The following is a 55,338-nucleotide window of genomic DNA, read 5'->3' on the forward strand; positions in this document are numbered from 1 at the left end:
ACCTCACGGCCCGCACCTTCGAGCTCGGTGACGCGGTTGAACCCGTCGAGCCCGGTCTCGAGCCCGCGCAGCGCCTTCTGGACACTCTCCTGGAAATTGCGCCCGATCGCCATGACTTCGCCGACGCTCTTCATCGCGGTTGACAGGTCATTGGCCGCGCCCTTGAACTTTTCGAAGGCGAAGCGCGGGATCTTGGTGACGACGTAATCGATGGTCGGCTCGAAGCTCGCAGGGGTTGCGCCGGTGATCTCGTTGGTGAGCTCGTCCAAGGTGTAGCCGACCGCAAGCTTGGCCGCGACGCGGGCAATCGGGAAGCCCGTCGCCTTCGACGCCAGCGCCGAGGAGCGGCTGACGCGCGGGTTCATCTCGATGACGATCAGGCGCCCGTCCTTGGGATTGACGGCAAACTGCACGTTGGAGCCGCCCGTCTCCACGCCGATCTCGCGCAGCACCGCGATGCTCGCCGAGCGCATGATCTGGTATTCCTTGTCGGTCAGCGTCAGCGCCGGGGCGACGGTGATGCTGTCGCCCGTATGCACCCCCATCGGATCGACGTTCTCGATCGAGCAGATGATGATCGCATTGTCCTTGCGGTCGCGCACCACCTCCATCTCGAACTCCTTCCACCCGAGGAGCGATTCCTCGATCAGGACTTCGGTGGTGGGCGAGGCATCGAGACCCTCGCGCACGATCTGGTCGAACTCGGCCTTGTTGTAGGCGATCCCCCCCCCGGTGCCGCCGAGGGTGAAGGAGGGCCGGATGATCGAGGGCAGCCCGGTGCGTTCGAGCACGGCGCGGGCCTGTTCGAGCGTGTTGGCAACCCCCGAGCGCGCGCTTTCCAGCCCGATCGCATCCATCGCCTCGCGGAACCGCTGGCGGTTTTCGGCCTTGTCGATGGCGTCGGCCTTGGCCCCGATCATCTCGACGCCGTATTCGGCGAGCACGCCCATCGCGTCGAGCTTCAGCGCGCAGTTCAGTGCGGTCTGCCCGCCCATGGTGGGGAGCAGCGCATCGGGCCGCTCCTTGGCGATGATCTTGGCGACGATTTCGGGCGTGATCGGCTCGATATAGGTCGCGTCGGCAAACTCCGGATCGGTCATGATCGTCGCCGGGTTGCTGTTCACGAGGATAACCCGATATCCCTCCTCCTTCAGCGCCTTGATCGCTTGGGTGCCCGAGTAATCGAACTCGCAAGCCTGACCGATGATGATGGGCCCTGCGCCGATGACGAGGATCGAGGAAATGTCGGTTCTTTTGGGCATCAGGATTCCTGCTCGGAAAAGGCGAAGGTCAGCTTGGTGTAGCGGTTGACGTAGGGCAGCACGTCGGGCTTTGAGGCAGCGCTGCCGAAGACGAAGGTGCAGTTGCGGCGGATGTCGATCAACCGGTCCCCGTCGCGCGCCATGATGTAGGAGAGGACGTACCACGAGCGCGGCGCATTGCGGCGGCCGATGACGTCGAGCTTTTTCACCGTTTCGGTGCCGCTGACGAGGCGTTCGCCGTCAATAAAACCCTGTTCGCGGCGCGCTGCGGCCACCGCCTTGTGGCGTCTGGCGGGGTCGAAGTCTTCCTCGCTGAACGGGCCTTGGGAGGCGGCGATGCGGCAGTCCATCCGGCCCGCGACAGGGTAGCGGGTGCCTTCGTCATGCAGCACGGGCCGCCAGAAGGTGATGACCGGGAGGCCGGTGTCGGGCGAGGCATCAAGCGTCACCGAGCCATCGCCCTGAAACGCGACGCCCTCGGCGATCTCGGCACCGGGCCAATCGGCGACAGGCGCAGGGTTCTGGGCGAGGGAAGCGGTTGAAATGGTTGCCAGAGCAGCGACGAATGCTGTACTCCCCTTCCCCATGGGGAAGGGGTAGGGGATGGGGGTAAGACAGTAGTGGAAAAGCGCCTGACCAGCCTCGCGCGCAAGCTTCGCAACCAACCCACGGACGCCGAACACCGCGTCTGGCAACACCTGCGCGCCAGCCAACTCGAAGGCGTCAAATTCACCCGCCAATACCCCATCGGCGACTTCATCGCCGACTTCGCCTGCCGCTCCTTGCGTCTCGCCATCGAACTCGACGGCGGGCAACACGCCGACAGCCCCACCGACGCGAACCGAACCCGCATCATCGAAGCCCACGGCTACCGCGTGATCCGTTTCTGGAACAACGAGGTGCCGGGGAATATCGATGGGGTGCTGACAGTGATAGCCGAGGAAATCGCCATCGCACGAAATGAGCGCTGACGCGCCCCCCTTCCCCTGGGGGAAGGGGCTGGGGGATGGGGGTGCGACGCCCGAAATGACGCCCTGCCCCCTCACCGCCGAACCCCCATCCCCAACCCTTCCCCGAGGGGAAGGGAGAAGAGAGCGCGGCTTTGCACGGCGCCTTCGCATGACTTCAGTCCTCGAGACCAAAATGTGCCTTGCCTGCTTCCATGAGTTGTAAAAAGGCCTCCCGGCTCAGCCGGATGTTCTGCGAGCGAGCACCAAGGTGCACCCGCTTTTCCGAACCATAGGAATTAAGCTGCAAAAATTTCTCACCCGAGAAAACAAGCGGCACAATCCGTCCTCCGATCGCTTCGGGCTGGTCGCGTTCTCGACCCTGAACATCGAGGTCAAACTCTCTGATAACGGCCATAGGTCAGCTCCCCAGCCCCCCGACAAACTTCTCGAACAGATAGAAGCTGTCCTGCGGCCCCGGCGACGCCTCGGGGTGATACTGCACCGCAAACGCCTTCTTGCCGCGAATGGAAATCCCGCAATTCGTCCCGTCGAACAGCGAGACGTGGGTCTGCTCCACCCCATCGGGCAGGTTCGCGGCATCCACCGCAAAGCCATGGTTCATCGAGGTGATCTCGACCAGCCCCGAGGTCTCCCCCCAGCCCTCGCCGACGCGCTGCACCGGATGGTTCGCGCCGCGATGGCCCTGGTGCATCTTGATCGTCTTGGCGCCCGCCGCCAGCGCGAGCATCTGGTGGCCGAGGCAGATGCCGAACAGCGGCACGTCGGCATCCAAGAGCGCGCGGATCACGGGCACGGCATGTTCGCCGGTCGCCGCCGGATCGCCCGGGCCATTGGAGAGGAACACGCCGTCGGGCTTGAGCGCCATGACCTCGTCGAACGATGTTTTCGCAGGCACGACGGTCACCCGCGCCCCCGCCTTCACCAGATTGCGAAAAATATTGTCCTTCGCGCCGTAATCGATCGCGACCACATGCGGCTTGGCGTCAAACGCCGCGCGGCCATAGCCCTTGCCGAGGCTCCACGATCCGCCCGCCCATTGCTCGCCGCCCTCGCGGGTGACGCGGATCGCGAGGTCCATGCCTTCGAGGCCCGGCCACTCGGCCGCGCGCTTCACCAGCGCGGGAATGTCGAACCTGCCGTCGGGCGCATGGGCGATCACTGCGTTGGGCGCGCCGCTCTGGCGGATGCGGCGGGTGAGCGCGCGGGTGTCGATGCCGGAAAGGCCGATCTTGCCGTTCCGCGCCATCCACTCGGCGAAGCGCTCGGCCGAGCGGAAGTTGGAGGGCTCGGTCACATCCTCGCGCACCACGCAGCCGACCGCGCCTTCCACGCGGCTCTCGATATCCTCGCCATTGGCGCCGACATTGCCGATATGCGGGAAGGTGAAGGTGACGATCTGCGCGGCGTAGGAAGGATCGGTCATCACTTCCTGGTAGCCGGTCATCGCGGTGTTGAAGCACACCTCGCCCACCGCAGAGCCCGCCGCGCCGAAGCCCCGGCCCCACACCACGGTGCCATCGGCCAGAACGAGGACTCCCGTCGCGCCAGAAGGTTGCGCGCGAGAAGATGCGGGGTCGGCCATGGGGCGCTCCGTTACAGTTGATCCGGCGATGGTGCTAAGTTTTGCCCGCTAGGCCCGCGCGGCATCCGCGTCAACCTAGGCTTGGCGCTGAATTTGCGTTAGGGGCGCGCGGCATAGAACCCTTCCACAGGAATGAGCAAAAAATGATCCGTGACGCTATCAAGGCCGCCACCATTGCCGCGATGAAGGCGGGCGAGAAGGACCGCACCGCCGCGCTCCGCCAGATTTCGGCCAAGATCAAGGACCGCGACATCGAGGAACGGACCGCCGCGCAGCCGGTCGCCGATGACGATGTGCTGGTGACGAGCGTGCTCCAGAAGATGGCCAAGCAGCGCCGCGAATCGATTGAAATGTATGATGCAGGCGGCCGCACCGAACTTGCCGCAGTCGAGCGCGCGGAGCTTGCGGTGATCGAGGAATTCCTGCCGCAGATGATGGACGAGGCCGCCACCACGGCCGCGATCGAGGCGATCAAGGCGGACCTCGGCGCATCCAGCATGAAGGACATGGGCGCGGTGATGACCGAACTGCGCGCGCGCCACGGCGCGGTGCTCGACGGAAAGCTGGCGAGCGGGCTGGTGAAGGCGGCGCTTTCGTGATTGGTTGCGTGCCCCCCTTGCGCGGGCACGTCCTCGGTGCAGTTCCTCCGCTTCGCTCCGGGCACTTGCGGCTCGCGCACGTGCGCTCGCGGCCCGTCCGTTGGCGGGCCGAGGGTGCGCTTCGCTTGGATTGACGCAGTATCCACACGGGGTGCACAGTCCCTTTGCCCGCCGCCTCGACACGCGCCCGTTAGAGGACCAATGAATACCCATGGCGATCACCCCGCAATGGAAGGACGAGCTGCGTGCGCGGATCACGCTGTCTTCGCTTGTCCAGCGATCGGTGAAGCTGACGCGGGCGGGCCGCGAATGGAAGGGGTGCTGCCCGTTCCACGACGAGAAGACGCCGAGCTTCTACGTCAACGACCAGAAGCAGTTCTACCACTGCTTCGGCTGCGGCGCGCATGGCGATGCGATCAGCTGGATGGTGGACAGCCAAGGCCTGCAATTCATGGACGCGGTCAAGGAACTGGCGGGCATGGCCGGGATGGAGGTCCCTGCCCCTGATCCGGTGATGGCGAAACGCGCCGAACAGCGCGCCAGCCTGATCGACGTGACCGAAGCGGCGCAGCGCTTCTTCGCCGAGAGCCTCGCCGGGCCGGGCGGCGGCGCGGCGCGCGCGTACCTGCAACGGCGCGGCTTTTCGCCGGAAGTGATGCGCGAATTCGGCTTCGGCTGGGCCCCGGACGACCGGCAGGCCCTCCCCCGCGCGCTCCCGCAGTTCGGCGAGGAGATGCTCGAGGGCACCGGAATGCGCGCGAGCAACGACCAGGGCGAGCGCTACGACCGCTTCCGGGGCCGCGTCATGCTCCCCATCCACGACGCACGCGGGCGCGTGATCGCCTTCGGGGGGCGGATCCTCGCCAAGCGGGATGGCGTTGCGAAATACCTCAACTCGCCCGACACCGAGCTCTTCGACAAGGGCCGGACGCTCTACAACCTCCACCGCGCCGCCCCCGCCGCGCGCCAGTCGGGCCGCGTGGTGGTGGTCGAGGGCTATATGGATGTGATCGCGCTCGCCAATGCGGGGATTGCCGATGCGGTCGCGCCGCTGGGGACGGCGCTCACCGAAATGCAGCTCGAGCTGCTGTGGCGCATGACCGAGGTGCCGGTGCTGTGCTTCGATGGCGATGCCGCGGGGCAGAGGGCGGCGATGCGGGCGATTGCCCGGGCGCTGCCGATGCTGGCGCCGATGCGCTCATTGGGGATCGTGCGGCTGCCCGCCGGGCTCGATCCCGATGACCTTGTCAAGCAGCAGGGCGCCAGAGCAATGGAGCAATTGCTGAGCCGCCCCGCCCCGCTGATCGACACGCTGTGGGAATTCGAACGCGATGCGCAAGCCCTTGCGACGCCCGAGGCCAAGGCGGGGTTGAAGGCGCGGCTGATGGCGCATGTCGAGACCATCGCCGATCCCGAGATCAAGAGCCTCTATCGCCGCGAGCTTTCCGACCGCTTCTCGGCCTTTGCCTACCCGCCGCGCGAACACAAGGGCCTTGGCCGCGCCGCGCCGAATGCGCGCAGCCTGTTCGGCCAGCGCGCAGGATGGCGCGGTGCGGCCCTGCCTGCGCCGGGCTTGTCGGATGCCGCGCGCGAGCAGCTTTCCGCAATCATGGCCGGGGGCCAGCGGCTCGGTCTGCTCCAGGCCGTGCTGGCCGGGCTCGCGCGCTATCCCGGGCAGATCGCGCGGCACACCGAGGCGCTCATCGGCCTTGCCCGGCTGGTGCCCGATGCCGCACCTGCCATCGAATCGCTCCTCGAACTTGCAGAAACGCTTGATTCGCGCGGGCCAACCGCCATATGCACTCCCAAGCAAGGCCAACCCGCCCCGTCGGCAGATATCCGCTACGCCTTTCTCGAAGAAGGCACCGATCCCGACGCTGCGTGCGAGGAGCTGGCTGAAGCTGTGTCGCTGCTGGTCGAAAGACCGGCGCTTGAGGCTGCGCTTGCGGCCACGATCGCGCGCTTCGACAGCGATCCGGAAGGATCGTTTGCGGAGCAGACCCGTTTGCGTGCACAGCTCATCGCAACCGAGGATAGATTGAAGGCCTTCGGACGCCGCAAGGCCGCCGCGCCGGCCAGGCTCGAGGCCGGCACGGACGATACGCCCTGACCGGGGCACACATGGGATCAACAGGCGCCCCGCCATCCGGCAGGTCGCCCGGCAACGGATAGACGCAGGAAATATGGCCGAGAAGGAAGATGCCCCGCTGATCGACCTCAACGAGGCTTCGATCAAGAAGTTGATCAGCAAGGCGAAGAAGCGCGGCTACGTCACCTATGACGAATTGAACGAGGCGCTGCCCTCGGGCGAGATGAGCCCCGACCAGATCGAGGACATCCAGACCGCGCTCTCCGAAATGGGCGTGCAGATCGTCGAAAGCGACGAGGACGCCGAGGCCGAGGCCGAGGAACGCGAGGAAGGCGAGAGCGAAGACGTTGTCGCCGATGACGACGATGACGACGATGATGGCGACCGCAAGGCGCCCAAGGATGCGCGTGCCGCCAACAAGAAGCTCGCCACCGGCGAGCGCACCGATGATCCGGTGCGCATGTACCTGCGCGAGATGGGCGCGGTCGAACTGCTCAGCCGCGAAGGCGAAATCGCCATCGCCAAGCGCATCGAGGCCGGCCGCGACATGATGATCATGGGGCTGTGCGAAAGCCCGATCACCTTCCACGCCATCATCCAGTGGTCGGAAGCCTTGAACAACGGCGACATGCAGCTGCGCGAGATTCTCGATCTCGACGCGATGCTCTCCAAGGAACCGCCGGCCGAGAAGATGGCCGAAGGCGCCGAGGATGACGACGACGACGAAATCTCCGAAGCCACCGCCGGCCCGACGATCCGCGAGGACGACGAGGTCGAGGAAGAGCCCGAGGAAAGTGACGAGGACGAGGACGGCGAGCCCCGCCAGAAGCGCGAAGAGGAAGAGGAGGAGGACAACACCCTCTCCCTTGCCCAGATGGAAGCCGCGCTGAAGCCCGAGGCGCTGGAGCGCTTCGCCCGCATCACCACCTTGTTCAACGCCTTCGAGAAGCTCCAGGGCGAGCGCGTCGATACGCTCGCAGAGGGCAATGCCTTCCCCGCAGCCAAGGAAACCAAGTACGAACAGCTTCGCGAAGACCTCACCGCCGAGGTCGAGAGCGTGCAGTTCCACGCGACCAAGATCGAATTCCTGGTCGACAACCTCTATGCCTTCAACCGCCGCCTGACCACGCTGGGCGGCCAGATGCTGCGCCTTGCCGAACGCCACAAGGTCAAGCGCGTCGACTTTCTCACCGCCTATGTCGGCAACGAGATGGACGATGCCTGGATCAGGGAGCGCGCCAAGAAGGACAAGAAGTGGGCCGCCTTCCTCGAGCGCGAGGAAGACGCGATCGAGCGCATCCGTTCGGAAATCGCCGATATCGCCGCGCAGACCGGCATGAGCCTCACCGAGTTCCGCCGCATCGTCAACATGGTCCAGAAGGGCGAGCGCGAGGCGCGTATCGCCAAGAAGGAAATGGTCGAGGCGAACCTCAGGCTGGTGATCTCGATCGCCAAGAAATACACCAACCGGGGCCTGCAATTCCTTGATCTTATTCAGGAAGGCAATATCGGGTTGATGAAGGCGGTCGACAAGTTCGAATACCGCCGCGGCTACAAGTTCTCGACCTACGCGACGTGGTGGATCCGGCAGGCGATCACCCGCTCGATCGCGGACCAGGCGCGCACCATCCGCATCCCGGTGCACATGATCGAGACGATCAACAAGCTGGTCCGCACAAGCCGCCAGTTCCTCCACGAAGAAGGCCGCGAGCCGACGCCGGAGGAAATGGCCGCGCGCCTCTCCATGCCTTTGGAGAAGGTGCGCAAGGTGATGAAGATCGCCAAGGAGCCGATCAGCCTCGAAACCCCCATCGGGGACGAGGAAGATTCGCACCTCGGCGATTTCATCGAGGACAAGAACGCGATCATCCCGGTCGATGCCGCGATTCAGGCGAACCTCAAGGAAACCGTCACCCGCGTGCTGGCGTCTCTGACGCCGCGTGAAGAACGCGTGCTGCGGATGCGCTTCGGGATCGGGATGAACACCGATCACACGCTCGAGGAAGTCGGCCAGCAGTTCTCGGTGACGCGCGAGCGGATTCGCCAGATCGAAGCCAAGGCGCTGAGGAAGCTCAAGCATCCGTCGCGGTCGCGCAAGATGCGGTCGTTCTTGGACCAATGAAGGATCATACGAATGCAGTGGTTCGTAAAGCAAATGACCCTTCAGGAGTAGTCAGACTTTCAGGAAAAGTTTGAAGCGCTTTATGTTGCTTTGGGCGGGCCTGCCGACGATGCCGTTTTCGAACGTGGCGACTTTGGGTCGCCGAATTCGGAAATTTTTGTGACCAGTAAAGATATTGCTTTTCAGGCACTCTGTCCGGGCGCGTGGCAAGAAGCTGCGAAGCCATCTGGGCCAAGGCTCCATATGCTGATTGGGCATCACGACTTTTGTGAGAGACATGGAATTGACGTCGGCGTTTAATCTCGCTGAAAGGTATTTCGTGAGGTATATTTGCCTCGCGGCGCTCGCATCTTCAACCTGACACTCGGAATCTCAGATCGTGCTGCCCTGATAAGAGCCACTAGCTTGGTGACGCCGGTGATCCGATTGTAAGCGTCGGTCGAAAAAGCAACGCGACGGGGTGGAGATTCCCCGTCCCAACGCCTATAGCCCCCCCATGCGCATCGCCATCGCCTCCGATCACGCGGCCGTAGACCTCAAGGCCGAGCTTGCCGAATGGCTTGTCGAGGAGGGCCACGAGGTCGCCGACCTCGGCCCGGAACCCGGCACGAGCGTCGATTATCCCGATTACGGCTATCGCCTCGCGGAAATCGTCGCGGAAGGCACTGTCGAATTCGGGATCGCGCTGTGCGGCAGCGGCATCGGCATTGCGATCAGCGTCAACCGCCACCCGCAGGTGCGCTGCGCTCTGGTCTCCGAGCCGCTGTCGGCTGCCCTCGCGCGCGAACACAATGATGCCAATTGCATCGCAATGGGCGCGCGTCTCGTAGGGATCGAGATGGCGAAATCCTGCGTTGCGACCTTTCTCGACACAGAATTCGCCGATGCCGGCGATCCGGCCGGGCGTCACCAGCGCCGGGTCAGCAAGCTCGGCAAGCCGCCCTTCCAGCCCGATCACATCGAGACCCATCAATGAGCACCGCCCCTCTCGACTTCGCCGCCCGCACCTCTCCGATGGACGGGTTCTGGCACAATGATCTTGCCCACGCCGATCCCGAGATCGCCGCGGCCATCGGCAAGGAACTCGCCCGCCAGCGCGACAAGATCGAGCTGATCGCCTCTGAAAACATCGCCTCGCGCGCGGTGCTCGAAGCGGCCGGATCGGTTTTCACCAACAAGTATGCCGAAGGCTACCCGGGCAAGCGCTACTACGGCGGCTGCGACTATGCCGACGTGGTCGAAACCCTTGCCATCGAGCGTGCCAAGCAGCTGTTCGGGTGCAACTTCGCCAACGTCCAGCCCAACTCGGGCTCGCAAATGAACCAGGCGGTGTTCCTTGCCCTGCTCAATCCTGGCGACACCTTCATGGGGCTGGATCTGAATTCCGGCGGGCATCTGACGCACGGCTCGCCGGTCAACATGAGCGGCAAATGGTTCAATGTGGTGTCCTACGGCGTGAGCCGCGAGACCGAGACCATCGACATGGACGAGGTCGCCGCCAAGGCCCGCGAACACAGCCCCAAGATCATCATCTGCGGCGGCACCGCCTATTCGCGCACCTGGGACTTCCCCGCCTTCCGCGCCATCGCCGATGAAGTGGGCGCAGTGCTCTTGTGCGACATGAGCCACATTTCCGGCCTTGTCGCAGGCGGCGCGCACCCCTCGCCCTTCCCCCATTGCGACATCGTCACCTCGACCACCCACAAGAGCCTGCGCGGGCCCCGTTCGGGCATCATCCTGTGGAATGACGAGAAATACACCAAGCCGCTCAACATGGCGGTATTCCCCGGGCTTCAGGGCGGCCCGCTGATGCACATCGTCGCGGCCAAGGCGGTGGCCTTCAAGGAAGCGCTCGATCCGTCCTTCAGCGATTACGCCCACCGCATCGTCGCAAACGCCCGCGCGGTGGCGGCAAGCCTCGAGGAAAACGGCCTGCGCATCGTTTCAGGCGGGACCGACAACCATTCGATGCTGGTTGACCTCACCGCCAAGGACGTCACCGGCAAGGATGCCGAGAAGGGTCTCGACCGCGCCTTCCTCACCTGCAACAAGAACGGCATCCCCTACGACACCCGCTCGCCCTTCGTAGCCAGTGGCATCCGGCTCGGCACGCCCGCCGGCACCACCCGCGGCTTTGGCCCCGAGGAGTTCCGCGCCGTCGGCAAGCTGATCGCCGAAGTGGTCGAGGGCCTTGCCAAGAACGGCCCCGAGGGCGATGCGCAGATCGAAGAGAGCGTGCGCCAGCGGGTCGCCGCGCTGTGCGCCGCCTTCCCCGTCTATCCCGGCATGTAAGGAGCTGCCACGATGAACGAACCGAACGGGCGTCAGGACTGGGTCGAGGACGTCAAGGCCGAAGTCACCGGCATGGCCAGGGAAGGGATCAACCACCCCTCGACCGCGCCGGTGCTGACCGGGGCGGCGATCGGTGCCGTGGCCGGGGCGATCCTGCCGGTGATCTCCTGGCCACTTGGCCTGATCGCCGGGGTGGGCTTCGCGCTTTATCAGAGGGTCAAGAAGTAACCCCCTGAATGCGCTGCCCCTTCTGCGCCCATGACGATACCCAGGTAAAGGACAGCCGCCCGACCGAGGACAATGCCTCGATCCGGCGCCGTCGCCAGTGTTCGTCCTGCGGGGCGCGCTTTACCACCTTCGAGCGCGTGCAGCTGCGCGAGGTCGTGGTGGTGAAGTCCGGGGCCAATGGAGAGCAAGGGCGCCGCGAGCCCTTCGACCGCTCCAAGCTCGAACAATCCATCGCGCTTGCCTCGCGCAAGCGCGGAATCGACCAGGAGCGGCTCGACCAGCTGATCAGCGGCATCCAGCGCCAGGTCGAAACCTCGGGCGAGGCGGAAGTGCCCTCCTCGCATATCGGCGAGCTGGTGATGGAAGGTTTGCGGCAGATCGACAGCGTGGCCTATATCCGTTTCGCCTCGGTCTACCGCGATTTCTCCGAAGCGCGCGACTTCGAGGAATTCGCGAGCACCGTGCAGCAAGCCGCGAAAGAATAAGCAGATCATGTCAGGTCTCAACAAGCCGGTGATCGTGCTGGTGCGCCCGCAGCTGGGCGAGAACATCGGCAAGGCGGCGCGCGCGATGCTCAATTTCGGGCTGACCGAGATGCGGCTCGTCGCCCCGCGCGACGGCTGGCCCAACCCTTCGGCGGGTCCAGCTGCAGCGGGCGCGGATGTCGTGCTCGAACAGGCGCAGGTGTTCGAAACCACCGCCGCAGCGGTTGCCGACTGCGCGCATGTCCACGCCACCACCGTCAGGAAGCGCGGCGTCACCAAGCCGGTGATCGGCGCCGACGAGGCCGGACGGCAGGTCCACACCCTCGCCGGCCGCCACGCGATCATCTTCGGCCCGGAACGCTCGGGGCTGGAGACCGAGGACGTGGCGCTCGCCCGCAATATCCTGACCGTGCCGATCAATCCCGAATTCGGTTCGCTGAACCTCGCGCAGGCGGTGATCCTTGTCGCCTATGAATGGGCGCGCATCGGCCGCGAGATCGCCGGTGCCGGGGAAGCGCTGGTGCAGCCGACGCGCGAGGACGCCCTCCCCCCCGCCCCCCAGGACGAGCTCGACGGCATGATCGCGCATTTCGAGAAGCTGCTGGAACCGCGCGGCTATTTCTTCCCGCACTCGCGCGCAGGGGCGACGCGGCGGACGCTGCGCGGATTGCTCACCAAGCCGGGCTGGAACCATCTCGAGGTGCGCACCTTGCGCGGCATCCTCAGCAGCCTCGAACGCCCGCCCGAGGAATAGCCGTTCGAAAAGCGGTCACGCGAACGTAGCAAAAATGCCGCAATATTTCGATAGGCCACGGGGAAGTCGCCAACGGGGCCAGCAAAAACAGATGCGGATTGTCGAACCCGTTGCCGCGCCGGCCTGTGCGCTTGATCCTCAGGCCTGGCCCGACCATTCCCAAGCCCGGATGACCCGCGATTTCCTGCTGTGGCGGCACCTGCGCGTCATCCGCGCGCGCGCCATGCGCCACGCCCATCTGATCGCGGACAGGCTGCGCGGCACGGCAGGCCCGCGCGCGGCGCGCTCGGTCTACGGGGTCGTGATGGAAAGCAACTGGGCGGACCGCACCTTTGCCTATTGCCAATACGGCACCTACGGGCCCTACCTTGCCGATCTGCTCGCCAGCATCGACCGGCCTTTCGCCTTTCTCGACATCGGCGCAAATCAGGGCCTGTTCTCGCTGATTGCGGCGCAAAATCCCATGTGTGAGCGGATCGTCGCGCTCGAACCCGTCCCCGCGACGCACCGGCTGCTCGCCGCCAACCTCGCGCTGGCGGAGCTGGGCGAACGGGCGCTGGCGCTCAATGTCGGGCTGTCGGACACCGCGGGCATGCACGCCATCACCATCAACCCGGTGCACAGCGGCCAGGCGAGCCTCGAGGCGCATATGGCCGAGCGCAGCGACTGCGAGAGCATCACGATCGAACTCGTCACCATGGCGGGGCTCGACGCGCATCTCCCGCCGGGCCTGCCACTGTTCGTCAAGATCGATGTCGAGGGGCACGAGCCGGTCATCATCGAGGAACTGCTCGCCTCGCGCCATGCGGCCAATGTGATCGGCATCTTCTACGAGCACGACAACCGCTGGACCGACAACGCCACGATTTGCCGTGCGCTCTACCGCGCGGGCTTCGCCAAGCTGAAGCGCTTCGGGCGGGGCAAGCACTTCGATGTCCTCGCCGGCCCCTCGCCCGTGCCGCTCGAACGGATCCCCGCCTTCGAGCAGGGCATCGCCGAGCCCCATCGCCAACGCGCCTGAGGAGCGCCAGGCATCTGACCGCTTGACCTGTGGCAGGTTCCTGCTATGCGCGCGCCTTCGCAAATGGGCCCTGCACCCCGGTGAAGCAGGCGCCGCGTCGGGAGTTTCGTTCCGACGGAGCGATGCCGGGTTGAATGGTCGGCACTGGGCCGATCCAGCACATTGAAGGATACGACGTATGTCGAAGCGCAAGAGCGCCAAGCACAAGCTTGACCGCCGCATGGGCGAAAACATCTGGGGCCGCCCGAATTCCCCGGTGAACAAGCGGTCCTACGGTCCCGGCCAGCACGGCCAGCGCCGCAAGGGCAAGATGAGCGACTACGGCCTCCAGCTGCGCGCCAAGCAGAAGCTCAAGGGCTATTATGGCGACGTCACCGAAAAGCAGTTCAAGCGCAACTATCTCGAAGCCTCGCGCATGAAGGGCGACACCAGCCAGAACCTGATCGGCCTGCTCGAACAGCGCCTCGACATGGTGGTCTACCGCGCCAAGTTCGCGCCGACCATCTTCGCCGCGCGCCAGATCGTCAGCCACGGCCACATCTATGTGAACGGCCAGAAGTGCAACATCGCCTCGCGCCGCGTGAACGTGGGCGATGTCGTCAGCCTCGGCAGCAAGGCCAAGGAAATGGCGCTGGTGATCGAAGCGCAGAGCCTGGCCGAGCGTGACATCCCCGACTACGTCATGCCCGACGGCACCGACAAGGTGACCTTCACCCGCGTGCCGAAGCTCGACGAAGTGCCCTATCCGGTGACGATGGAACCGAACCTGGTGGTCGAGTTCTACTCGCGCTGATCCTTCGCGGTATCGCAAGAGACACAAAAGGGCGGTCCCGCGGGGCCGCCCTTTTTGCCTGGCTCAGCCGCGCATCGCCCAATCGATCGCCGCCGCCATGCATGCATCCCGCCCGGCGGCAATATCGGCGATCGTGCGCGGGATGAACACGTCCGGATCGACGCCGGCATCGGGCTGCGGCGCGGCCGGGTAATAGCCGATCAGCGGCACATCGAACTCGATCCCCGATTGCGGCAGGCGCACGAAGAAATAGGCCCCGCCGTTGATCCCCCTGAGGTTCCCGCCCGAAGTCTCGCCGAACAGCTGCACCAGCCCCGATTCCTTCGCCCGCCGCGCAAAGGAGAAGGTCGCCGAACTGCACACGGGCGAGATCAGCGCCGCCACCGGCGCGCTGAGGCGCGGCGATCTGGCGGGAATGACGTCGGTCTCCTCGCTCTGGCCGGGGAGCTGGTAGAACCCGCCGCCGACATCGCTGGCGCCGACCCCCATCTTGCGGAAGCTGCGGTCCCAGGTATCGAGAAAAGGATCGAGCGCCGTCGGCGTTTCGCGAAAGCGCACCAGTTGGCGGTATCCGGGGAACTGGATGTCCTTGTCGGTCAGGCGCGAGAGGATCGCGTTCCCGCACTCGTTCCCGCCTTCGTTGTCGCGCAGATCCACCACAAGGCCGCGCGCGCCCGAAAGGCTCGCAAGCCGCTCGTCGAGCCAGCCCTGCCAGTCCCACCGGGTGTTGTACATCACCCAGGTCGGCATGGTGAGCACCGCGACATCGCCGCGCATCTCCCAGGTCCACAGCGGGGTGGTCTTGCCATCATCCTCGGGCACCGTGATCGCCGCCTGCCGCGCCGCAAGGCCGATTGCGGGGAATTCCGCAGCAAACTCGCTCCCGTCGGGACGCTGCGCCGTCAGGCGGGTCACCCCGCCTTCGGGGGGCAGCAGCAGGCCCTGATAGATGTCGAAATAATCGAAACGATCGGTGTTGCGCATCTCCAGCTGGACGCGGCGCTTGGCATCATTGTGGCCATCGGCGCGGGTCAGGGGGAGGAGGCGGTAGAGGATGTCGGAGACCGGCAAGCCATTGAGCGTGATGATCCGCGTGCCGGGGGCAAGCTTGCCGGTGCCGCTCAGATCCGCGGTCACCACCATCGCATCGCCCAGCCACGCGAAGGCGAAGGGCACCCGTGTCGGGCGGTCGAACAGCTCGGCGGTGAGGGCGTCGGACTGGTTGTAGAAATTGCACTGGGTGTGCCCGCAGCGGATCGCCGAAAGGAAGCGCTGGATCGCCACGAAACGATCGGCGCGGGTCTCGGCGCGGGCGAGGGCCGTCTCGAGGCACACCAGCCCCGCCTCGATCTCGCGCGGGGAGTTGTAGCGGTAGAGGCCGGGATGCAGACCGAGCGCGCCGCGCAGGACCGTCATGTCGTCGGGCGTGCCCGCGCCTTGCGCCGCAAGCGTCCCGGGAAGCATCGTCAGCGCCGTGCCGCCCGCTGCCAATCGCCCGCCCGCGCCGATGAAACCCCGCCTGTCCAGCATGATCGTCTCCTTGTCGTCAGGAGGCCCGGATGCCCTCTCGTATGGCGGCCTGCGCTGCAAAAGCGCATGGGACGCGGATTATTCGGGTTTTGAGACGTCCGCCCGCGCGCGATATTCGGACGGCGTGCAGCCGTATTCGGCACGGAAAGCGCGGTTGAAGCTCGCCTTGGAGCTGAACCCGGCTTCGAGCGCGAGGTCGAGCAGATCATCGCCGCGCCCCGCCGCCAGCGCCTCGGCCACGCTCTCGCAGCGCAGACGGTTGACGAAAGTCGAGAAGTTCACCCCCAGCCCCTCGTTCAGCGCGCGTGAAAGGTAGCCGGTGTTGGTGCCGAGCCGCCGCGCCAGCAAGGCGAGGCTGAGATCGGGATCGGTGTGCCAGCGCCTGTCGCGGGTGGTGCCCGCCCATTCCTCGCCAAGCGCCGCCCAGTCCCGCTCGGGCACGGTGTCGAGAGCAGGGACGGCGATCATCGGGAAGCGGCGGTCGGCATGGCGCAGACCCTGAATGCCCAGAAACAGCGCGATTGCCGCGATCGCCAGATAGAGCCCCATCAGCCCGGTATAGCCCAGCGGGGTGATGAAGTCCCATACCCCGAACAGAGTCCACACCGCCAGAAGGATGAACAGCGCCGCCATCGCCTGCCCCAGCCAGCCCAGCGCATAGCGATGCTCGTCGGCGACCTGCTGCGGCAATTCGGTGCGGTAGCGGATAATGAGCGCAAGGCTCGCGCGGCCATAGGCGGCAAGACCGATCATCACCCCAAGCCCGGCGAGCGCGTTGTAGAGGGGGGCCTGAAGCCCCAGCCAGGCATCCTTCACCGGCAGCGGCAGGGCGACAAAGCAGACGGCGAGATAGGCGAACTGCACCATGGCCGGGGCGAGGTGCCAGATGCCCCGCTGCGGCCAGTGCCCGTTCACCAGCGCGTGGACATAGATCCAGAAGAGCGGCGCCGCCGCCAGCGTGATCGCGACCGGCACGAAGCTGAGCCACTGCCACCGGTCATAGAACCCCGCAAAGCCGATCATCCAGGGGGTGATGATGCCCGCCAGCACCACCAGCAGCGCGGCCAGGGTCCGGTTGGAGGCGCGGTTTTCAAGCGGCCGCAGCAGCGCGGCGGCGATCAGCAGCAGCTGGATGAAGGCCACCAGCAGCAGCGCGGTGCGCCAGCCAAAGGCGAGATCACTCATTCCCCCCCGCCGCGTGCCGGTTCAGGCCCTGATCCTGTCCCACTCGTTGAATTCATAGGCGATCGAGCCTTCGACAAGCCGTTCCCAGATATCGCCGACGACGTCGCCCGGGATGCCATGGGCCTGTGCCTCGGCGATGGCGGCGGCAATCACGCTCGCTTTCCTCGCCTCGTCACGCACCGCCTCGCGGCCCGGCTTGATGCGGGCGGCGGCGCGCATGTAGCCGAAGCGCTTTGCCAGCAGCGCGACCAGCTCGCGGTCCAGCGCATCGACCCCGGCACGCACCTCGGGCATGGTCTGGCAGTCGTCGGGGGCGCGCGGTGTATCCTTCATGGCGCTCGCCCTAGGCGGTGCAGGCCGGACTTGTCGAGTGCCTTCGCGCGAAGCTCACTTGCGGCCCAGCGCAGTGTCGAGAAACTGTCCGATATCGGCCAGCATCGCGGCGCGCACGGCACTGTCGCCCAGATCGTGCTGCAAATCGGGATACTCGCGGTAGAGCACCGATTTGCCCGCCGCCTTCAGCGCCGCCTCCATCCCGCGCGAATGGCGCACCTCGACATTGAGGTCGAGCGTTCCGTGGAACAGCGCGACGGGCGCGGCAAAGCGCGCGGCGAAGCGGCGCGGGCTGCCGGCGGCGACGTGATCGCCGGTTCCGATCTGGTCCTTGACGATGCGCGCGGTGGTATAGGCGCGCGCGTCATCCACGAGGTAGCCGAGATCGGTCACCGGCGCGATCGCCACCACCGCCTTGAACAGCGCCGGATCGAGCACCTGCGATTGCAGCGCGGCATAGCCCCCGTAAGACCAGCCCGCGATGGCAAGCTGGTCGGCCCTGGCGATCCCCTGCGCAACCAGCCAGCGGCCCGCATCATTGACATCGCCGATCGCGACGTCCCACGCCTTGAAGCCGTTGCGGCCGTACCAGGTCTCGCCATAGCCTGCCGAGCCGCGGTAATTGGGCTGGAGCACGGCAAACCCGCGCGCGGTGAGGAACTGGACGATCCAGTCGAACCCCCATTCGTCGCGCGCCGCAGGGCCGCCATGGGGCAGGACCACAGCGGGAAGCCCCCTGCCGTCCGAGCCCGGCGGGAGGGTCAGATAGGCCGGGATCGGCGTGCCGTCGGCCGCCGGATAGGTCACCGCCTGCATCTTGCCGAGCGGCACATTGGCCAGATTGGCGCGCACCGCGATCAGCGGCTCGAGGGTGCGGGCCGTCCGGTCGAACAGGTAGACCATGCCCGGCTGGGTATCGGAGGAGGCAATCAGCAGCAGCCGGCTCTCGTCCGCGCTCGCGCCGACGATGTTGACCACCGGCTTGTCGGGCAGCGCCTTGCCGAGATCGGCGGCGATCTTGGCCAGCGCCGGGTCGAAATAGGCGATGGCGCGCTTCTCGGTCGCGTAGCTCGCGCCTACCGCGCGGCGCTGGCGGCCGATGCGCAGCAGGGTGTCGACATCGACATCGCTGCGCGCGAGCAGGAGCTTGCCCGCGCCGCTCCCGTCGAGCGGGAATTCGGCGATGGCGCTGAACCCGTCCTTTTCGATGAAGCCGAAGGCGACATTGCGCTGGCTATCGACCGAGCGCGGGACGAAGGTGGCAACAGGCTGGCCGTCGATCGTCAGGCCCTCGAAGGGCTTCCAGCTGTCGCTATCGGCGGTGCGGTAGAAATAGAGGGTCCTGCCGGTCGCAAGCCCGTTGCCATCGCGCAGCGAGCGCACCTTGATCCGCACCCGCCCCGCCGCATCGGCGACATAGCGCGAGGCCATCTTGTCGGGGGTCTCGTAGACTTCGTGCTTGCCACTTGTCGCATCGACCAGATCGATCCCCATCCCCTCGGCCTCGCTCGCAAGGCGGGTGCCGGTGGTGTTTTCGGGGACGTAGTTGCGGGTCAGCAGCACCTTGCCGGGCTCACCGGCCACATCGAGCGCGATCACGTCGCCGCCGAATTGCAGCGCTTCCAGCGCGAGCGCCGACTGACGCATCGTCAGCACCCTGGCCTTGGTCCCGTCATCATCGAGGGCGAACAGGCGGTCATAGGGCAAGAGCAGCCCGTCCTCGTTGCGCGTCATGCCATAGACCTGGCACACGATCCGCGTCTCGGTCGCCCATTCGCATTGCTCGAGATCGGACTGGACATCATTGTTGACGGTGATGACTCTGGGCTTGGCGTCGCCCGCAAGGTCGATGACGGTCAGCACTTCGGAGGAACCGGGACCGGCCGAGACGTAGACGATCTTGCTGCCCGAGGGCGACAGGCTGATGTCGCGCACCGTCTCGCGCGCGCCGAAGAGCTGCGCGGTCCGGGCAAGATCGTCCGTCGCAGCGGCGGCCTGCTGGGCGGCGAGCGCAGCCGGCGCTGCGGCCAGCACACAGGCGGTGCCCGCGCGCAGCAGCGCGGAAAATGCGGCAGATGTCATGCAAAGCTCCAACCCGGGAAGCGCCGAGGATAGCAAGCAGCGCGCAGCCTTCAAGCCTTCGGGTGCAGATAATCGGCGCGGAACTGCTTGGCGAAGCGCGCAAAACTGTCCGCCGCAATCGCGTCGCGCATCGCCTGCATCAGCGATTGATAGAAGCTGAGGTTGTGCTCGGTAACCAGCATCGCGCCCAGCATCTCGCCCGATTTGACGAGGTGGTGGATATAGGCGCGCGCATAGGTGGTGCAGACCGGGCACCGGCAGCGCGGATCGAGCGGTCCGGTATCCTCGGCGTGGCGCGCATTCCTGAGGTTGAGCGGCCCTGCCCATGTGAAGGCCTGCCCGTTGCGGCCGGACCTCGTGGGCAGCACGCAATCGAACATGTCGATGCCCCGTTCGACCGCGCCGACGAGGTCATCGGGCTTGCCGACCCCCATCAGATAGCGCGGGCGATCGGCGGGGAGCATGCCGGGCGCATAGTCGAGCACGCCGAACATCGCCTCCTGTCCCTCGCCCACCGCAAGGCCGCCCACCGCATAGCCATCGAAGCCGATGTCGGTGAGCTGGTCGGCGCTGATGCGGCGCAGGTCCTCGTGGAGCGCGCCCTGCTGGATGCCGAACAGCGCGGCGCGGGACGCGTGCTCTTCGCCACTGTCGAACCCGTCGCGGCTGCGCCTTGCCCAGCGCATCGACAGCTCCATGCTGGCGGCGATCTCGTCGCGCGGGCGATCGGCGCGGGGGCATTCGTCGAAGGCCATGACGATGTCGCTGCCGAGCAGGCGCTGGATTTCCATGCTCCGTTCGGGGGAAATCATGTGCTTGGAGCCATCGAGATGGCTGCGGAATTCAACCCCCTCCTCGGTGAGCTTGCGCAATTCGCTGAGGCTCATCACCTGATAGCCGCCGCTGTCGGTGAGGATCGGGCGCTCCCAGTTCATGAAGCGGTGAAGCCCGCCAAGCCGCGCGACACGCTCGGCGCCGGGGCGCAGCATCAGGTGGTAGGTGTTGCCGAGGATGATGTCCGCGCCGGTCTGGCGCACCGCCTCGGGCTTCATCGCCTTGACCGTGGCCGCCGTGCCGACCGGCATGAAGGCAGGCGTGCGGATCTCTCCGCGCTGCATCGCGATCGTGCCGGTGCGCGCCTTGCCTGAGGTCGCGTGGAGCGTGAAGGAAAAACGGGGGGCGGTCATTGCGCCGGTGCCCCTAGCGCGCCGGCGGGGCGCTGTCACCCGCATGCAAAAGGGGCAGGGAAACGTGCCTCGTGTCCCCTGCCCCTTCGCTCATCAGCCGATGCGGCGACGGATCAGAACTTGAACCCGACGCCCACCGTGCCGCGCAGCGTGTCGAACGCGATGGTATCGACATTGGCGCGCAGCACCACGCGGCTCACCGGCACTTCAAGCCCGACGCCGACGAGATAATCGCCGCCCACGTCAGCCACGTCGATATCGTTCTCGTCGAGGAAATCCTCGCTGACGCCGGTCAGGTTCTCGAGATCGAGATCGACCCACTGGTAACCGCCGCGGGCGTAGATCTTGCTGCCGCCCTCGGTCCTGAAGCCGAGGCGGCCAGCGACGCCGTATTCGGATTCGATCGGGCCGCTGCCGAAGTGGAAATTGCCTTCGACCCCGGCAAACAGGCTTTCGCCGACCGGAAAATCGGCCGCAGCAAAGGCGCCGAAGATTTCGGCGCTGTCGTCGATGTCGAGTTCATCGAATTCGCCGTCGTCGGCATCGAGATCGCCGAGATCGACGCCGAGGTCATGCAGACCGACCGAGGCACCGATGGTGATGTCGGGCTTGGTGGTGTCCTGGGCCTGGGCCGCGGCGGGGAGCGCCAGCGCGCCGGCTGCGCCAAGCGATGTGAAGACGAGCTTCCTCATGTTCTATCCGTCCTTGTCTAAGCGCCGCGGGAGGTGCGACGTCGGACAGGGGCTAGGAAGCGCGGATTGTCTGTGAAATGAACGAATCTAGGCGTGATCGTTAATGTCGGATTGACGGTGCATAATTCCAGAACAATGAAATTAAAGTCTAACCTGGATTACTCTCTGAGCCGCCATCCGGTCCGGAAGATCACTGCGATGATGATCGTGCAAACCGCCAGAAAGCCGAGCGTCAGGCCGAGCGAGACCGCAATCGGCACGTCGGACACGCCGTAGAAGGCATAGCGCAGCCCGCTCACGAGGAAAGCGATGGGATTGGCGAGCGCAATCGCATCCCAGGGCTGCGGAAGATCGCGGATCGAATAGAAGGTGCCCCCGAGAAATGTGAGCGGGGTCAGGATCAGCATCGGGATGATGCCGAGCTTCTCGAAGCTGTCCGCCCAGATGCCGAGCACGAAGCCGAACAGCGCAAAGCTCGATGCGACCAGCATGATGTAGACCATCGCCAGCAGCGGATGGGCGATCTCGTAATCGACGAAAAGCCGCGCGGTGGCGAGGATGATGGCGGCCAGGATCAGGCCCTTGGTCGCCGCCGCGCCGACGAACCCCGCGAGCGTCTCGGCGACGCCCACGGGGGCGGAGAGCAGTTCGTAGATCGTGCCGGTGAAGCGCGGCATGTAGATGCCGAAGCTCGCATTGCTGGTGGTCTCGCCCAGGAGGGTCAGCATCAAGAGGCCGGGGATGATGAAGGCGCCATAGGGCACCCCGCCGACCGGCTCCATCCGCGCGCCGATGACCGAGCCGAACACCACGAAATAGAGCGAGGTCGTCAGCACTGGGGAAAGGATCGACTGGAACGCGGTGCGAAAGGCGCGGGACATCTCGCGCTGGTAGATGGCAAAGGCGCTGCGGGGGTTGAAGTGCATCACGCGGCCTCCTGCGCCTGCTTGCCGAGCAGGCCGACAAAGATGTCCTCGAGCGAGCTGTCGTGAATGTCGAGGCTGGTGAAGGCGATCCCTGCCCGGGTCAGCGCCTGGGCCAGCTGGGCGACCTCGGCGCGGCCCCTGCCCTCCCCGTTCCCGCCGCGATAGGTAAGGCGCGTGCCCGCTTGCGACAGTTCAAGCGCAAAGCCGGCAAGCGCAGGCGGAATTTCGCCGAGCGGTGCGGCCAGATCGATCACCGCCTCGGTGGTGCCCAGACGCTCCATCATCGCGCGCTTTTCATCGACCATGCGGATCCGTCCGCCCTCGATGATCCCGACGCGGTCGGCCATCAGCTCGGCTTCCTCGATATAGTGGGTGGTGAGGATGATCGTCACGCCGCGCTGCTTCAATGCGGCGATCTGGTCCCACATGCCCTTGCGCAGTTCGACATCGACGCCCGCGGTCGGCTCATCGAGGAACAAGAGTTCGGGCTCGTGCGCCAGGGCCTTGGCGATCAGCACACGGCGCTTCATCCCGCCCGATAGCGCGCGGATCTGCGCGTCCTTCTTGTCCCACAGCGAGAGGCCCTTGAGGATCTCCTCGAGCCGCGCAGGGTCGTAAGGCTTGCCGAACAACCCTTGCGAATAGGCGACCGCGCGCCACACGGTCTCGAACATGTCGGTGGCGAGTTCCTGCGGGACCAGGCCGATCCGTGCACGCGCACGGCGCCAGTCGCGTGCAAGGTCATGCCCGAAGGCGGTGATCGTCCCGCCCGAAGGCCGCACCAGCCCGCACACCGCGCCGATCAGCGTCGTCTTGCCCGCTCCGTTGGGCCCGAGCAGCGCGAAAATCTCGCCCGCATGGATATCGAGATCGACCGCATCGAGCGCGCGGGTGCCGCCACGATAGGTCTTGGTGAGGCCGCGGATCGAGAGAATGGGTTCGGACATGCCACCCGGTTACGGAAGGAGCAGCGAGGAGTCACCATAGGAATAGAAGCGGTATTCGCGTTCTATCGCAGATTGGTAGGCGGCCATCATCCGCTCGCGCCCCATCAGCGCGCTGACCAGCATCACCAGAGTCGATCTGGGGAGGTGGAAATTGGTCATCAGCCCGTCCACCGCCTTGAACCTGTAGCCCGGCGTGATGAAGATCGCGGTGTCCCCGGCGAAAGGCTGGATCACGCCGCGCTCGTCCACCGCGCTTTCGAGCAGCCGCAGGACCGTGGTGCCGACCGCGATGATCCGGCCCCCGGCAGCGCGCGCGGCGTTCAGCTGGTCGGCGGTCGCCTGCGGGATGCGGCCGAATTCCGCGTGCATCCGGTGATCCTCGGTATCCTCGGCCTTGACCGGGAGGAAGGTGCCCGCGCCGACATGCAGCGTCAGCATCGCCCGGCCGATCCGGGCGGCGTCCAGCGCATCGATCAGCCTTTGCGTGAAGTGCAGCGAGGCGGTGGGGGCGGCGACTGCGCCTTCCTCGCGCGCGAACATCGTCTGGTAGTCTTCAAGGTCAAGAGGGTCCACGCCGCGCTTGCTGGCGATATAGGGCGGCAGCGGCATGGTGCCGGCGCGGTCGAGCAGGACTTCGACTGGTTCATCGCCCTCGAAGAGCAAGGTGAGCGAGCCGTCGGCATGGCGTTCCTCGGCGATGGCGGTGACCCCGCCGCCGAACACCAGATGGTCGCCGATCTTCACCCGCTTGGCGTTTTTGAGGAAGGCCTGCCAGCGGCGCAGATCGATGCGCTTGTGGAGCGTCGCGCCGATCCTGGCCTCCCCGTCAGCGCGGCGGCCTTCGAGCTGGGCGGGAATGACGCGGGTGTCGTTGAAGACGAGCACGTCGCCCGGCGAGAGGAGCTGCGGCAGATCGCGCACGCCCGCATCCTCGAACGGGGCATCTTGCCCGCGCACCACCAGCATCCGCGCTGCATCGCGCGGGCGCACCGGGCGCAGCGCGATCCGCTCTGGCGGCAGATCGAAATCGAACAGGTCAACCTTCATGGCCCGCGCGCCTAGCGGGAAGGCGCAGGAAGCGGCAAGAGGCTTACTTGCTCGAGGCGGCGTTGAGCATGTCGAGCGTGACCGGCCCGTCAGCGGCAGCCGGCGCGGGCGGCGGGGGCGGGGCCTTGCCGTCAGCCGCGATCGAGGCCTGGACGATATAGGTCGGGCTCGAAGGCGGCTCGCCGCGGTTGATCGCGTCGACCGCTTCCATGTTCTCGATCACCCGGCCCAGATTGGTGTATTTCTTGTCGAGGCTGAAGCGCGGGTAGAAGACGATGAAGAACTGGCTGTTGGCGCTGTCTTCCTCGGCGGCGCGGGCCATCGACAGGGTGCCGCGCACGTGGGGCATCGGGTTGAATTCGGCCTTGAGGTCGGGAAGCTCGCTCCCGCCCTGTCCGGTGCCGGTGGGGTCCCCGCCCTGCGCCATGAAGCCTTCGATCACGCGGTGGAACACCACGCCGTCGTAAAAGCCCGCGCGGGTCAGCGTCCTGATGCGCTCGACATGCCCGGGCGCCCAGTCGGCCATCAGGCGGATCTTGACGCGCTGGCCGTTGGACAGGTCGAGCACCCAGATGCTCTCGGGATCGACGCCGGCATCATAGTTGATCGCGGCATAGGTGCGCGCAGGGACCGCCGCGTCCTTGTCGGGCTTTTCGGCATTCTCGCCGAAGGCCACCGGGGGCGTGTCGTCCTTCTGCTTCTGCGCGAGGGCCGCGCCCGGGGCGGCGAGAAAGGCGATGACGGCAAGGGCAGAGGCGAGCTTGGCTTTGATCATGGTTCCATCCGGATTGCGGGAGGCCGTGTAGCCCTGCCGGTCTGTCAGTGCAATGAATGAGGAAGCCGCAGCCGGGGACGATGCTGCGGCTCAGTAATCGCCCTTCAGCCCCTGTTCGCGCACGCGGGCCATCACGTCCTGGCACACCTCGGGGCTGACGAACCTGGCGATGTCCCCGCCATAGACCGCGATTTCCTTGACCAGCTTGGAAGCGATCGGCTGCAACGAGACATCGGCCATCAGGAACACGGTCTCGATTTCCTCATCGAGCTGCTGGTTCATGCCGGCCATCTGGTATTCGTACTCGAAGTCGGCGACCGCGCGCAGACCGCGGATGATGACGCTGGCGCCCTGTTTCTGGGCGAACTTCACCAGCAGGGCATTGAAGCCGACCACCTCGACATTGCCGAGCCCGAGATTGGCGACCTCGCGCTCGACCATGCGAAAGCGTTCCTCGGTCGAGAACATCGGGTTCTTGGAAGGATTGGTGGTGACCCCGATGATCAGCCAGTCGACGAGCTTGGAGCCGCGGCGGATGATGTCGGCATGGCCCAGAGTGATGGGATCGAAGGTCCCGGGATAGATCCCGACGCGGCGTGTCATGTTATTGCTCTCCCGTTTTCAGCGCGCGCAGCCGTCAGGCGATCCGCGCGGAAGGGGTGACCCACACGCTGCCGGACCCTCGCAGCTTGTAGACAAAGCCCTCGCCCGAGCGAAGCGCGCTGCGCAGGCCCGACACCAGCGGGCCGATGTTCACATCGAGGCTTGCCGAATACATCAGCATGAAATCGCCATCGACGACCACTTCCTGCCCGGGCTTCACCGCGACCTCGTCGATCTCGAAGACCGGCACCGGGCTTTCGACCGCAAACACGCCCGCACCGGTGATCTTGGGCTGGGCCAGACCATTGCCCGAAAACAGCCCCTGGATCGAGGCGTGCATATGGGTGGAAAGCGATATCTCCGCCGCGCAGGCATAGAAGGCCTTGTCGTCGAGCAGCAGCGCGTCCTGGGGGCCGTCCATGGTGGCAAGGATGAAATGGCGGCGCACCGGCTCGCACCAGATCGTGCCCGATCCCGAATAGCGGGTCGCATGCGCGCTCTCGCCGGTCGCGGCCGAGGCAGCGGCGCGGGCGAAGAAGCCCTTGTTCGCCTCGTGCTTGATCACGTCGACGGCAAGGTTGCCGTAGGAATATTGCAGCGCGCCCGGCTGGATCAGCACCGAGCCATTGTTCAACTCGATCTCGAGCTGGTGCACCTCGGTCGGCTCGGCGATGTAGTGGAGCTGGCCCTCGACCCCGGTCGGCAGGCCGCGCGCGACCATCTTCTTCTCGACATAGCGGTGCACCCGCATCGTCACGCCGCCGCGGCTTTCTTCCTGGATGCATTGACGGAACGCCATTGCTCTTTCCCCTTGCCGGACTACCGGTCGCGTTCGACGATGAAGCGCGCGAGGGCGCGCAGGATATCGGCCTCGCCGCCATAGGAGGCGAGGCGCAGCACGGCCTGATCGACCAGCGCGCGCGCCTGTTCGCGGGCCTTGTCGATCCCCATCAGCGTCACGAAGGTCTGCTTGCCCTGTTCATTGTCCTTGCGCAGCGCCTTGCCGGCCTTTTCGATATCGCCTTCGACATCGAGCAGGTCATCGGCGATCTGGAAGGCAAGGCCGATGTCGCGGGCATAGGCCCTGAGGTGCGCCCTGCCCTGCGGCGGCACCTTGCCGAGGATCGCGCCCATCTCGACCGCCGCGGCCAGCAGCGCGCCGGTCTTCAATTGCTGGAGCCGGGTGATCGCCTGAAGATCATAGACCACACCCTCCTCGTCGGCGACCATGTCCATCATCTGGCCGCCCGCCATCCCGCCCATGCCGCTCGCCTGTCCGAGGGTGAGGATCAGTTCGGAGCGGGTGAAGGGATCCTCGCTGGTGGCATCATCGGCGAGGATCTCGAAGGCGAGCGCGTGCAGCGCATCGCCCGCCAGCACCGCAGTCGCTTCGTCATAGGCCCTGTGCAAGGTGGGCTTGCCGTGCCTCAGGTCGTCATTGTCCATGCAGGGCAGATCATCGTGGATCAGCGAATAGACATGGATCGCCTCGATCGCCGCCCCGGCGCGCAGCGCGGCACCGCGCGAGACGCCGAACAAGGCGGCGGTGCTTGCCACCAATAGCGGGCGGACCCGCTTGCCTCCGCCGATGGCGGCATAGCGCATCGCCTCGACAAGCCGCGCCGAGGTGTCATCGGGCACGGGGAGCAGCGCATCGAACAGCGAATCGATCTCGGCCTGGACGCGCCGGATTTCCTGGGCGAGCCTATTGCCCGTGGCTTCCACCAGCATCGCCTCAGCCCTCCGTATCGAAGGGGCGGGTGCCGGCCGCGCGGCCATCGGCGGCGGTCACGATCCGTTCGATCCGCGCCTGCGCCGCATCGAGCCGCTGCTGGCACGCCGCGCGCAAGGCTTCGCCGCGTTCGTAGAGGCTTATCGACTGGTCGAGCGGCACATCTCCGCGCTCCAGCTGCTGCACGATCGCCTCGAGCGCGGCCAATGCCTGCTCGAAGCTCATGGCGGAAATATCCGGCGCAGCTGCCGCCGGTGATGAAGTGCCCTCGTCCATGTGCGCGAGCATTGACGGGGCGCGGCGGTGCGGTCAAGGCTGCGCGGACGGGGCGGGACCAACCATCACGGGATTATGACCTTCATGCTGCTGAAGTGGATCATCGCCTACGGCATCGCGGCCGTCGCGTTTCTGGCATTCGACATCGTCTGGCTGCGCTGGGCGGCGGGCAATCTCTACAAGCCGGTGATCGGCGAGATCATGGCCGAGAAGTTCAACGCGGGCGCGGCGGTGGCCTTCTACCTCATCTACATCGCCGGCATCTGCTGGTTCGCGATCAAGCCGGGCCTCACCGGCGGCGGCGTGCAGGCGGCGCTGCTCAACGGCATCCTGCTGGGCGCGCTGTGCTATGCGACCTTCGATCTTACCTCGCAGGCCGTGATGAAGGTCTGGGCGACCCATGTCAGCGTGCTCGACATCCTGTGGGGCGCCTTCGTGACCGGAGCGGCGAGCGCGATCGCCTGCTGGGCGGTGCTGAAATTCGCCCCGGCCGCCGCAACCGCGGGCGCCTGACATGTTCATCGGCCACTTCGCCCCCGCCTTCGTCGCCGCCGCGGTCAGCCCCGAGCGGCCGCGGCTGGGGGCGATGTTCGTGGCCGGACAGCTGATCGACTGGGGGTTCTTCACTCTCGCGATTCTCGGGATCGAGGCGATGCGCATCGACCCGCAGGCGAGCGTGATGGTGCCCTTCGATCTCTACCACATGCCCTACACCCACAGCCTGCTTGGCGCGGCAATCTGGGCGGCGGCGTTTCTCGGGGTGATCGGGATTTACCGGCGCAGCCTGCGGCTGGGGGTGCTGGCGGGACTGGTGGTGCTTTCGCACTGGCTGCTCGACTTCGTGGTCCACGTCCCGGATCTGACGCTCGACGGCACGCCGCCAAGGCTCGGGCTCGGGCTGTGGAACATGCCGTGGGTGGCGATCCCGCTGGAACTGGGCCTGACCTTGGGTGCCTTTGCCTTCTATCTGCTGCGCACGCGCGGACCCGCAGGCCCGCCGCTGGTGCTGGCGGGGGTGCTGCTGGCGCTCCAGCTGGTCAACTGGTTTGCCCCGCACCCTGCGGAGGCGGGGCCGTTCGTCTATATCCAGGCGCTCGTCGCCTTCGCGCTGCTGACAGTGATTGCCGCGTGGGTCGGGGAGAATCGCTGGTTCCGCCGACGCGGCGGCTTGGCGTCTTCGGCACGGTGATCTAGAGGGCGCGCCAAGGAGTCCCCGACCATGACCGCCATCACCCCCGAAATCGTCGAACAGCACGGCCTTTCCCCCGAGGAATATGCCCGCGTGCTCCACGCGCTGGGCCGCGAGCCGAACCTCGTGGAACTCGGCATCTTTTCGGTAATGTGGTCGGAGCATTGCTCCTACAAGTCCTCGCGCATCCACCTCAAGAAGCTGCCCACCGAAGCCCCCTGGGTGATCTGCGGCCCGGGCGAGAATGCGGGCGTGATCGACATCGGCGATGGGCAGGCGGCGATCTTCAAGATGGAGAGCCACAACCACCCCTCCTACATCGAACCCTATCAGGGCGCGGCGACGGGCGTGGGCGGCATCCTGCGCGATGTGTTCACGATGGGCGCGCGGCCGATGGCCAATGCCAATGCGCTGCGCTTCGGGCGGCCCGATCATCCCAAGATGAAGCATCTGGTGCAGGGCGTGGTCGCGGGGATCGGCGGCTACGGCAATTGCGTCGGCGTGCCGACGGTCGCGGGCGAGACCAACTTCCACCCGGCCTACGATGGCAACATCCTCGTCAACGCGATGACCGTGGGCGTCGCGGATCAGGACAAGATCTTCTATTCGGCGGCGACCGGTCTCGGGAACCCCATCGTCTATGTCGGCTCCAAGACCGGGCGCGACGGGATCCACGGCGCGACCATGGCGAGCGCCGATTTCGGCGAGGATGCCGAAGCCAAGCGCCCGACCGTGCAGGTCGGCGATCCCTTCACCGAAAAGCTGCTGATCGAAGCCTGCCTCGAACTGATGGCGACCGACGCGATCGTCGCCATTCAGGACATGGGCGCGGCGGGTCTCACCTCCTCCAGCGTCGAAATGGCCTCGAAGGGCGGCGCGGGGATCAGGCTCGACATGAACAAGGTCCCCTGCCGCGAGGTCGGCATGACCCCCTACGAGATGATGCTCTCGGAAAGCCAGGAGCGGATGCTGATGGTGCTCCAGCCCGGCAAGGAGGCGATGGCCGAGGCGATCTTCCGCAAATGGGAGCTCGATTTCGCGGTGATCGGCGAAGTCACGGACACCGGTCACATGGTGCTCGAATTCAATGGCGAGGTGGTGTGCGACATCCCGCTCGCCCCGCTGGCCGACGAGGCGCCGCTTTATGACCGCCCCTACCTCTCGAAGGAGGAATATGCGGCATGGGCGGGCGTCAAGCCGCTGGGCGAAGTGCCTGCGAGCGACGACGTGGCGGCCGATCTCCTCGCCCTCATGGCTTCCCCCGACCTCGCCTCGCGCCGCTGGATTGCCGAGCAGTACGATTCGCAGGTCGGCGCCGATACGCTCCAGACCGGGGGGGATGCCGGCGTGGTGCGGGTTCACGGGACGACGAAGGCGCTCGCGATCACCACTGATTGCACCCCGCGCTATGTCTTTGCCGACCCCTACGAGGGCGGCAAGCAGGCGATTGCCGAAGCCTATCGCAACCTGTGCGCGGTGGGCGCGCGGCCGCTGGCGGTGACCAATTGCCTGAACTTCGCCAATCCCCAGCGCCCCGAGATCATGGCGCAGATCGTACACGCATTGGACGGCATGGGCGATGCCTGCCGCGCTTTGGACTTCCCCATCGTTTCGGGCAACGTCAGCCTCTACAACGAAAGCAAGGCGACCGGCGGCGGCAGCGCGATCCTTCCCACCCCGGCGATCGGCGGCGTGGGCATCATCACCGACCTTGCGAAGATGATGACCATGCACTTCAAGCAGGCGGGCGATGCGATCTACCTCGTCGGCCCCGAATTCTGGGCGAAGCCCGATCCGACCCGCTCGCATCTCGGCCAGTCGCTGTGGCTGCGCGTGGTCAAGGGCGTGGAAGGCGGCCGCACCCCGCCAACCGATCTGACGGTCGAGAAGAACGCGGGCGCCATCATCCACGAACTGATCGCCGACGGTCTCGTCAACGCGGTGCATGACCTTTCCGACGGCGGCCTCGCGGTCGCGCTTGCCGAAATGGCGCTCGCAGGCGGGATCGGCGCCGAGACCGAAGACGGCAACCCCGCCTATATCCCGGCACAGTGGTGGTTCGGCGAGGATCAGGGGCGCTATCTGGTCACCGTCCCCGATGTCGCGGCGCTCAATGCGGCGCTGTCCAAGGGCACCCGCAACGACGAGACCGCGCAGATCGGCTTCCAGCGGATCGGCACGGTCGGCGGCGACAGCGTGCTGGGCGTGCCGCTGGCGACCTTGCGCGCGGCCAACCAGCGCTTCTTCGCGGAGTGGATGGAAGCCTGATGGCGCCTTCCGGCTATTCCGGGACGCCGCTCGCCAAGAAGCTCGCCTTGCGCGACGGGATGCGGGTGTGGTTCGATGCCATGCCCGAACACGTGATCGACGAGATCGACGAATATGCGCTCGAACTGACCTTCGTCGCCGATCCGGCCGAGGGGATCGATGCCGCGCATGTCTTCGTCACCCAGAAAGCCGCGCTCGCAGCGCACCTTGCGGCGCTCCGCCACAGAATCGCGCCTGCCGGTCAAATCTGGGTGAGCTGGCCCAAAACGGCTGCAAAGGTTGCGACCGACATCACCGAGGACACGATCCGAGAGCTGTGCCTGCCGCTCGGCCTCGTCGACACCAAGGTCTGCGCGATCGACGAGACCTGGCCGGGCCTCAAGCTGGTGATCCGCAAGGAACTGCGCTGAGCGCAGGCCTCAGGCGGCCTGCGGCGCCGTGGTGCTGCCCAGCGTCAGTTCCTCGCCGAGGATGCCCTCGCCTGCAAGGATCGCAAGGCACTGGCGGTAGACTTCGGGCTTGCCGATCCCGAGCCGCGCGCGGGCGGCGGTGATGTCCTCGCGCATCAGCGCGGCGATATCCTGGTGCGCGATCTTCTGCGCGGCGCGGCCCAGTGCGCGGCCTTCCTTGATCGCGGCGTAAAGCGGCGCCTTGGTGCCGCTCACCTTCTTGATCTGGCGCGCGCCGGCATAGGCGATGAACAGGATCCCGCCATTGAAATTCTGCTCGTAGGTGAAGCCCAAGAGGCTCGCCTCGCCAAGCGCATCGCGGCCATAGCCGGTGAGCACGTGGAACAGGTCATGCGTGTCGCGCAGACGGTCGAAATACCACTGGGTCTGGTCCTGCGGCAGGCTTTCGGGCGGGGCCCACTTGTGGCTTTCGGCGACCAGCCCGGCGGCCGAGAGCCCCTCGCGCTTCATGAAGGCGATGTAATGCGCCGCCACCGTCTCCGGACCGCAATCGGCCCAGCGGGCGTGATCGTCGAGCATGGCGGGGATGCAGAGGCCCTCGGCCAGCATCCGCTGACCTTCGGGCGAACGGATGAAGGCATGCGCCTGTGCGTGGGTTTTCCGGCCCTTGGTGGCCTCGATGATGTGGAACACCTGCTCGGTGTCCTCCTTGTCCTCGACCAGCTTGCCGAAGTGGTGGAGCACCTTCAGGGGACGCAAGCCCGATGTCCTGCGACCGGGGGCAACCAGCGGAAGATCGGTATAGTCCATCAGGCGCACTCCTTCAGGCGGCGAGCAGTTCGGGCTCGGCCGGCCTGGTGCCGGCGAGCAGGTTGTAGGGATCGATCCCCTCGGCCTGCCAGATGCGGTGGCATTCGCGGTACTTGACGGGCGCCGGGATGCGCAGCGCCGCGCGCACATCGGCAAGCGGACGTTCGAGCAGCTGGCGGATCGGCTGTTCGATGAGCGGCGGCGCGCCCTTGCCGATCCGGTGCGCCTCGCGCACCGCACCGAGCACCGGAGCCCGGGTGCCCTTCGCCATCTTCCTGATGTTGGCCGCCCCGGCATAGCCGATCAGCAGGTGGCCCTGGCTCGGCGACTGGCCGTGGGTGAACAGCAGCACCGACGCCTCGCCGAGCGCATCGCGGCCATAGCCGGTGAGCACGTGGAACAGATCATGCGTGTCGCGCGAACGGTTGATGTACCATTCGACCAGATCGGGAAAGCGCGGGCGTCCGGCGCGGTCGCTTTCCGCCACCAGTCCGGCAGCGGTCAGGCCTTCGCTCTCCATGAAATCGCAATAGGCATGGGCAAGGTTGCCCTTGGGGGTGCGGCGCAGGGCCGCGTGATCATCAAGGATGTCCGGCAGGCGCGGCTCGGTGCGGCGCAGGCCTTCGCCGGTCTCGGACAGGGCGAGGCTGGCGATGCGCGGGAGGAAGTCCCTGGACGGCAGGGATTCGAAGATCCGGAACACCGCCGCGGTGTCTTCCTTGTCCTTCATCAGCATCTGGAAGTTCTTCACCGCGCGCAGCGGGCGATACTTCGCTTCCGGGCGATCAGGGTGCAGCAGCACCGTGCCATCCGCGGAGAACATCTGCATATAATCCTGGCGGGTCTTGCCGGTCATGGGATCCATCCTTGTCGCAGGGCCAGTGTAGCGCGGCTTGCTTACATGAATGTTAATAGGCGATCCGGTTCGCGTCGTGAAACCCATTGCGCGGCGAACCGTGCATCGCTTGCGATCAAGCTTCAATCCATACCGAGCGAGGCACCCCGAGCAGGGTCAGGACCGCCGTCAGATCCGCATCGTCCACCCGGCCATTGGCCGCCGCGCGCGCCTTGGGCTTGGCGCGATAGGCAAAGCCGTAGGTCGCAGCCTCAATCATCAGAATGTCGTTCGCCCCGTCACCGGTGGCAAGGCTGTGCGCGCCCTCGCCCAGGCCCGCAAGCTCCTCGTGCAGCACCGCCGCCTTGACCGCGGAATCCGTGATCGGGCCGACCAGACCGCCGGTCAGCCTGCCATCCTCGACCGCCAGACGATTGCCGACGACGCGATGGAAGCCGAGCATTTCGGCGACCGGATCGGCGAAATGGTGGAAGCCGCCGGTCACCAGCACGGTGCGGGTGCCGAGTGCGGCGAGCGTCGCCACCAGCGTCTTCGCGCCGGCGCTCGCGGTGATGCGCTCGGCAAGGCAGGCGTGGATCGCGCCCTCATCGAGCCCCGCCAGCAGCGCCACCCGCTCGCGCAGGGCCGCCTCGAAATCAAGCTCGCCCTGCATCGCGCGTTCGGTGATCGCGGCGATCCGGTCCTTGATCCCCGCATAATCGGCGAGCTCGTCGATGCATTCCTGCCCGATCATGGTCGAATCCATGTCCGACACGAACAGGCGCGGGACTTCGATGGGCCCTTGCGCGACCAGCATCGCCGGGGCTTCGAAAATGTCGTCGATCGCGGCGAGCACGCCCGGCTCATCGCCGCCGTCCATGTGGAGTTCGAGCACGCCGGCATCGCCCTCGGGCCCGGCGATGCCCTCCGGCAAGGCGGCAGCCGTCACCTGCGCCCCCGCATCGCCCAGCGCAGCCACCAGCGTATCGAGACGCGTTTCACATTTATCCGTCTCTGCTATCAGCCGTGCAATGAGCATGTCCATGACTCCCGAAAATCCGCTCGCGCTCATCGCAGGGCCGACCGCCAGCGGCAAGAGCGCGGTTGCGCTGGCACTCGCTCACCGCCTCGCCGCCGATGGCCGGCAGGCGGTGATCGTCAACGCCGACAGCGCGCAGGTCTATGCCGACCTGCAAGTGCTCTCCGCGCGGCCTTCGGAAGCCGAGATGGAAGGCATCGAACACCGCCTGTTCGGCGCGTGGGACGGCGCGGAAACCTGCTCGGCCGCCAGATGGGCCGCGCGCGCCAAGGCCGAGATTGCCGATCTTCACGCGGGCGGCGCGGTGCCGATCCTGGTCGGCGGCACCGGCCTTTATATGAAGGTGCTGCTCGAAGGGATTGCCCCGATCCCGGAAATCGACCCGGCGGTGCGGGACGCGGTGCGGGCGATGGCGCCGGGCGATGCCTACAAGCTGCTTGCACTTGAAGACCCCGAACGCGCGAGCCTGCTTGATCCGGGCGACAGCCAGAGGATCGCCCGCGCGCTCGAGGTCAAGCGCTCGACCGGCGTGACGCTCGGCGACTGGCAGCTCGCCAAGGCCGGCGGGATCGCCGAGGAAGTGACGCTCCATCCCCTGATCGTCGAGCCCGAGCGCCAGTGGGTCTATGACCGCTGCGATGCGCGCTTTGAGGCGATGCTCGACCAGGGCGCGATTGCCGAGGTCGAGGCGCTGCTCGCGCGGGGGCTCGATCCCGATCTGCCGGTGATGCGCGCGATCGGCGTGCCGGAAATCGCCGCATGGCTCGCTGGCGAGATCGAGGCCGAGGATGTGGTCGCCAGCGGCAGCCAGGCGACGCGCAATTATGCCAAGCGCCAGTTCACCTGGTTCCGGCGTCAGCCGCCCGCCGATTGGCCGCGGGTCCACCCCGATTGGGAATCCGAAAATATCGACATCAACATCGCTTTCGCATCATTATTGCGCAAATAGGGCTTGACTTATCAGATTATGACCTTTAGCGGCACGGCCACTCGGCCCGATGCGCACGCCTGTGCCTCGGGCCGGTTTTCATATTGATGCCAAGCCTCGATGGAGTTTCCCGTGCCCGGTGATCCGGCCCCAGCCCCTCCCGCCAATCCGACCGCGATGAGCGGCGCGGCGATCCTCGTCGAGGGCCTGATCGAACAGGGCGTGGAATATGTGTTCGGCTATCCCGGCGGCGCGGTGCTGCCGATCTATGACGAATTGTTCGGCGATGAACGCATCCGCCACATCCTCGTGCGCCATGAAGCGGGCGCGGCCCATGCGGCCGAAGGCTATGCCCGCGCCACCGGCAAGCCGGGCGTGGTGCTGGTCACCTCGGGCCCTGGAGCGACCAACGCGATCACCGGCATAGCCGATGCGTGGATGGATTCGATCCCGATGGTGGTCATCACGGGGCAAGTGCCGACTGCGCTGATCGGCACCGACGCCTTTCAGGAAGCCGACACCATCGGCATCACCCGTCACTGCACCAAGCACAATTATCTGGTGAAGGACCCGGCCGATCTTGCCGCGACGATCAAGGAGGCCTTCCTGATCGCCACCACCGGCAGGCCCGGCCCGGTGGTGATCGACATCCCCAAGAACGTCCAGATCGCCATCCCCTCCGAACGCCGCGCGCTGGTGCGGGCCGGATCGCACCGCTACGCGCCGCAGACCGTGGCGGCGGCCGAACAGATCATCGAGGCGGTCGAGATGATCGCCGCTGCCGAGCGTCCGATCCTCTACACCGGCGGCGGCGTGATCAATTCGGGGCCCGAGGCGAGCGCGCTGCTGCGCCGTTTCCAGGACCTCACCGGATCACCCGTCACCTCGACGCTGATGGGCCTCGGCGCCTTCCCCAGCACCCACCCCGATTGGCTCGGGATGCTCGGGATGCACGGCACCTATGAAGCCAACATGGCGATGAACCAGTGCGACGTGATGGTCTGCATCGGCGCGCGCTTCGATGACCGCGTGACCGGGCGACTGGACGCCTTCTCGCCGAACTCGAAGAAGATCCACATCGATATCGACCGCTCCTCGATCAACAAGGTGGTGCCGGTCGATCTCGGCATCCTCGGCGATTGCGGGACGGTGCTCTCGCAGCTGATCGCGGCGTGGGGCGCCCGGCGGGCGCAGGACCTTGGCGAATGGAAGGCCCGCATCGCCGGCTGGCGCGCGCGCGAATGCCTCGCCTATCCCGAACGCAGCGCCCGGCACCCCGGGATGATCATGCCGCAAAAGGCGGTCGAGCGGCTCTATGCCCTGACCCACCAGAGAAAGCCGATCATCACCACCGAAGTGGGCCAGCACCAGATGTGGGCGGCGCAGTATTTCGGGTTCGAGGATCCCAACAAGTGGCTCACCAGCGGCGGTTTGGGGACGATGGGCTATGGCCTGCCTGCGGCCATCGGCGCGCAGCTCGGCCACCCCGATGCACTGGTGATCGACATCGCCGGCGAGGCGAGCATCCAGATGAACATCCAGGAACTCGGCACCGCTTCGCAATACCGCCTGCCGGTCAAGATCTTCATCCTCAACAACGAATACATGGGCATGGTCCGCCAGTGGCAGGAACTGACCTATGAGAGCCGCTATTCGAACAGCTATTCGGACAGCCTCCCCGATTTCGTGAAGCTGGCCGAGGCCTATGGCTGGAGAGGCGTCCGCATCACCGAAGAGCGCGATCTGGATGACGGCATCATGCGGATGCTCGACCACAATGGCCCGGTGATCGTCGATTGCCTCGTCGCGCAGGACGCCAACTGCCTGCCGATGATCCCGTCAGGCGCCGCACATACCGAGATGATGCTTTACGGCGACAAGCTCGGCGGCACGATGGACGACGAAGCCAAGGCGCTGGTGTGATGCAGTTCTCTGTTATCGTGTTGGCCGCCGCGATCATCTGGTTGGTAGCGCTAGGCATTCGGGACCTACGCCGCAAAGCCTATCTGTGGGGCGCCATGAGCCTTCTCGTCGCTGCTGCCGTCATCTTGCTGCCAGTGCCTAGCCACACCGTCACGATCGACTTGCCGAACCCATGACCATGAAAATCACCGAAGCAGCCTCCGAGCGCCACGTGCTCGCCGTCACCGTCGACAACGAGCCCGGGATTCTCGCCAAGATCACCGGGCTGTTCACCGCGCGCGGCTACAACATCGACAGCCTCACCGTGGCCGACATCACCGAGGACCATGCGGTCAGCCGCATCACCATCGTCACCAACGGGCCTCCGTCCGTGATCGACCAGATCGAAGCGCAGCTGGAACGGCTCGTGCCGGTCCACAAGGTCACCGACCTCACCACCGCCGGCCCCCACGTGGAACGCGAGCTGGCGCTGATCAAGGTCTCCGGCACCGGCAAGAAGCGCGTGGAAGCCCTGCGCCTCGCCGACATCTTCCGCGCACGGCCGGTCGATACCACGATCGAAAGCTTCATCTTCGAGATCACCGGCCCGCCGGAGAAGGTCGACAGCTTCATCGCCCTGATGCGCGAGCTGGGGCTGGTCGAAGTCGGCCGGACGGGAATCGTCGGCATGATGCGCGGCGCGCAGGCCGTCTGAACATATTCAACGCATACAATCTGCAAGAGAGAACAGTGATGAAAGTCTACTACGACGCCGATGCCGATCTGAACCTCATCAAGCCCAAGAAGGTCGCCATCGTCGGCTATGGCTCGCAAGGGCACGCCCATGCGCAGAACCTGCGCGACAGCGGCGTCGCCGAAGTCGCCATCGCCCTGCGCGAAGGTTCGGCGACCGCGAAGAAGGTCGAGGCGGCCGGTTTCACCGTGCTCTCGAACACGGCTGCCGCGCAGTGGGCCGACATCATCATGATCCTCGCGCCCGACGAGCATCAGGCCGCGATCTGGGAGAATGATCTGAAGGGCCACATGAAGCCCGGCGCCGCGCTCGCCTTCGCGCACGGGCTCAACATCCACTTCGGCCTGATCGAAGCGCCCGCTGACATCGACGTCATCATGATCGCCCCCAAGGGCCCGGGCCACACCGTGCGCAGCGAATATGTGAAGGGTGGCGGCGTGCCCTGCCTGATCGCGATCCACCAGGACGCATCGGGCAGCGCGCATGACGTCGCCCTCGCCTACGCCAGCGCGGTCGGCGGCGGACGCAGCGGCATCATCGAGACCAACTTCCGCGAGGAATGCGAGACCGATCTGTTCGGCGAACAGGCGGTACTGTGCGGCGGGATCACCCACCTCATCAAGGCCGGGTTCGAAACGCTGGTCGAGGCCGGATACGCCCCCGAAATGGCCTATTTCGAGTGCCTCCACGAAACCAAGCTGATCGTCGACCTGCTCTATGAAGGCGGGATCGCCAACATGCGCTATTCGATCTCGAACACCGCCGAATATGGCGACATCACCACCGGCCCGCGGATCATCACGGATGAAACCAAGGCCGAGATGAAGCGCGTGCTCGCCGACATCCAGTCGGGCCGCTTCGTCAAGAACTTCGTGCTCGACAACCGCGCCGGCCAGCCCGAACTCAAGGCCGCGAGGAAGCAGGCCGCCGCCCACCCGATCGAGCAGACCGGCGAGCGCTTGCGCGCCATGATGCCGTGGATCGCGGCCAACAAGCTGGTCGACAAGGCCAAGAACTAAGCCGCAAAGAAATCCACCGCCCGCCTCAAGCGGCGGGCGGTGGAACCATCGCGAGGCATCGGGTATTGGTCGTTCACACCCGTTTGGAGAGACCGATCCGATAAATTGCACCACTCTTGCCGCCGCCAGCGCGCTTGCCTTTGCAGCAGGCGCCCCGCCTTCGCCCCGGCGCTCACCGCGCAAGGCGCTGCCCAGGTGCCCGGTGCCAGGGACCCCGCGCGGGTCACCGCAGGGACCTATGCCGCAACCCCGACCACTCGCTGATCGGCTGGGAAGTCAGCCACTTCGGCTTCAACGACTATTACGGTCTGTTCGGCGATGTCGCGGGCACGCTGGGGCTCGATCCGGCCAAGCCTGCCGAGGCGAAGGTCGACGTGACGATCCCGCTCGCCAATGTCAGCACGGCGAGCATGGGCCTGACCGATCACCTGCTGCGCGCCGGCAAGGACGGCGGCAAGCCCGATTTCTTCGGCCCCGCCCCGGTCCCTGCGCGCTTCGTCACGGCGACCATCATCGGCGATCTTCCCCTGAACGGCGTGACCAGGCCCGTCACCTTCGAGGCAGAGACCGCCATCAAGCGCTCCGACTTCGGGGTGAGCTACGCCATCCCCTTCGTCACCGACGAGGTGGAACTCGACATCAGCGTCGCCTTCGAAAAGCAGTAAGCCGCCCCTCGACTTGACCGCCGCAATCGGGCAGGCACATCGCCGCTATGCGCCTGTCCGATTGCCACAATATCGACGATTTCCGCCGCCTCGCCAAAGCGCGGCTGCCTTTCCCCGTGTTCGACTATATCGACGGCGCGGCCGATGACGAGCTGACCAAGGCGCGCAATACCGCAGCCTTTGCGGGCGTCGATCTGGTGCCCGACGTGCTGGCGGGGGTGGCCGAGATCGACACCTCCTGCACGATCCTCGGCCGCCGGTCGGCGCTCCCGCTGATGCTCTCGCCCACCGCGGTGCAGCGCGCCTTCCACTGGGAGGGCGAACGCGCCGTTGCCCGCGCGGCGGAGAAATACGGGCTGTGGTTCGGCATATCGAGCCTTGCGACCCGCAGCATCGAGGAGATCGCCGCGCTGACCAGCGGACCCAAGCTGTTCCAGCTCTATGTCCACAAGGACAAGGGATTGAACGCGAGCATGATCGAACGCTGCCAGGCAGCGAAGTTCGATGCGCTGGCGCTGACGGTCGACACGATCGTTTCGGGCAAGCGCGAGCGGTGCCTGCGCTCCGGATTCACCACCCCGCCGCGCTTCACCCCCGCAAGCCTCGTCAGCTATGCCACGCGGCCCCGATGGACGCTGGATTACGTGCTGCGCGAGAAATTCCGCCTCCCCAATCTCGATACGCATGTGGCCGAGGGTTCGGGCAAGGCGGTGAGCATCGCCGAATATTTCAACACCATGCTCGACACCGCGATGGACTGGGACACGGCCGCAAGGATCCGGCAGGACTGGGGCGGCACATTCGTGTTGAAGGGCGTGATGAGCGCGGGCGACGCACAGCGCGCGGTCGAAATCGGCGCGGACGCGATCATGATATCGAACCACGGCGGGCGGCAGCTCGATGGTGCCCGCGCGCCCTTCGACCAGCTGCCCGAAATCGTCGATGCGGTCGGCGGCAGGATCGAGATCATCTGCGATGGCGGGGTGCGGCGCGGCACCCATGTCCTCAAAGCACTGTGCACGGGCGCGAGCGCGGCTTCGGGCGGGCGGCTCTATCTCTACGCGCTCGCCGCAGCGGGGCAGGCGGGGGTGGAGCGCGCGCTCGGCATCCTCAAGGACGAGATCGAGCGCGGCATGCGGCTGATGGGGGTGACGCGGGTCGACCAGTTGACCACCGGGCGCATCCGGCAGCGCAATTGAGCGAGCCCGCCGCCGCCCTCGGGTAGCCAAGCGGCAGGGCTTACCGGAATGTCATAAACCGGTAACGCAAAGGGCGTTTGGGCAGGCACGCTTTCGATGACAGGGATCCGCACCACCATGACCACCGCGCGCGCTTTCGCCTTTGCCCTTCCCGCCCTCGCGCTCCTGCTCGGCGCCTGCGGGAGCGAGCCCGACAAGGCCGCCAATGACGCCGACAGCTTTGCCGCGCGCATCGGCAAGGGCGAGGCGACCCCGGGCGCGGGCGGCGTTCCGGTCGCGCAGGGCACCGTCGCGCCCACGGTCGCGCAGCCCGCGCCGGGGGCCGCACCCGGGGTCTATTCGCCCGGCACGCTGACCGATCCCAAGGCAAGCACCTGCGGCGCGCCGCTGGCCGGGCCGTTCATCGGCAAGCTCGCCGATCAGCCGACCCGCGCCGAGATCGCCAAGGTGCTCGGCCGGACCGACAATCTGCGCTTTGTCGCCTTCGGCTCCAACGCCAGCGTCAACCCCGACCCGACCAATCCGCGCCTGTCGATCATGCTCGATGCGCAGAACATCATCCGCGACGCGCGTTGCGGTTAAGCGGGCGGCTGAGCGGGCCCGGGTGGAAGAAGCGCCAATCCCGGCTTGCACTGGGCGCAATAATCGGCAAAGGCTCGCCCGATGACGGAACACGGACCTTCGCTGCTGCTTCGACTTATGCGCCCTTGGGCGTAGGCAGCCGCGCGTCAGACGCCAGCGGCACCGCTCCCAAGGGTAACCGCCGCTAGCGAGCTTCCTTCCTGTTCTGACGACGAGCTTTCCCCATGTCCATGCTGCGTGATCCTTCCGCCAAATACCGTCCCTTCGGCCAGATCAATCTGCCCGACCGCCAATGGCCCTCGAAGCTGATCGAGAAGGCCCCGCGCTGGCTTTCGACCGATCTGCGCGATGGCAACCAGTCGATCATCGACCCGATGGACGCGGTCAAGAAGCGCCGCTTCTTCGACCTCCTGGTCGAGGTCGGCCTCAAGGAGATCGAGGTCGGCTTCCCGAGCGCGGGCGCGACCGAGTTCGATTTCATCTCCGGCCTCGTGAAGTCGGGTGCCATCCCCGATGACGTGATCGTGCAGGTCCTCACGCAAAGCCGCGAGGATCTGATCCGCACCTCCTTCGCCAGCCTCGAAGGCGCGCGCGCGGCGATCGTCCACCTCTACAACGCGGTCAGCCCGGCATGGCGCGACATCGTGTTCCGCATGAGCAAGGACGAGGTCAAGGCGATTGCCGTCGCCGGCGCCAAGGTGATGCGGGATGAAGCCGCGCGCTATCCCGGCACGCACTGGCATTTCCAATATTCGCCCGAAACCTTCTCCACCGCCGAACTGGACTTCAGCATCGAGGTCTGCGCGGCGGTGATGGAAGTGCTTGCGCCCACGCCCGAACACCCGATCATCCTCAACCTGCCGGCCACGGTCGAAGCGGCGACCCCCAATATCTACGCCGACCAGATCGAATATTTCGGGCGCCACCTGCCGAACCGCGAAAGCGCTGTCCTGTCCTTGCACACCCACAACGACCGCGGCACCGGCGTCGCGGCGGCGGAACTGGGCCTGATGGCGGGCGCGGACCGCGTCGAGGGCTGCCTGTTCGGCAATGGCGAGCGCACCGGCAATTGCTGCCTCGTCACCATGGCGCTCAATCTCTACACCCAAGGGGTCAGCCCGGGCCTCGATTTTTCGGACATCGACCGGGTGATCGAGACCGTCATCTATTGCAACGACCTGCCCGTCCACCAGCGCCACCCCTATGGCGGGGAACTGGTCTACACCGCCTTTTCCGGCAGCCATCAGGACGCGATCAAGAAGGGCTTCGAAGCGCGCGAGACGCAGAACGACGAGGCCTGGCGCGTGCCTTATCTGCCGATCGACCCGGCCGATCTCGGACGCAGTTACGAGGCGGTGATCCGGGTCAATTCGCAGTCCGGCAAGGGCGGGTTTGCCTGGGTGCTGGAAAAGGACCAGGGGTTGAAGCTCCCCAAGAAGATGCAGGCCGATTTCTCCCGCCATGTGCAGGCCATGGCCGACGCGCTGGGCCGCGAGCTCAATGCCGGCGATATCTGGGACGCCTTCCGCCGCGCCTATCACGTCAAGATCCACCCCAAGCACTTCCAGCTGGTCCGCTACGAGGAAAGCCGCGCGGCTGACGGCACGCGGATCTTCGCGGGCACCATCGCGGTCGAAGGGGCCGAGCAGAGCGTGTCGGGCCGGGGCAACGGCCTCATCTCCTCGGTGATGGGAACCTTGCGCGAGGCCTTCGGCGTCGATCTCGAGGTGGTCGACTACACCGAACACGCGCTGGGCGCGGGGACCGACGCGCGCGCGGCGGCCTATCTCGAATGCCGCGCGAAGGATGGCCGCACCATCTGGGGCTGCGGGATCGACGAGGATATCGCCACCGCCAGCGTGCGCGCGGTGCTGAGCGCGGCCAACGCGGCCGTCACGCGCTAGCACACTTTCTCTCTGGAACAGGCCGCGCGTGGTGGTATCACACCGCCACGCGCGCCCGCTGCGCGCGTCCTTGGGGGAGGAAAAATTGCCATGCGCCAGATGTTTGCCACGCTCCTGCTGCTGGGCGCATCCTCGCTCGCAGCGCCGCTCGCCGCGCAGATCGCCACGCCCGAACGGCCGGTGACCGACCCCAAGACGCTCGAATCCCCGGTCAATCCCGAGGCCCGCGCGGTGCCGCTCGAAGATATCGGCAATTCGCGCGGCACCGGCGGGGTGACGTGGAGCGCTGACGGGACGCACGTGTTCCTCTCGGTCAACCTCACGGGCCGCTTCAACATCTGGCGCACCGACGCGGACGGCAGCTGGCCGCTGCAAATGACCCAGTCGGACGAAACCCAGGGCGGGCTTGCCGCTTCGCGCGATGGCAAGTGGCTCTATTTCCGGCAGGACAAGGGCGGCGATGAATATTACGACATCTACCGCGTCCCCACCAATGGCGGCGCGGTGGAGCAGGTCACCGCCACGCCCGATATCAGCGAAACCGCTCTGGTGCCGGGCGGTGCGGACGGGCTGATCGCGCTGTCGGTCAAGACCAGGAGCGAGGCGCAGGCCAACCTCGCCGTGCTCGCCCCCGACGGGACGGTGCGCGTGCTGACCGCCGAAGCCGATCCCGATTTCGCCTGGACCCCGCGGGTGTGGGCCGACGGCGGCAGGACGATCTACACCAACCGCGAGAAGATCGATTCCACCATGACCGAAATCTGGCGGGTCGACACAGGCTCGGGCAAGGCGACCAAGGTGCTCGGCAGCGAGGGCACGATCTTCTCGCTCGCCGACATCAGCCCAGACGGCACGTGGCTGGCGGTCACCACCGACATGGAGATCGGCCGCCCGCGCGCAGGCCTTTACGACCCCGCCGGCAAGACCTGGCGATGGCTCAAGCCGATCGTCTGGGACCAATCGGCGCTGCGCTTCACCCGCGACGGCAAGGCCCTGCTGGTCGAGAGCAGCGACGATTTGCGCAGCCGGCTGGTCAGGCATGATCTGGCGAGCGGGGCGGAAACCCCGCTCAAGCTGCCGAGCGGCATCAACTTCACCGCGGGCAGCGACCCGCGCTCGCCCGATGGCAGATCACTGCTGGTGGTCAACATGGCCGCCAACGTCACCGGCGAACTGAACCGCTACGATCTTGCCACCGACACCGTCACGCCGATCACCCGGCTCGCCCTCGCCAGCCTGCGGCCCGAAGCGCTCGCCGGCTCGCAGATGGTGACCTACACCAGCTTCGACGGAACGCGGATCAGCGCGCTGGTCACCATGCCCGCCAACCTCAAGCGCGACGGCAGCAACCCCGCGATCGTCATCCCGCACGGCGGCCCCACGGGCAAGACCGACGACTATTTCGACGATGTCGCCGCGGCTCTCGCAAGTCGGGGCTACATCATCATCGCCCCCAACTTCCGCGGCTCGACGGGCTACGGCAAGGATTTTCAGGCGGCCACTTACAACGATCTGGGCGGCGGCGACCTCAAGGACACCATCGCCGCCAAGCAGTTTCTCGTCGCCAGCGGCTATGTCGATCCGGGCCGCGTCGGCATCTTCGGCGGCTCCTACGGCGGGTTCATGACGCTGATGGCGATCGGCAAGGCGCCGGACGAATTCGCCGCCGGGGTGCAGTGGTTCGGCATCATCAACTGGCGCACCATGTACCGCGACATGGACGAGGTCTTGAAAGCCTATCTGCGCAGCCTGATGGGCACGCCCGAGGACAACCCCGAAGGCTATGACCGCGCCTCCCCCCTCACCTACATCGCCAACGCCAAGGCGCCGCTGCTCAGCCTCCAGGGCGAGAACGACATCCGCGTGCCGCGCGGCCAGGCGCAGGAGGTCGAGGACATCTTGAAGGCCAAGGGGCGCACGGTCGAGACGGTGTTCTACCCGCTCGAAGGCCACGGCTTCAGGAAGCGCGAGAACCAGCTCGATTCGCTCAGGCGCACGGTCGAATGGTTCGACCGCTACCTCAAGCCCGCCGCCAGATAGCCAGCCTCACAGCCCCTTCTTGCGCGCGCGCAACTTCGCGAGGCGCACCGCTGCGCTGTCAAGCCCCGGGGTGCCGGGCACGATGATCGGATCGAAGCTGTTGCCCGATGCGCTGCCGATCCCGGCGACCTGCTGGCCGGCGACAAAGGAGTTCTGCCAGGCGGCGAGGCGGTAGGCGCGTTCGGCCTTGTCCCAATCCTGCGCCACCCCGCGCCCCTCCTCGAAGCGGATACCCAGTTCGAGCAGCGCGGGCTTGTGGTCCATCCCCGCGAGCCTCGCGAGATGCGCAAGCGGGAGGTGATCGCACACGACATTCACCTGCGTGCCGTCCGCCTGCTTCCACGGACAGCCCCCGGCCAGCGCCGGGCCCGAAGCCAGCGCCCGATCGAGCCGCGCCTGTTCCTCGGCGGTCACCAGCGTGCGGGCGGAAATGCCCATATATTGCCGCACCGTGCACCCGCCAAGGCCCAGCGCCGTCGCTGCCACCAGCATCGCTTGCGCGATCCGCTTCATCCCCATCATCCCCCCTAATTCGGCAATGACGCCCTGCGCGCTTGCCGTTACACCTGCGCGGCCAGAGACAATCCGCAAGGCGCATTTCCGGAGGCTGAACAACCGCCCCGGTGCCTTGCGCAAAGGGAGAGACGCATGACCGAAGCCATCATCGAGCCCGATCTCAAGATCATCGATCCGCACCACCACCTGTGGGACCTGCGGCCGATGGTGCCGATGTTCCCGGAGCCGCATCACCCCTTCATCGCCGCGATCGCGCCCAACGCCTATTACACCTTCGACCAGCTCCGCGCGCACATGACCGGCGGGCACAACATCATCGCCACGGTCTTTATGGAATGCGGCGCCTTCTACAACGGCGCCTATGGCGATGCCCTGAAGGTGGTGGGCGAGGTCGAATTCGTGAACGGCATCGCGGCGCAATCGGCTTGCGGGCTTTATGGCCCGGCGCGCTACTGCGCGGGGATCGTGGGCCATGCGGACCTGTCGCGCGGGGCCGCTGCGGGCGCGGTGCTCGATGCGCTCGCCGCCGCCTCGCCGCGCTTTCGCGGCATCCGCCACGCCGCCGCGTGGGACAAGGACCCGGCCGTCCTTGGCGCGCCGTTCCATCACCCGCAAGGGCTCTACCGCGACACCACCTTCCGCGAGGGCTTTGCCCAGCTCGGCAAGCGCGGGCTCACCTTCGATGCCTGGCTGCTCGAACCGCAGCTGCCCGATGTGATCGACCTTGCGCGGGCCTTCCCCGATCAGCCGATCTGCCTCGACCATGTCGGAACGCCGCTCGGCATCGCCAGCTACAAGGGCACGCTTCACGAACGCTTCGACGAATGGCGCCGCAACATCAGGGAACTCGCCCGGTGCGAGAACGTGGTCGTGAAGCTCGGCGGGCTCGCCATGGCCTTTTGCGCCCTGCCCGAGGACGGGCCGGCCGCCGGCCACTCCTCCGAACACCTCGCCGCCTTGTGGCGCCCCTATATCGAGACCTGCATCGAGGCCTTCGGGCCCACCCGCGCGATGTTCGAGAGCAATTATCCGGTCGACTATTGGGGCGCGGACTATGCGGTGCTGTGGAACGCCTTCAAGCGCGTCGCCCGCAGCGCCAGCGCGGAGGAAAAGGCGGCGCTGTTCGCCGGCACGGCGGCGCGATTCTACCGGATCGAGGACGTGCTGGGCTGAGGCCCGCGCACCGCTTTCCTACAGCCGGGGCAACAGGCTATGACCGATGCCCGCGCGGGCGGTTCGGGCGGGTGCGCTGAAGGGATGAATCGCCGCGCCATGTGTGAACTTCGATTTTGCGCTCCAAGGCTCTGATAGAACGAACAAATATCTGTAGGATTGCAGATTTTGCAATGTGAACTTCGTGAACTTCGCCCCCGCCCCCGGCCCTGTGCAAAAGAGGCTTGGCACACCCGGAACCCGCGCTAGAGACACGGGTTGATCGCAAAAGCGTTTTGAGGAGAAACCGATGCCCCTTCCCGCCCCCTTCGATCGTCTGCGCCTGCCGCTGATCGGATCGCCGCTGTTCATCGTCTCCGGCCCCGAACTGGTGATCGCGCAGTGCAAGGCCGGGATCATCGGCAGCTTCCCGGCACTGAACGCGCGGCCCCAGTCGCAGCTCGACGAGTGGCTCCACCAGATCACCGAGGAACTGGCAGCGCACAACCGCGCCAACCCCGATCGCCCCGCCGCGCCCTTCGCGGTCAACCAGATCGTCCACAAGACCAACGACCGCGTCGATGCCGACATGGCCACTTGCGCAAAGTGGCAGGTGCCGATGGTCATCACCTCGCTGGGCGCGCGCGAGGATATCTACACCGCCGTGCGCAATTGGGGCGGCGTGACGATGCACGACGTCATCAACAACCGCTTCGCGCACAAGGCGATCGAAAAGGGCGCGACCGGGCTGATCCCGGTGGCGGCGGGTGCGGGCGGGCATGCCGGCGCGCTTTCGCCCTTCGCGCTGATGCAGGAAATCCGCGAGTGGTTTGATGGTCTCGTCGCGCTGTCGGGGGCGGTCGGGCACGGGGCGACGATCCTTGCAGCCCAGGCCCTGCGCGCCGATTTCGCCTATGCCGGCAGCGCCTTCATCGCCACGAAGGAAGCGAACGCCGACCAGGCTTACAAGAACGGCATCGTCGCAGGCTCGTCGGAAGGGATCGTCTATACCAACCTGTTCACCGGGGTGCACGGCAATTACCTGCGCTCCTCGATCGAGGCGGCGGGGATGGACCCCGACAACCTGCCCGAAAGCGATCCGAGCAAGATGAATTTCGGCAGCGGCGGCAACACCAAGGCCAAGGCGTGGAAGGACATCTGGGGATCGGGCCAGGGGATCGGAACGATCAAGGAGGTCGGCACGGTCGAGGATCTGGTCGCCCGCTTCGAGCGCGAATATCACGCGGCCAAGGCGCGGCTTGCGGCCAATTCGGGCTATGCCTCATGGGCAGCGCTGGCCGAGGCGGCGGAGTAGGGGTCCTGCGTTCCCCTTCGGGCCCAGCGCGAAGGGAAAGCGATGCCGAGGCGCCGCGCGGGCTTGATCGTGCGCCTTGCTGCCGGGGTGAGCAAGGCGCGCTCAATCCTCCGTCCACAGCATCCCGGCCATCGCGTCGAGCTCGGCGAAGTCGAAGCCGGTGCCGAGCGGGTCCTTGCGGCTCAGCACCAGGCGGCGGCGCTCGGCGAGGAGCTGGCGGCGCAGCGCGGCCTGGAGCAGGTGGAGCCGCATCAGCGCCTCGACCAGCGCGGCCTCCTCGTCGTGGAGGCGGACCTGCGCCCAGCGCGCCTTGATCCGGCCGACGCGGGCGATCATCACCTCGTTGTAGCGCGGGTGGGGTCCGCGGTGGAGCGGCATGCCGCTGCGCACCGAGGCGGCTTCGGTGGCGGGCAGCAGCAGCCCGTTGCGGCGGAAGTCGTCGAAGCCGACATTGACGCGGCCGACCTCGGCGAACATCCGGCCGAAGCAGCGCTGCGAGAGGAGCTGGCGGGGGAGCAGGTGGTGGCGCTGGAGGCCGGGGTTGTATTCAGGCGTGCCCCGCGCGTTGACCGAGCGGAAGGTGATGATCGTAAGGCTGTGTGTTTGATCCCAATTGCGCATGCCTACTCACGCCACACGCTGATGAGCGCACGGCTGCGAGAGGGGCGCAGCACGAGACGCGAACCGTCGGGGGCGATGATGCGGTCATCCCCGGCCAGCCCGCCGGCGAGCACGAGGTGGTTGACGAGACGGATGCCGAGCCGCGTCGCCGCGACGCGGTCGGCGCTGAGCGGGGGTTCGATGCGCAGCTCCTGCCCGATCCAGAAGGCAAGGCCGACACTTTCGAGCGCGGCATCGGGTGTCTCGGCAAAGGCGGTAAGGCCGAGCGCGGGGAACGGTCCGCCATCGAGCCAGGCGCTGGTCACGGATTCGAAGTATCGCTGTCCGATCGCCGTGGCCGCCGGCCCCCAGCCCACGGCGAGCACGTCCTCGAACTGGCGCACGATATCGCACCCCAGCGCCAAGAGCTCGCGCATCAGCGGCAGGCTGCCGGCCCCTTCGGCGAGATGCGGGCCGGGGCGCAGGACCATGGCTTCGAAGTCGTCACTCGAGGGAAGAACCGGAAGATCGAAGCGGTGCAGGAACACAGGAAAGGCGCTGGCAGGCCCCGGGGCAAGCCCGCTGAGATCGAAGGTCAGTCCGTCACGCAGCAGTTCGAGCCATTCAAGCTGGCCGGGCCACAAAGCGCCCTCGTGCCGGGCCCGCGGGTCGCCGCTGCTGGCCTGGTCCGCGGGCGCATGGGATGCGGCCGGGGGTACGCTGCCTTCACCTGGCGCCTCGCCCGGCGCCGGATCATGGCTGACGCTGACTGCGGGCAACCGGCCCGCAAATGCCCTGACCGCATGCCGGTCCGGCCGCTTGCCCTTGGCAAACAGCAGATGCAGCTCGGCGTGATGAGCGCGCTGCGACTGTGAAATCGTGCCGGCTCCCTCCTAAGTGGCAGGTAAGATGCCATTTCCCTGTCATCCATTTGGCGCGTTTGCCGAAACTCGTCGAGTCCCCAAACGGCACACCTGTCCCGTTTTGGATCAATCTCTAATAGAGGCCGAGCCGCAAGCCTTCCGCCAGAGCCGCGCCGGTTTCGCGGGCCTGCACGAGCGCCTGCGCAGGAAGCGATTTGGGTGCGGCGATCGCCTCGGGGGTCTGCGCTCCGAGATTGACGATCACCGCAAGCGCAACCCGTTTCAGCCGCCATCCGGTCGCGATCCGGTCGATCTGGCGCTGCGCCCCTTCCCCGTCCGATCCGGCCGCGATCAGCGTGGCATAGGGCCGCCCCTCGACCCGCCCGAGCAGCGGGTAGTAGGCAAGGTCGAAGGCCTCCTTCATCAGCCCGCTGATGCTGCCGAGGTTTTCCGGGCAGACGAAAAGAAAACCATCGGCGGCAAGGAGCATCGCGGGTTCGGCCTCGGCCGCGCCGACCAGCCACGCCGCGCTCCCCGCGCCATCGGCCGCCGCCCGGGCAAGCGCCTCGCTCGCGCCGGTGCGGCTATGCCACAGGATCAGCAGGCGAGGTTCCCGGTCCATCGCCGCCCAGGCTTCCGCGCGCGCCTGTCGATTGTCAACCGCGCCCATCTGCCCTTCGCCGGGGCATTGCGCTATCGGCAGGCCATGTCCACCCGCCCGCTTGCCTCCTCCTCCGGTATCGGCGCCACCGTGCTTGGCGTTGCCGCCTCGCTTTCGGGCAAGGCGTGGCGGTGGCGCGGGGGGAACATGGAGCTTGGCGAGGACGCGGCCGGCGGCATCGGCACCCTTGACCATACGATCCTCGATCAGCTGCTGCTGACCCGCGGCGTCGCCGAGGACGATCTCGCCCGCCACGCTGCGCCGACCTTGCGTGCTTTCCTGCCCGACCCTTCGACCTTCCGCGACATGGACACCGCCGCCGCGCGCCTCGCCGATGCGGTCACCGCGCAAGAGCGGGTGACGATCTACGGCGACTACGATGTCGACGGGGCGACCAGCGCCGCATTGCTGGTCGAACTGCTGCGCCAGCTCGGGCTTGCGGCGGACTACTACATCCCCGACCGCCTCCTCGAAGGCTATGGCCCCACCGGCGAAGCGCTGGTCAAGCTGGCGCAGAGCGGATCGCAGCTGATCGTCACCGTCGATTGCGGGGCGATGGCGCACGAGGCACTGGGCATGGCCCGCGATGCCGGTGTCGACGTGATCGTGGTCGACCACCACAAATGCGCCGCCGACCTGCCACCCGCGCATGCGCTGGTCAACCCCAACCGCCTCGACGAGAGCGACCTTGGCGCGGCGCATGGCCATCTGGCGGCGGTGGGCGTGGCCTTCCTGCTCGGCATCGCACTGGTCCGCACGCTGCGCGCGCGCGGCTGGTTCAAGGACCGGCGCGAGCCGGAACTGATTGGCCTCCTCGACCTCGTCGCCCTCGGCACAGTGGCGGACGTCGCAGCGCTCCACGGCCTCAACCGCGCCTTCGTTGCGCAAGGGCTGAAGGTCCTCGCCCGTCGGACACGGATCGGGATGGCAGCGCTGATGGACGCAAGCCGCCTCGCCCGCGCGCCGCAATGCAGCGATCTCGGCTTCGCGCTCGGCCCGCGCATCAATGCCGGCGGACGGATCGGCGAATCGACTTTGGGCGTGCGCCTGCTCACCACCACCGATCCCGAAGAAGCCCGCGCCATCGCCGCCCAGCTCTCGCAACTGAACGAGGAGCGCCGCGCGATCGAGGCACAAGTGCAGGAGGCGGCCGAGGCGCAGCTTGCCGGCCAGCACAACATGGCTGTGCAGGTCTTGAGCGGATATGGCTGGCACCCCGGCGTGATCGGCATCGTCGCCGGGCGCATCAAGGAGAAGACCGGCAAGCCTGCGGTCGTGATCGCGCTCGAGGCGGAACAGGGCAAGGGCTCGGGCCGTTCGATCAGCGGGGTGGACCTTGGCGCCGCCATCATCGCCGCGCGCGAGGCCGGGTTGCTGGTCGCGGGCGGCGGCCACGCGATGGCGGCGGGCCTCACCATCGAACCGGCCCGCCTCGCCCAATTCGCCGCCTTCCTCGATGAACGTCTTGCCCGCGATGTCGAGCGCGCGCGCGCCGGGGCCGCCATGCTGCTCGACCTTGCGCTCGCGCCGGGCGGACTGACGCCTGTGCTGGTGGAGACGCTCGAGGCGGCCGGGCCCTATGGCGTCGGCTGGCCGGCGCCGCGCATCGCGGTGGGTCCGGTCAGGATCGTCAAGGCGGAAATCGTCGGCAAGGATCACCTGCGCCTCATCGCCAGCGGCAATGATGGCAAGAGCTTCAAGGCGATCGCTTTCCGTGCGGCGGAGACCGAGATGGGCCAGACCCTGCTCCACCGCCACCAGGGGCGCCGCTTCCACCTCGCCGGCCGCGCCAAGATCGACGACTGGGGCAATCGCCCGGCGGCCGAATTGCAGCTCGATGATGCCGCTTTCGCCGATTGAGCGGCCTGCGCGATTTTTTGCGCAAACGAGGCTTGACCGCCCCGAAACGCCCCCCTAAAGGCGCGCTCTCGCAATCGCGACGGCCCCTTCGTCTAGCGGTTAGGACGCGGCCCTTTCACGGCTGAAACACGGGTTCGATTCCCGTAGGGGTCACCACCTCTTGTCTGAGGATGGAACAGGGCGGCAGGCTTCAAGCCTTGCCGCCTTTTTCGTCCTTGCGCGCCCTTCCCTCGCCCGCCGCCAGCCTGTAAGGCCCTTGCCCATGGGCAGCGGCCAGAACATCCCCATCGCCGGCATCCTTCTCGCCGCGGTGACCTTCGTGGCGGTGCTGCTGCTAGGCATCGACATCGTCATTGCGGTGGCGGTGCTGACGGTGTGGGTCGGATCGCTGCTGGTCGCCGCGGGCCGCCCGCCCGAGCCTGCCAAACCCAAGGCGCGCCCCCGGCTCACGATCGAATCGATCAACGATCTGGTCGAGCACTCCTCGATCCCCCTGCTCATCACCGATCGCAACACCATCGCGCTGGCCAACCGGGCGGCCCGCAAGATGCTCGGGCCGCATGTGGTGGGCCAGGACGCGCGCGTCGCCCTGCGCCAGCCCGAGGCGATCAGCCTGCTCGCAGAGAACCGCCAGGGCGAGGCGATCGTGCGCGGGCTCGTGCGGCGCGGGGACATCTGGCAGATCAGCCGCCGGACCATCGATGACCGCCTCGCGATGCTCGAATTCATCAACCAGACCGCCGAGGCCGACATCAGCCGCGCGCATACCGATTTCGTGGCCAATGCCAGCCATGAGCTGCGCACGCCGCTCGCCGCGATCCTCGGCTATGTCGAGACCTTGCAGGAAGGTGACGGGTCGATAGAAACGCCGGTCGCCAGGAAGTTCCTCGGCATCATCGAGCGCGAGGCCAAGCGGATGCAGGCGCTGGTCGGCGATCTGATGAGCCTCAGCCGGGTCGAGGCGGAAAAGCACGAACTGCCGACCGAACGCATCGATCTTGCCTCGCTGGTCGAACGCGCCGCGCGCGATGCGGCCGGGCCCCACCGCGCCGACCGGCTCGATATCGCGCTTGCCGCCGAACCGGTGGTGCTGGGCGATCTCCAGCAGCTTGAGCAGGTGGTGCGCAACCTCGTCGACAATGCGCTCAAGTACGGGGCGGCGGACCGGCCGGTGCATGTGGTGCTCGACCTTGCGCAAGGGGACCTTGCGCGCATCGCGGTCGCCGACGAGGGCGAGGGCATCGCGCCCGAGCAGATTCCGCACCTCACCCGCCGCTTCTACCGCACCGATCCGGGCCGCAGCCGCGCCTCGGGCGGCACCGGCCTCGGCCTGGCGATCGTCAAGCACATTGTCGAGCGCCACCGCGGCCGGCTCGACATCACCAGCGAGCTCGGCAAGGGCACGCGTGTGGTGGTGCGGCTGCCGCTTGCCGAACCCGATCCGCCCGAAGACATACCTCTGCCCGAGGGTGAAGCCGAGGGCGCGCTCGCCGGGCAAACCCAACAAGTGTCATAGACGTGTCTTATTTCTTCAACATGGCGCGGCCATGGCGTAGGGGCCGGATCGCGCGGGGGGACCGGGCACACACTTCCCGGCCGGATTGACCAAAGCACGCTCCCAGCAGGAAACACAGGTTTCGTTCATGTCGCCGATCACGCTGATCCTGATTGCCTTGGGCCTCGGCCTGCTCGGCTGGCTGGCGGGCCGCGCGAAGGCGTGGAGCTTCCAGTCGAGCGATCCTGCGCTGCGCCCTGCCTCGCGCCCGATCTACCACGCCTGGTACGTCGCGCTGTGGGTGGTGCTGCCGGTGCTCGCCTTTGTCGCCGCCTGGTCGGTGATCGCCCCCAACCTCGTCATGCAAACCGTGCTCGCCACGCCCGAGGCACAGGGCCTCACCGGCCTCGGCTTCGAGCGCGAGGCCTTCCTCGGCGAAGCGCGGGCGGCCGCCCTCGGTCATGCGCCGGGCGTCTTCAATGACGAGGCCGAGCCGCTGATCGCGCCCTTCCGCGAGGCGTTTGCCTATTACAACACCATCGGCATCATCGTGACCGTGCTGATCGCGATCGCCGGCGGCGCCCTCGCCTTCCTGCGGCTCGCCCCGCAATTCGGCGCGCGCACCCGGGTCGAGCGGACGGTGCTGATGATCCTGCTGCTCGCCTCGCTGGTCGCGATTCTCACCACGCTCGGCATCTTTGCCAGCCTGGTGTTCGAGACCGTGCGCTTCTTCGGCATGGTCTCGCCGATCGATTTCCTGCTAGGCACCAAGTGGGGGCCGGACACGATGGGTTCGCCCGACGCGGTCGATGCCTCGCGCTATGGCGCGGTGCCGCTGTTCTGGGGGACGATCTTCATCGGCGCGATCATCGCCATGGTGGTCGCGATCCCGCTCGGCCTGATGAGCGCGATCTATCTCACCCAGTATGCCGACCCGCGGGTGCGCACCTGGATCAAGCCGCTGCTCGAACTGCTCGCCGGGGTGCCCACGGTGGTCTATGGCTATTTCGCCGCGCTGACCCTCGCGCCGATGATCCGCGATGCTGCCGTGGCGCTCGGCGCGGCCAATGCCTCGACCGAGAGCGCGCTCGCCGCGGGGATCGTGATGGGGGTGATGATCATCCCCTTCGTGTCCTCGATGGCCGACGATTCAATGGCCGCCGTCCCCGGTGCGATGCGTGACGGGAGCCTGGCGATGGGTGCGACCAAGTCCGAAACCATCCAGCGCGTGCTGTTCCCCGCCGCCCTGCCCGGCATCGTGGCCGGCGGGATGCTCGCCGTCAGCCGCGCGATCGGCGAGACGATGATTGTGGTGATGGCCGCCTCGCAGGCCGCCAATCTCACCGCCAACCCGCTGGAGCCGATCTCGACCGTCACCGTCCAGATCGTCAACCTCCTGACCGGCGAACAGAGCACCGACCACCCAGCCACGCTCAGCGCCTATGCGCTGGGCTTCGTGCTGTTCATGGTGACGCTCGCGTTGAATTTCATCGCCCTGCGCGTCGTCAAGCGTTTCCGGGAGGCCTACGAATGAGCAGCATCCCTGTGGGCAGCGCCGCAGCCCCGGCCCCCACGGCCCAGCCCGTCGGTCCGACCCGCACCGCCGCCTTCGAGGCACGCCTCGCCAAGCGCTACCGCGCCGAGCGCAATTTCCGCCTGCTCGGCCTTGGCGCTGTCGCCTTCTCGGTTGCGGTGCTGGTGTTCCTGCTCGGCAACATGCTGGTGAACGGCATCGCCGGCTTCCAGCGCCCCGAACTGGCGGTGACGATCAATTTCCCCGAAAGCGGTATCTCCGGCGATGCCACCTCGCTGACCGCGC

General features: G+C 66.6%; 55 protein-coding genes and 1 tRNA gene (2 of these 56 cut by a window edge). 31 read left to right on the forward strand and 25 right to left on the reverse strand.

All coding sequences use genetic code 11. From position 1 onward, the window contains the following. Both carB and D620_RS0101420 read right to left on the reverse strand, forming a co-directional pair. Positions 1-1,262 carry the 5' portion of a carbamoyl-phosphate synthase large subunit gene (gene carB, locus D620_RS0101415; protein ID WP_017663996.1) on the reverse strand. Its footprint begins 2,065 nt before the window's first position, so 1,262 of the gene's 3,327 nt are visible here — the first part of the coding sequence; the start codon lies at positions 1,260-1,262; its stop codon lies off the left edge, out of view. Further along, the gene (locus D620_RS0101420; protein ID WP_017663997.1) at positions 1,262-1,849 is read right to left on the reverse strand and encodes a hypothetical protein; all 588 of its coding nucleotides are present in this window, start codon (positions 1,847-1,849) and stop codon (positions 1,262-1,264) included. Before D620_RS0101420 ends, carB begins: the two co-directional genes overlap by 1 nt. A 33-nt stretch (positions 1,850-1,882) precedes the next feature. On the opposite strand from D620_RS0101420, the gene D620_RS0101425 reads away from it, so the two are divergent. Further along, positions 1,883-2,233 carry an endonuclease domain-containing protein gene (locus tag D620_RS0101425; RefSeq protein WP_017663998.1) on the forward strand — a complete coding sequence of 117 codons (351 nt, stop codon included), beginning with the start codon at positions 1,883-1,885 and terminating at the stop codon, positions 2,231-2,233. Between the two features lie 154 nt (positions 2,234-2,387). On the opposite strand, the gene D620_RS14405 is transcribed toward D620_RS0101425, so the two are convergent. Both D620_RS14405 and carA read right to left on the reverse strand, forming a co-directional pair. After that, complete coding sequence (locus D620_RS14405; protein WP_017663999.1) at positions 2,388-2,627, reverse strand: hypothetical protein; 240 nt, start codon at positions 2,625-2,627, stop codon at positions 2,388-2,390. A gap of 3 nt (positions 2,628-2,630) precedes the next feature. Continuing rightward, on the reverse strand, positions 2,631-3,815 hold the full coding sequence (gene carA / locus D620_RS0101430) for a glutamine-hydrolyzing carbamoyl-phosphate synthase small subunit (protein WP_026091868.1): 1,185 nt from the start codon (positions 3,813-3,815) through the stop codon (positions 2,631-2,633). Positions 3,816-3,958: 143 nt separating this feature from the next. Between carA and D620_RS0101435 the strand changes: the two genes are divergently transcribed. The 10 genes from D620_RS0101435 (at position 3,959) to rpsD (ending at position 14,198) form a co-directional block, all read left to right on the forward strand. Further along, positions 3,959-4,414 (forward strand): GatB/YqeY domain-containing protein, encoded by a 456-nt coding sequence (locus D620_RS0101435; RefSeq protein ID WP_017664001.1) that lies wholly within the window; start codon positions 3,959-3,961, stop codon positions 4,412-4,414. A gap of 211 nt (positions 4,415-4,625) precedes the next feature. Next, positions 4,626-6,524 (forward strand): DNA primase, encoded by a 1,899-nt coding sequence (gene dnaG / locus D620_RS0101440; RefSeq protein WP_017664002.1) that lies wholly within the window; start codon positions 4,626-4,628, stop codon positions 6,522-6,524. Positions 6,525-6,597: 73 nt separating this feature from the next. After that, positions 6,598-8,625 carry an RNA polymerase sigma factor RpoD gene (gene rpoD, locus D620_RS0101445; RefSeq protein WP_017664003.1) on the forward strand — a complete coding sequence of 676 codons (2,028 nt, stop codon included), beginning with the start codon at positions 6,598-6,600 and terminating at the stop codon, positions 8,623-8,625. Between the two features lie 496 nt (positions 8,626-9,121). Continuing rightward, entirely contained in the window at positions 9,122-9,601 is a 480-nt protein-coding gene (locus tag D620_RS0101450; protein ID WP_017664004.1) for an RpiB/LacA/LacB family sugar-phosphate isomerase, read from the forward strand. Next, a complete protein-coding gene (gene glyA / locus D620_RS0101455; protein WP_017664005.1) occupies positions 9,598-10,917 on the forward strand; it encodes a serine hydroxymethyltransferase in 1,320 nt (439 codons plus the stop codon). Before D620_RS0101450 ends, glyA begins: the two co-directional genes overlap by 4 nt. Positions 10,918-10,929: 12 nt before the next feature. Beyond that, on the forward strand, positions 10,930-11,145 hold the full coding sequence (locus tag D620_RS0101460; RefSeq protein ID WP_017664006.1) for a hypothetical protein: 216 nt from the start codon (positions 10,930-10,932) through the stop codon (positions 11,143-11,145). Between the two features lie 8 nt (positions 11,146-11,153). Then, on the forward strand, positions 11,154-11,630 hold the full coding sequence (gene nrdR / locus D620_RS0101465) for a transcriptional regulator NrdR (protein WP_017664007.1): 477 nt from the start codon (positions 11,154-11,156) through the stop codon (positions 11,628-11,630). Positions 11,631-11,637: 7 nt separating this feature from the next. Then, positions 11,638-12,384, forward strand: a complete 747-nt coding sequence (locus D620_RS0101470; RefSeq protein ID WP_017664008.1) for an RNA methyltransferase — start codon at positions 11,638-11,640, stop codon at positions 12,382-12,384. 169 nt (positions 12,385-12,553) lie between these two features. Beyond that, the gene (locus D620_RS15615) at positions 12,554-13,405 is read left to right on the forward strand and encodes an FkbM family methyltransferase (protein ID WP_017664009.1); all 852 of its coding nucleotides are present in this window, start codon (positions 12,554-12,556) and stop codon (positions 13,403-13,405) included. 178 nt (positions 13,406-13,583) lie between these two features. Continuing rightward, positions 13,584-14,198: a 30S ribosomal protein S4 gene (gene rpsD / locus D620_RS0101480; RefSeq protein WP_017664010.1), complete on the forward strand. Its 615-nt coding sequence runs from the start codon at positions 13,584-13,586 to the stop codon at positions 14,196-14,198. 63 nt (positions 14,199-14,261) lie between these two features. Here rpsD and D620_RS0101485 read toward each other — a convergent pair whose 3' ends face one another. The 14 genes from D620_RS0101485 to D620_RS0101550 all read right to left on the reverse strand — a co-directional run bounded on the left by D620_RS0101485 (position 14,262) and on the right by D620_RS0101550 (position 27,513). Then, positions 14,262-15,728, reverse strand: a complete 1,467-nt coding sequence (locus D620_RS0101485) for a S41 family peptidase (protein ID WP_017664011.1) — start codon at positions 15,726-15,728, stop codon at positions 14,262-14,264. 78 nt (positions 15,729-15,806) lie between these two features. After that, entirely contained in the window at positions 15,807-16,913 is a 1,107-nt protein-coding gene (locus tag D620_RS0101490; protein ID WP_017664012.1) for an AraC family transcriptional regulator, read from the reverse strand. Positions 16,914-16,934: 21 nt separating this feature from the next. Next, positions 16,935-17,246 (reverse strand): chorismate mutase, encoded by a 312-nt coding sequence (locus D620_RS0101495; protein ID WP_017664013.1) that lies wholly within the window; start codon positions 17,244-17,246, stop codon positions 16,935-16,937. Between the two features lie 54 nt (positions 17,247-17,300). After that, entirely contained in the window at positions 17,301-19,328 is a 2,028-nt protein-coding gene (locus D620_RS0101500) for an alpha/beta hydrolase family protein (RefSeq protein ID WP_017664014.1), read from the reverse strand. A gap of 50 nt (positions 19,329-19,378) precedes the next feature. Continuing rightward, positions 19,379-20,515 (reverse strand): tRNA guanosine(34) transglycosylase Tgt, encoded by a 1,137-nt coding sequence (tgt, locus tag D620_RS0101505; RefSeq protein ID WP_017664015.1) that lies wholly within the window; start codon positions 20,513-20,515, stop codon positions 19,379-19,381. 113 nt (positions 20,516-20,628) lie between these two features. Beyond that, positions 20,629-21,207 carry a hypothetical protein gene (locus D620_RS0101510; RefSeq protein WP_017664016.1) on the reverse strand — a complete coding sequence of 193 codons (579 nt, stop codon included), beginning with the start codon at positions 21,205-21,207 and terminating at the stop codon, positions 20,629-20,631. A 158-nt stretch (positions 21,208-21,365) separates the two neighbouring features. Then, entirely contained in the window at positions 21,366-22,133 is a 768-nt protein-coding gene (locus D620_RS0101515; RefSeq protein ID WP_017664017.1) for an ABC transporter permease, read from the reverse strand. Then, positions 22,133-23,080 (reverse strand): ABC transporter ATP-binding protein, encoded by a 948-nt coding sequence (locus D620_RS0101520; protein WP_017664018.1) that lies wholly within the window; start codon positions 23,078-23,080, stop codon positions 22,133-22,135. The genes D620_RS0101515 and D620_RS0101520 overlap by 1 nt, the downstream gene beginning before the upstream one ends. Before the next feature lie 9 nt (positions 23,081-23,089). Next, complete coding sequence (queA, locus tag D620_RS0101525) at positions 23,090-24,127, reverse strand: tRNA preQ1(34) S-adenosylmethionine ribosyltransferase-isomerase QueA (RefSeq protein ID WP_017664019.1); 1,038 nt, start codon at positions 24,125-24,127, stop codon at positions 23,090-23,092. Between the two features lie 43 nt (positions 24,128-24,170). Next, positions 24,171-24,902: a peptidylprolyl isomerase gene (locus tag D620_RS0101530; protein ID WP_017664020.1), complete on the reverse strand. Its 732-nt coding sequence runs from the start codon at positions 24,900-24,902 to the stop codon at positions 24,171-24,173. A 90-nt stretch (positions 24,903-24,992) separates the two neighbouring features. Beyond that, the gene (coaD, locus tag D620_RS0101535; RefSeq protein WP_017664021.1) at positions 24,993-25,505 is read right to left on the reverse strand and encodes a pantetheine-phosphate adenylyltransferase; all 513 of its coding nucleotides are present in this window, start codon (positions 25,503-25,505) and stop codon (positions 24,993-24,995) included. A 34-nt stretch (positions 25,506-25,539) separates the two neighbouring features. Further along, on the reverse strand, positions 25,540-26,304 hold the full coding sequence (locus D620_RS0101540; RefSeq protein WP_017664022.1) for an AIM24 family protein: 765 nt from the start codon (positions 26,302-26,304) through the stop codon (positions 25,540-25,542). Positions 26,305-26,324: 20 nt separating this feature from the next. Next, positions 26,325-27,236, reverse strand: coding sequence for a polyprenyl synthetase family protein (locus D620_RS0101545; protein WP_017664023.1), 912 nt, complete (start codon positions 27,234-27,236; stop codon positions 26,325-26,327). Positions 27,237-27,240: 4 nt separating this feature from the next. Next, positions 27,241-27,513 carry an exodeoxyribonuclease VII small subunit gene (locus D620_RS0101550; RefSeq protein WP_026091869.1) on the reverse strand — a complete coding sequence of 91 codons (273 nt, stop codon included), beginning with the start codon at positions 27,511-27,513 and terminating at the stop codon, positions 27,241-27,243. A 75-nt stretch (positions 27,514-27,588) separates the two neighbouring features. On the opposite strand from D620_RS0101550, the gene D620_RS0101555 reads away from it, so the two are divergent. From D620_RS0101555 to D620_RS0101570, 4 genes are read left to right on the forward strand one after another with little or no spacing between them, the layout of a single operon-like run. Beyond that, the gene (locus D620_RS0101555) at positions 27,589-28,026 is read left to right on the forward strand and encodes a DUF2177 family protein (protein WP_017664025.1); all 438 of its coding nucleotides are present in this window, start codon (positions 27,589-27,591) and stop codon (positions 28,024-28,026) included. A 1-nt stretch (position 28,027) separates the two neighbouring features. Next, entirely contained in the window at positions 28,028-28,702 is a 675-nt protein-coding gene (locus tag D620_RS0101560; RefSeq protein ID WP_017664026.1) for a hypothetical protein, read from the forward strand. Between the two features lie 30 nt (positions 28,703-28,732). Continuing rightward, positions 28,733-30,970, forward strand: a complete 2,238-nt coding sequence (purL, locus tag D620_RS0101565) for a phosphoribosylformylglycinamidine synthase subunit PurL (protein ID WP_017664027.1) — start codon at positions 28,733-28,735, stop codon at positions 30,968-30,970. Next, on the forward strand, positions 30,970-31,380 hold the full coding sequence (locus tag D620_RS0101570; protein ID WP_033375831.1) for a DUF3052 family protein: 411 nt from the start codon (positions 30,970-30,972) through the stop codon (positions 31,378-31,380). The genes purL and D620_RS0101570 overlap by 1 nt, the downstream gene beginning before the upstream one ends. 9 nt (positions 31,381-31,389) lie before the next feature. On the opposite strand, the gene D620_RS0101575 is transcribed toward D620_RS0101570, so the two are convergent. The 3 genes from D620_RS0101575 to serB form a co-directional block, all read right to left on the reverse strand. After that, positions 31,390-32,190 carry a Coq4 family protein gene (locus tag D620_RS0101575; RefSeq protein WP_017664029.1) on the reverse strand — a complete coding sequence of 267 codons (801 nt, stop codon included), beginning with the start codon at positions 32,188-32,190 and terminating at the stop codon, positions 31,390-31,392. A gap of 13 nt (positions 32,191-32,203) precedes the next feature. Beyond that, the gene (locus tag D620_RS0101580; RefSeq protein WP_017664030.1) at positions 32,204-33,055 is read right to left on the reverse strand and encodes a Coq4 family protein; all 852 of its coding nucleotides are present in this window, start codon (positions 33,053-33,055) and stop codon (positions 32,204-32,206) included. Between the two features lie 106 nt (positions 33,056-33,161). Then, complete coding sequence (gene serB / locus D620_RS0101585) at positions 33,162-34,070, reverse strand: phosphoserine phosphatase SerB (protein ID WP_017664031.1); 909 nt, start codon at positions 34,068-34,070, stop codon at positions 33,162-33,164. Between serB and miaA the strand changes: the two genes are divergently transcribed. The 9 genes from miaA to D620_RS0101635 all read left to right on the forward strand — a co-directional run bounded on the left by miaA (position 34,069) and on the right by D620_RS0101635 (position 45,057). Continuing rightward, a complete protein-coding gene (miaA, locus tag D620_RS0101590; protein WP_017664032.1) occupies positions 34,069-35,013 on the forward strand; it encodes a tRNA (adenosine(37)-N6)-dimethylallyltransferase MiaA in 945 nt (314 codons plus the stop codon). The two genes, serB and miaA, sit on opposite strands and share 2 nt — an antisense overlap. A gap of 156 nt (positions 35,014-35,169) precedes the next feature. After that, the gene (gene ilvB / locus D620_RS0101595; protein ID WP_017664033.1) at positions 35,170-36,915 is read left to right on the forward strand and encodes a biosynthetic-type acetolactate synthase large subunit; all 1,746 of its coding nucleotides are present in this window, start codon (positions 35,170-35,172) and stop codon (positions 36,913-36,915) included. A 178-nt stretch (positions 36,916-37,093) separates the two neighbouring features. Beyond that, the gene (gene ilvN, locus D620_RS0101605) at positions 37,094-37,609 is read left to right on the forward strand and encodes an acetolactate synthase small subunit (RefSeq protein ID WP_026091873.1); all 516 of its coding nucleotides are present in this window, start codon (positions 37,094-37,096) and stop codon (positions 37,607-37,609) included. A 38-nt stretch (positions 37,610-37,647) separates the two neighbouring features. Beyond that, complete coding sequence (gene ilvC / locus D620_RS0101610; protein ID WP_017664036.1) at positions 37,648-38,667, forward strand: ketol-acid reductoisomerase; 1,020 nt, start codon at positions 37,648-37,650, stop codon at positions 38,665-38,667. A gap of 140 nt (positions 38,668-38,807) precedes the next feature. After that, positions 38,808-39,332, forward strand: coding sequence for a YceI family protein (locus D620_RS15490; RefSeq protein WP_324603058.1), 525 nt, complete (start codon positions 38,808-38,810; stop codon positions 39,330-39,332). A 47-nt stretch (positions 39,333-39,379) separates the two neighbouring features. Continuing rightward, positions 39,380-40,531 (forward strand): alpha-hydroxy acid oxidase, encoded by a 1,152-nt coding sequence (locus D620_RS0101620; RefSeq protein ID WP_017664037.1) that lies wholly within the window; start codon positions 39,380-39,382, stop codon positions 40,529-40,531. 96 nt (positions 40,532-40,627) lie between these two features. Then, positions 40,628-41,113, forward strand: coding sequence for a hypothetical protein (locus tag D620_RS0101625; protein WP_017664038.1), 486 nt, complete (start codon positions 40,628-40,630; stop codon positions 41,111-41,113). 224 nt (positions 41,114-41,337) lie between these two features. Continuing rightward, positions 41,338-43,017 carry a 2-isopropylmalate synthase gene (gene leuA / locus D620_RS0101630; protein ID WP_017664039.1) on the forward strand — a complete coding sequence of 560 codons (1,680 nt, stop codon included), beginning with the start codon at positions 41,338-41,340 and terminating at the stop codon, positions 43,015-43,017. A 90-nt stretch (positions 43,018-43,107) separates the two neighbouring features. Continuing rightward, positions 43,108-45,057 (forward strand): alpha/beta hydrolase family protein, encoded by a 1,950-nt coding sequence (locus D620_RS0101635; RefSeq protein WP_017664040.1) that lies wholly within the window; start codon positions 43,108-43,110, stop codon positions 45,055-45,057. Between the two features lie 6 nt (positions 45,058-45,063). On the opposite strand, the gene D620_RS0101640 is transcribed toward D620_RS0101635, so the two are convergent. Then, positions 45,064-45,579, reverse strand: a complete 516-nt coding sequence (locus D620_RS0101640; RefSeq protein WP_017664041.1) for an SEL1-like repeat protein — start codon at positions 45,577-45,579, stop codon at positions 45,064-45,066. A 126-nt stretch (positions 45,580-45,705) separates the two neighbouring features. Between D620_RS0101640 and D620_RS0101645 the strand changes: the two genes are divergently transcribed. Together D620_RS0101645 and D620_RS0101650 are read left to right on the forward strand one after the other, a co-directional pair. Further along, positions 45,706-46,746, forward strand: coding sequence for an amidohydrolase family protein (locus tag D620_RS0101645; RefSeq protein ID WP_017664042.1), 1,041 nt, complete (start codon positions 45,706-45,708; stop codon positions 46,744-46,746). Positions 46,747-47,035: 289 nt separating this feature from the next. Then, complete coding sequence (locus D620_RS0101650) at positions 47,036-48,040, forward strand: NAD(P)H-dependent flavin oxidoreductase (protein WP_017664043.1); 1,005 nt, start codon at positions 47,036-47,038, stop codon at positions 48,038-48,040. A 102-nt stretch (positions 48,041-48,142) separates the two neighbouring features. Here the strand turns inward: D620_RS0101650 and D620_RS14420 are convergent, their stop codons facing one another. From D620_RS14420 to D620_RS0101670, 3 genes are all read right to left on the reverse strand, one after another. After that, positions 48,143-48,661: an AHH domain-containing protein gene (locus tag D620_RS14420; RefSeq protein WP_017664044.1), complete on the reverse strand. Its 519-nt coding sequence runs from the start codon at positions 48,659-48,661 to the stop codon at positions 48,143-48,145. Positions 48,662-48,663: 2 nt separating this feature from the next. Next, complete coding sequence (locus D620_RS16170) at positions 48,664-49,419, reverse strand: hypothetical protein (RefSeq protein WP_155799929.1); 756 nt, start codon at positions 49,417-49,419, stop codon at positions 48,664-48,666. A 217-nt stretch (positions 49,420-49,636) separates the two neighbouring features. Beyond that, a complete protein-coding gene (locus tag D620_RS0101670; protein ID WP_026091874.1) occupies positions 49,637-50,125 on the reverse strand; it encodes a flavodoxin family protein in 489 nt (162 codons plus the stop codon). An 84-nt stretch (positions 50,126-50,209) separates the two neighbouring features. Between D620_RS0101670 and recJ the strand changes: the two genes are divergently transcribed. From recJ to pstA, 5 genes are all read left to right on the forward strand, one after another. Then, complete coding sequence (gene recJ, locus D620_RS0101675; protein ID WP_017664048.1) at positions 50,210-52,024, forward strand: single-stranded-DNA-specific exonuclease RecJ; 1,815 nt, start codon at positions 50,210-50,212, stop codon at positions 52,022-52,024. A gap of 81 nt (positions 52,025-52,105) precedes the next feature. Then, positions 52,106-52,180, forward strand: a tRNA-Glu gene (locus D620_RS0101680). Between the two features lie 106 nt (positions 52,181-52,286). Beyond that, a complete protein-coding gene (locus tag D620_RS14430) occupies positions 52,287-53,540 on the forward strand; it encodes a sensor histidine kinase (protein ID WP_017664049.1) in 1,254 nt (417 codons plus the stop codon). Between the two features lie 127 nt (positions 53,541-53,667). Continuing rightward, positions 53,668-55,053, forward strand: coding sequence for a phosphate ABC transporter permease subunit PstC (pstC, locus tag D620_RS0101690; RefSeq protein ID WP_017664050.1), 1,386 nt, complete (start codon positions 53,668-53,670; stop codon positions 55,051-55,053). Further along, positions 55,050-55,338 carry the 5' portion of a phosphate ABC transporter permease PstA gene (gene pstA, locus D620_RS0101695; protein ID WP_017664051.1) on the forward strand. 1,004 nt of this gene lie beyond the right edge of the window, so the window shows 289 of its 1,293 coding nt (coding positions 1-289); it begins with the start codon at positions 55,050-55,052; its stop codon lies beyond the right edge, outside the window. Before pstC ends, pstA begins: the two co-directional genes overlap by 4 nt.

The organism is Porphyrobacter sp. AAP82 (genome assembly GCF_000331285.1).
Classification (GTDB): domain Bacteria; phylum Pseudomonadota; class Alphaproteobacteria; order Sphingomonadales; family Sphingomonadaceae; genus Erythrobacter.

What these genes read in the sequence shown, in the direction of transcription:
- D620_RS0101495 (WP_017664013.1), bottom strand. Translation starts at nt 17,246, where the DNA reads ATGAAGGATACACCGCGCGCCCCCGACGACTGCCAGACCATGCCCGAG.
- serB (WP_017664031.1), bottom strand. Translation starts at nt 34,070, where the DNA reads ATGGACATGCTCATTGCACGGCTGATAGCAGAGACGGATAAATGTGAA.
- ilvC (WP_017664036.1), top strand. Translation starts at nt 37,648, where the DNA reads ATGAAAGTCTACTACGACGCCGATGCCGATCTGAACCTCATCAAGCCC.
- D620_RS14430 (WP_017664049.1), top strand. Translation starts at nt 52,287, where the DNA reads ATGGGCAGCGGCCAGAACATCCCCATCGCCGGCATCCTTCTCGCCGCG.
- D620_RS0101620 (WP_017664037.1), top strand. Translation starts at nt 39,380, where the DNA reads ATGCGCCTGTCCGATTGCCACAATATCGACGATTTCCGCCGCCTCGCC.
- D620_RS14405 (WP_017663999.1), bottom strand. Translation starts at nt 2,627, where the DNA reads ATGGCCGTTATCAGAGAGTTTGACCTCGATGTTCAGGGTCGAGAACGC.
- D620_RS0101520 (WP_017664018.1), bottom strand. Translation starts at nt 23,080, where the DNA reads ATGTCCGAACCCATTCTCTCGATCCGCGGCCTCACCAAGACCTATCGT.
- leuA (WP_017664039.1), top strand. Translation starts at nt 41,338, where the DNA reads ATGTCCATGCTGCGTGATCCTTCCGCCAAATACCGTCCCTTCGGCCAG.
- rpsD (WP_017664010.1), top strand. Translation starts at nt 13,584, where the DNA reads ATGTCGAAGCGCAAGAGCGCCAAGCACAAGCTTGACCGCCGCATGGGC.
- D620_RS0101490 (WP_017664012.1), bottom strand. Translation starts at nt 16,913, where the DNA reads ATGAGTGATCTCGCCTTTGGCTGGCGCACCGCGCTGCTGCTGGTGGCC.
- D620_RS0101460 (WP_017664006.1), top strand. Translation starts at nt 10,930, where the DNA reads ATGAACGAACCGAACGGGCGTCAGGACTGGGTCGAGGACGTCAAGGCC.
- D620_RS0101515 (WP_017664017.1), bottom strand. Translation starts at nt 22,133, where the DNA reads ATGCACTTCAACCCCCGCAGCGCCTTTGCCATCTACCAGCGCGAGATG.
- D620_RS0101470 (WP_017664008.1), top strand. Translation starts at nt 11,638, where the DNA reads ATGTCAGGTCTCAACAAGCCGGTGATCGTGCTGGTGCGCCCGCAGCTG.
- D620_RS15615 (WP_017664009.1), top strand. Translation starts at nt 12,554, where the DNA reads ATGACCCGCGATTTCCTGCTGTGGCGGCACCTGCGCGTCATCCGCGCG.
- tgt (WP_017664015.1), bottom strand. Translation starts at nt 20,515, where the DNA reads ATGACCGCCCCCCGTTTTTCCTTCACGCTCCACGCGACCTCAGGCAAG.
- queA (WP_017664019.1), bottom strand. Translation starts at nt 24,127, where the DNA reads ATGAAGGTTGACCTGTTCGATTTCGATCTGCCGCCAGAGCGGATCGCG.
- D620_RS0101420 (WP_017663997.1), bottom strand. Translation starts at nt 1,849, where the DNA reads ATGGGGAAGGGGAGTACAGCATTCGTCGCTGCTCTGGCAACCATTTCA.
- D620_RS0101645 (WP_017664042.1), top strand. Translation starts at nt 45,706, where the DNA reads ATGACCGAAGCCATCATCGAGCCCGATCTCAAGATCATCGATCCGCAC.
- D620_RS0101670 (WP_026091874.1), bottom strand. Translation starts at nt 50,125, where the DNA reads ATGGACCGGGAACCTCGCCTGCTGATCCTGTGGCATAGCCGCACCGGC.
- D620_RS0101530 (WP_017664020.1), bottom strand. Translation starts at nt 24,902, where the DNA reads ATGATCAAAGCCAAGCTCGCCTCTGCCCTTGCCGTCATCGCCTTTCTC.
- D620_RS0101500 (WP_017664014.1), bottom strand. Translation starts at nt 19,328, where the DNA reads ATGACATCTGCCGCATTTTCCGCGCTGCTGCGCGCGGGCACCGCCTGT.
- D620_RS0101485 (WP_017664011.1), bottom strand. Translation starts at nt 15,728, where the DNA reads ATGCTGGACAGGCGGGGTTTCATCGGCGCGGGCGGGCGATTGGCAGCG.
- D620_RS0101580 (WP_017664030.1), bottom strand. Translation starts at nt 33,055, where the DNA reads ATGGATCCCATGACCGGCAAGACCCGCCAGGATTATATGCAGATGTTC.
- D620_RS0101640 (WP_017664041.1), bottom strand. Translation starts at nt 45,579, where the DNA reads ATGATGGGGATGAAGCGGATCGCGCAAGCGATGCTGGTGGCAGCGACG.
- D620_RS0101540 (WP_017664022.1), bottom strand. Translation starts at nt 26,304, where the DNA reads ATGGCGTTCCGTCAATGCATCCAGGAAGAAAGCCGCGGCGGCGTGACG.
- D620_RS0101570 (WP_033375831.1), top strand. Translation starts at nt 30,970, where the DNA reads ATGGCGCCTTCCGGCTATTCCGGGACGCCGCTCGCCAAGAAGCTCGCC.
- rpoD (WP_017664003.1), top strand. Translation starts at nt 6,598, where the DNA reads ATGGCCGAGAAGGAAGATGCCCCGCTGATCGACCTCAACGAGGCTTCG.
- recJ (WP_017664048.1), top strand. Translation starts at nt 50,210, where the DNA reads ATGTCCACCCGCCCGCTTGCCTCCTCCTCCGGTATCGGCGCCACCGTG.
- dnaG (WP_017664002.1), top strand. Translation starts at nt 4,626, where the DNA reads ATGGCGATCACCCCGCAATGGAAGGACGAGCTGCGTGCGCGGATCACG.
- glyA (WP_017664005.1), top strand. Translation starts at nt 9,598, where the DNA reads ATGAGCACCGCCCCTCTCGACTTCGCCGCCCGCACCTCTCCGATGGAC.
- D620_RS0101650 (WP_017664043.1), top strand. Translation starts at nt 47,036, where the DNA reads ATGCCCCTTCCCGCCCCCTTCGATCGTCTGCGCCTGCCGCTGATCGGA.
- D620_RS0101635 (WP_017664040.1), top strand. Translation starts at nt 43,108, where the DNA reads ATGCGCCAGATGTTTGCCACGCTCCTGCTGCTGGGCGCATCCTCGCTC.
- D620_RS0101435 (WP_017664001.1), top strand. Translation starts at nt 3,959, where the DNA reads ATGATCCGTGACGCTATCAAGGCCGCCACCATTGCCGCGATGAAGGCG.
- purL (WP_017664027.1), top strand. Translation starts at nt 28,733, where the DNA reads ATGACCGCCATCACCCCCGAAATCGTCGAACAGCACGGCCTTTCCCCC.
- D620_RS0101555 (WP_017664025.1), top strand. Translation starts at nt 27,589, where the DNA reads ATGACCTTCATGCTGCTGAAGTGGATCATCGCCTACGGCATCGCGGCC.
- pstC (WP_017664050.1), top strand. Translation starts at nt 53,668, where the DNA reads ATGTCGCCGATCACGCTGATCCTGATTGCCTTGGGCCTCGGCCTGCTC.
- nrdR (WP_017664007.1), top strand. Translation starts at nt 11,154, where the DNA reads ATGCGCTGCCCCTTCTGCGCCCATGACGATACCCAGGTAAAGGACAGC.
- D620_RS0101575 (WP_017664029.1), bottom strand. Translation starts at nt 32,190, where the DNA reads ATGGACTATACCGATCTTCCGCTGGTTGCCCCCGGTCGCAGGACATCG.
- ilvN (WP_026091873.1), top strand. Translation starts at nt 37,094, where the DNA reads ATGAAAATCACCGAAGCAGCCTCCGAGCGCCACGTGCTCGCCGTCACC.
- miaA (WP_017664032.1), top strand. Translation starts at nt 34,069, where the DNA reads ATGACTCCCGAAAATCCGCTCGCGCTCATCGCAGGGCCGACCGCCAGC.
- D620_RS0101560 (WP_017664026.1), top strand. Translation starts at nt 28,028, where the DNA reads ATGTTCATCGGCCACTTCGCCCCCGCCTTCGTCGCCGCCGCGGTCAGC.
- D620_RS0101510 (WP_017664016.1), bottom strand. Translation starts at nt 21,207, where the DNA reads ATGAGGAAGCTCGTCTTCACATCGCTTGGCGCAGCCGGCGCGCTGGCG.
- carA (WP_026091868.1), bottom strand. Translation starts at nt 3,815, where the DNA reads ATGGCCGACCCCGCATCTTCTCGCGCGCAACCTTCTGGCGCGACGGGA.
- D620_RS0101550 (WP_026091869.1), bottom strand. Translation starts at nt 27,513, where the DNA reads ATGGACGAGGGCACTTCATCACCGGCGGCAGCTGCGCCGGATATTTCC.
- D620_RS0101545 (WP_017664023.1), bottom strand. Translation starts at nt 27,236, where the DNA reads ATGCTGGTGGAAGCCACGGGCAATAGGCTCGCCCAGGAAATCCGGCGC.
- D620_RS0101450 (WP_017664004.1), top strand. Translation starts at nt 9,122, where the DNA reads ATGCGCATCGCCATCGCCTCCGATCACGCGGCCGTAGACCTCAAGGCC.
- ilvB (WP_017664033.1), top strand. Translation starts at nt 35,170, where the DNA reads ATGAGCGGCGCGGCGATCCTCGTCGAGGGCCTGATCGAACAGGGCGTG.
- coaD (WP_017664021.1), bottom strand. Translation starts at nt 25,505, where the DNA reads ATGACACGCCGCGTCGGGATCTATCCCGGGACCTTCGATCCCATCACT.
- D620_RS14420 (WP_017664044.1), bottom strand. Translation starts at nt 48,661, where the DNA reads ATGCGCAATTGGGATCAAACACACAGCCTTACGATCATCACCTTCCGC.
- D620_RS0101625 (WP_017664038.1), top strand. Translation starts at nt 40,628, where the DNA reads ATGACAGGGATCCGCACCACCATGACCACCGCGCGCGCTTTCGCCTTT.